This is a genomic window from Citrobacter sp. Cu096 (genome assembly GCF_030332285.1).
In the GTDB taxonomy this organism is placed as follows: domain Bacteria; phylum Pseudomonadota; class Gammaproteobacteria; order Enterobacterales; family Enterobacteriaceae; genus Citrobacter; species Citrobacter meridianamericanus.
This window is the reverse complement of record NZ_JAOWID010000029.1, coordinates 230,686-287,540: the sequence shown is the minus strand read 5'-3', so window position 1 is coordinate 287,540 and position 56,855 is coordinate 230,686. Positions and strand designations below refer to the sequence as shown.

Annotated in this window: 56 protein-coding genes, 1 tRNA gene, 1 pseudogene and 1 riboswitch (2 of these 59 only partly in view); of the genes and pseudogenes, 26 read left to right on the top strand and 32 right to left on the bottom strand. The window is 51.9% G+C overall.

The window, feature by feature from the left end:
* From OGX99_RS14245 to OGX99_RS14230, 4 genes are all read left to right on the top strand, one after another.
* Positions 1-716, top strand: the 3' portion of a protein-coding gene (locus OGX99_RS14245; RefSeq protein WP_151218369.1) for a fimbria/pilus periplasmic chaperone. It extends 136 nt beyond the left edge of the window; only the last 716 of its 852 coding nucleotides appear in the window; its start codon lies off the left edge, out of view; the stop codon is at positions 714-716.
* A gap of 14 nt (positions 717-730) precedes the next feature.
* Entirely contained in the window at positions 731-3,319 is a 2,589-nt protein-coding gene (locus OGX99_RS14240; protein WP_210905355.1) for a fimbria/pilus outer membrane usher protein, read from the top strand.
* Positions 3,316-3,765: an AfaD family invasin gene (gene afaD / locus OGX99_RS14235; protein WP_151218367.1), complete on the top strand. Its 450-nt coding sequence runs from the start codon at positions 3,316-3,318 to the stop codon at positions 3,763-3,765. The genes OGX99_RS14240 and afaD overlap by 4 nt, the downstream gene beginning before the upstream one ends.
* A 97-nt stretch (positions 3,766-3,862) precedes the next feature.
* Positions 3,863-4,459, top strand: a complete 597-nt coding sequence (locus OGX99_RS14230; protein ID WP_286543948.1) for a hypothetical protein — start codon at positions 3,863-3,865, stop codon at positions 4,457-4,459.
* A gap of 555 nt (positions 4,460-5,014) precedes the next feature.
* Here OGX99_RS14230 and eno read toward each other — a convergent pair.
* The 5 genes from eno to OGX99_RS14200 form a co-directional block, all read right to left on the bottom strand.
* On the bottom strand, positions 5,015-6,301 hold the full coding sequence (eno, locus tag OGX99_RS14220) for a phosphopyruvate hydratase (RefSeq protein ID WP_151218365.1): 1,287 nt from the start codon (positions 6,299-6,301) through the stop codon (positions 5,015-5,017).
* A gap of 15 nt (positions 6,302-6,316) precedes the next feature.
* The gene (locus OGX99_RS14215; protein ID WP_151218364.1) at positions 6,317-6,745 is read right to left on the bottom strand and encodes a universal stress protein; all 429 of its coding nucleotides are present in this window, start codon (positions 6,743-6,745) and stop codon (positions 6,317-6,319) included.
* A gap of 3 nt (positions 6,746-6,748) precedes the next feature.
* Complete coding sequence (locus OGX99_RS14210; protein WP_151218363.1) at positions 6,749-7,711, bottom strand: DHHA2 domain-containing protein; 963 nt, start codon at positions 7,709-7,711, stop codon at positions 6,749-6,751.
* Positions 7,712-7,753: 42 nt separating this feature from the next.
* Positions 7,754-7,829: riboswitch (Fluoride riboswitch) on the bottom strand.
* A gap of 462 nt (positions 7,830-8,291) precedes the next feature.
* A tRNA-Phe gene (locus OGX99_RS14205) sits at positions 8,292-8,367 on the bottom strand.
* Between the two features lie 105 nt (positions 8,368-8,472).
* On the bottom strand, positions 8,473-9,180 hold the full coding sequence (locus OGX99_RS14200; RefSeq protein WP_151218362.1) for a DUF554 domain-containing protein: 708 nt from the start codon (positions 9,178-9,180) through the stop codon (positions 8,473-8,475).
* A gap of 468 nt (positions 9,181-9,648) precedes the next feature.
* Between OGX99_RS14200 and OGX99_RS14195 the strand changes: the two genes are divergently transcribed.
* Positions 9,649-11,784 (top strand): ornithine decarboxylase, encoded by a 2,136-nt coding sequence (locus OGX99_RS14195; RefSeq protein WP_151224323.1) that lies wholly within the window; start codon positions 9,649-9,651, stop codon positions 11,782-11,784.
* 52 nt (positions 11,785-11,836) lie between these two features.
* Here the strand turns inward: OGX99_RS14195 and OGX99_RS14190 are convergent, their stop codons facing one another.
* From OGX99_RS14190 to mutY, 4 genes are all read right to left on the bottom strand, one after another.
* On the bottom strand, positions 11,837-13,093 hold the full coding sequence (locus OGX99_RS14190; protein ID WP_003027130.1) for a nucleoside permease: 1,257 nt from the start codon (positions 13,091-13,093) through the stop codon (positions 11,837-11,839).
* Between the two features lie 210 nt (positions 13,094-13,303).
* Positions 13,304-14,389, bottom strand: a complete 1,086-nt coding sequence (gene mltC, locus OGX99_RS14185; protein ID WP_049001609.1) for a membrane-bound lytic murein transglycosylase MltC — start codon at positions 14,387-14,389, stop codon at positions 13,304-13,306.
* A gap of 86 nt (positions 14,390-14,475) precedes the next feature.
* Positions 14,476-14,745, bottom strand: coding sequence for an oxidative damage protection protein (locus tag OGX99_RS14180; protein WP_003027126.1), 270 nt, complete (start codon positions 14,743-14,745; stop codon positions 14,476-14,478).
* 27 nt (positions 14,746-14,772) lie between these two features.
* Complete coding sequence (gene mutY, locus OGX99_RS14175; RefSeq protein WP_187253190.1) at positions 14,773-15,825, bottom strand: A/G-specific adenine glycosylase; 1,053 nt, start codon at positions 15,823-15,825, stop codon at positions 14,773-14,775.
* 160 nt (positions 15,826-15,985) lie between these two features.
* On the opposite strand from mutY, the gene trmB reads away from it, so the two are divergent.
* The 4 genes from trmB (at position 15,986) to ansB (ending at position 19,035) form a co-directional block, all read left to right on the top strand.
* On the top strand, positions 15,986-16,705 hold the full coding sequence (gene trmB, locus OGX99_RS14170; protein ID WP_151218360.1) for a tRNA (guanosine(46)-N7)-methyltransferase TrmB: 720 nt from the start codon (positions 15,986-15,988) through the stop codon (positions 16,703-16,705).
* On the top strand, positions 16,705-17,031 hold the full coding sequence (locus OGX99_RS14165; protein WP_016154406.1) for a YggL family protein: 327 nt from the start codon (positions 16,705-16,707) through the stop codon (positions 17,029-17,031). Before trmB ends, OGX99_RS14165 begins: the two co-directional genes overlap by 1 nt.
* A gap of 49 nt (positions 17,032-17,080) precedes the next feature.
* Positions 17,081-17,800, top strand: a complete 720-nt coding sequence (locus OGX99_RS14160; RefSeq protein ID WP_151224321.1) for a YggN family protein — start codon at positions 17,081-17,083, stop codon at positions 17,798-17,800.
* Between the two features lie 188 nt (positions 17,801-17,988).
* Positions 17,989-19,035, top strand: coding sequence for an L-asparaginase 2 (ansB, locus tag OGX99_RS14155; RefSeq protein ID WP_286543945.1), 1,047 nt, complete (start codon positions 17,989-17,991; stop codon positions 19,033-19,035).
* Between the two features lie 73 nt (positions 19,036-19,108).
* Here ansB and OGX99_RS14150 read toward each other — a convergent pair whose 3' ends face one another.
* The 8 genes from OGX99_RS14150 to OGX99_RS14115 all read right to left on the bottom strand — a co-directional run bounded on the left by OGX99_RS14150 (position 19,109) and on the right by OGX99_RS14115 (position 25,563).
* Positions 19,109-20,410 carry a TRAP transporter large permease gene (locus OGX99_RS14150; protein ID WP_151218359.1) on the bottom strand — a complete coding sequence of 434 codons (1,302 nt, stop codon included), beginning with the start codon at positions 20,408-20,410 and terminating at the stop codon, positions 19,109-19,111.
* Positions 20,410-20,913: a TRAP transporter small permease gene (locus tag OGX99_RS14145; RefSeq protein WP_151218399.1), complete on the bottom strand. Its 504-nt coding sequence runs from the start codon at positions 20,911-20,913 to the stop codon at positions 20,410-20,412. The genes OGX99_RS14150 and OGX99_RS14145 overlap by 1 nt, the downstream gene beginning before the upstream one ends.
* Before the next feature lie 44 nt (positions 20,914-20,957).
* The gene (locus tag OGX99_RS14140) at positions 20,958-21,944 is read right to left on the bottom strand and encodes a TRAP transporter substrate-binding protein (RefSeq protein WP_151218358.1); all 987 of its coding nucleotides are present in this window, start codon (positions 21,942-21,944) and stop codon (positions 20,958-20,960) included.
* 312 nt (positions 21,945-22,256) lie between these two features.
* Positions 22,257-23,393: a radical SAM family heme chaperone HemW gene (hemW, locus tag OGX99_RS14135; RefSeq protein ID WP_151218357.1), complete on the bottom strand. Its 1,137-nt coding sequence runs from the start codon at positions 23,391-23,393 to the stop codon at positions 22,257-22,259.
* Complete coding sequence (locus OGX99_RS14130) at positions 23,386-23,979, bottom strand: XTP/dITP diphosphatase (protein ID WP_151218356.1); 594 nt, start codon at positions 23,977-23,979, stop codon at positions 23,386-23,388. Before OGX99_RS14130 ends, hemW begins: the two co-directional genes overlap by 8 nt.
* 7 nt (positions 23,980-23,986) lie before the next feature.
* Complete coding sequence (gene yggU / locus OGX99_RS14125; RefSeq protein WP_005123286.1) at positions 23,987-24,277, bottom strand: DUF167 family protein YggU; 291 nt, start codon at positions 24,275-24,277, stop codon at positions 23,987-23,989.
* Positions 24,274-24,840: a YggT family protein gene (locus tag OGX99_RS14120; RefSeq protein WP_003027097.1), complete on the bottom strand. Its 567-nt coding sequence runs from the start codon at positions 24,838-24,840 to the stop codon at positions 24,274-24,276. The genes yggU and OGX99_RS14120 overlap by 4 nt, the downstream gene beginning before the upstream one ends.
* An 18-nt stretch (positions 24,841-24,858) precedes the next feature.
* Positions 24,859-25,563 carry a YggS family pyridoxal phosphate-dependent enzyme gene (locus OGX99_RS14115; protein WP_151218355.1) on the bottom strand — a complete coding sequence of 235 codons (705 nt, stop codon included), beginning with the start codon at positions 25,561-25,563 and terminating at the stop codon, positions 24,859-24,861.
* 17 nt (positions 25,564-25,580) lie between these two features.
* On the opposite strand from OGX99_RS14115, the gene OGX99_RS14110 reads away from it, so the two are divergent.
* Positions 25,581-26,561, top strand: coding sequence for a type IV pilus twitching motility protein PilT (locus OGX99_RS14110; RefSeq protein WP_187253187.1), 981 nt, complete (start codon positions 25,581-25,583; stop codon positions 26,559-26,561).
* On the opposite strand, the gene ruvX is transcribed toward OGX99_RS14110, so the two are convergent.
* The 8 genes from ruvX to metK form a co-directional block, all read right to left on the bottom strand.
* A complete protein-coding gene (ruvX, locus tag OGX99_RS14105) occupies positions 26,558-26,974 on the bottom strand; it encodes a Holliday junction resolvase RuvX (protein WP_006686843.1) in 417 nt (138 codons plus the stop codon). The two genes, OGX99_RS14110 and ruvX, sit on opposite strands and share 4 nt — an antisense overlap.
* Entirely contained in the window at positions 26,974-27,537 is a 564-nt protein-coding gene (locus OGX99_RS14100) for a YqgE/AlgH family protein (RefSeq protein ID WP_003027086.1), read from the bottom strand. The genes ruvX and OGX99_RS14100 overlap by 1 nt, the downstream gene beginning before the upstream one ends.
* 111 nt (positions 27,538-27,648) lie before the next feature.
* On the bottom strand, positions 27,649-28,596 hold the full coding sequence (gene gshB / locus OGX99_RS14095) for a glutathione synthase (protein ID WP_286543939.1): 948 nt from the start codon (positions 28,594-28,596) through the stop codon (positions 27,649-27,651).
* Between the two features lie 12 nt (positions 28,597-28,608).
* On the bottom strand, positions 28,609-29,340 hold the full coding sequence (rsmE, locus tag OGX99_RS14090; RefSeq protein ID WP_278238380.1) for a 16S rRNA (uracil(1498)-N(3))-methyltransferase: 732 nt from the start codon (positions 29,338-29,340) through the stop codon (positions 28,609-28,611).
* Positions 29,341-29,414: 74 nt separating this feature from the next.
* Entirely contained in the window at positions 29,415-30,122 is a 708-nt protein-coding gene (endA, locus tag OGX99_RS14085) for a deoxyribonuclease I (protein WP_151218353.1), read from the bottom strand.
* A gap of 94 nt (positions 30,123-30,216) precedes the next feature.
* Complete coding sequence (locus tag OGX99_RS14080; RefSeq protein ID WP_151218352.1) at positions 30,217-30,714, bottom strand: SprT family zinc-dependent metalloprotease; 498 nt, start codon at positions 30,712-30,714, stop codon at positions 30,217-30,219.
* Positions 30,715-30,789: 75 nt separating this feature from the next.
* Positions 30,790-32,184, bottom strand: coding sequence for a galactose/proton symporter (galP, locus tag OGX99_RS14075; RefSeq protein ID WP_252838616.1), 1,395 nt, complete (start codon positions 32,182-32,184; stop codon positions 30,790-30,792).
* Positions 32,185-32,583: 399 nt separating this feature from the next.
* Positions 32,584-33,738, bottom strand: a complete 1,155-nt coding sequence (gene metK / locus OGX99_RS14070; protein WP_151218350.1) for a methionine adenosyltransferase — start codon at positions 33,736-33,738, stop codon at positions 32,584-32,586.
* A 419-nt stretch (positions 33,739-34,157) separates the two neighbouring features.
* Here metK and yqgG point away from each other — a divergent pair.
* The 4 genes and pseudogenes from yqgG to speB all read left to right on the top strand — a co-directional run.
* Positions 34,158-34,259: pseudogene (gene yqgG, locus OGX99_RS14065) on the top strand (small protein YqgG); the annotation flags it as partial.
* Positions 34,260-34,517: 258 nt separating this feature from the next.
* Entirely contained in the window at positions 34,518-34,649 is a 132-nt protein-coding gene (gene yqgB, locus OGX99_RS14060; RefSeq protein WP_151218349.1) for an acid stress response protein YqgB, read from the top strand.
* An 8-nt stretch (positions 34,650-34,657) separates the two neighbouring features.
* Entirely contained in the window at positions 34,658-36,634 is a 1,977-nt protein-coding gene (gene speA / locus OGX99_RS14055) for a biosynthetic arginine decarboxylase (RefSeq protein ID WP_187253183.1), read from the top strand.
* Positions 36,635-36,871: 237 nt separating this feature from the next.
* Positions 36,872-37,792, top strand: a complete 921-nt coding sequence (gene speB, locus OGX99_RS14050; protein ID WP_003027056.1) for an agmatinase — start codon at positions 36,872-36,874, stop codon at positions 37,790-37,792.
* Positions 37,793-37,846: 54 nt separating this feature from the next.
* Here the strand turns inward: speB and loiP are convergent, their stop codons facing one another.
* Complete coding sequence (gene loiP, locus OGX99_RS14045) at positions 37,847-38,605, bottom strand: metalloprotease LoiP (protein WP_151218347.1); 759 nt, start codon at positions 38,603-38,605, stop codon at positions 37,847-37,849.
* Between the two features lie 279 nt (positions 38,606-38,884).
* Here loiP and tkt point away from each other — a divergent pair, with 279 nt between their 5' ends.
* From tkt to OGX99_RS14010, 7 genes are all read left to right on the top strand, one after another.
* Positions 38,885-40,876 carry a transketolase gene (gene tkt / locus OGX99_RS14040; RefSeq protein WP_187253181.1) on the top strand — a complete coding sequence of 664 codons (1,992 nt, stop codon included), beginning with the start codon at positions 38,885-38,887 and terminating at the stop codon, positions 40,874-40,876.
* A gap of 315 nt (positions 40,877-41,191) precedes the next feature.
* Positions 41,192-41,635, top strand: a complete 444-nt coding sequence (gene cmtB / locus OGX99_RS14035; protein ID WP_151218346.1) for a PTS mannitol transporter subunit IIA — start codon at positions 41,192-41,194, stop codon at positions 41,633-41,635.
* Between the two features lie 27 nt (positions 41,636-41,662).
* A complete protein-coding gene (locus tag OGX99_RS14030) occupies positions 41,663-43,042 on the top strand; it encodes a PTS mannitol transporter subunit IIBC (protein WP_151218345.1) in 1,380 nt (459 codons plus the stop codon).
* Positions 43,043-43,066: 24 nt separating this feature from the next.
* Positions 43,067-44,344 (top strand): zinc-binding dehydrogenase, encoded by a 1,278-nt coding sequence (locus OGX99_RS14025; protein WP_187258983.1) that lies wholly within the window; start codon positions 43,067-43,069, stop codon positions 44,342-44,344.
* Entirely contained in the window at positions 44,341-45,312 is a 972-nt protein-coding gene (gene glpX / locus OGX99_RS14020; RefSeq protein ID WP_151218343.1) for a class II fructose-bisphosphatase, read from the top strand. Before OGX99_RS14025 ends, glpX begins: the two co-directional genes overlap by 4 nt.
* Positions 45,313-45,327: 15 nt before the next feature.
* Entirely contained in the window at positions 45,328-45,837 is a 510-nt protein-coding gene (locus OGX99_RS14015; protein ID WP_016154381.1) for an MltR family transcriptional regulator, read from the top strand.
* A complete protein-coding gene (locus tag OGX99_RS14010; RefSeq protein WP_151218342.1) occupies positions 45,834-46,544 on the top strand; it encodes a nucleoside/nucleotide kinase family protein in 711 nt (236 codons plus the stop codon). The genes OGX99_RS14015 and OGX99_RS14010 overlap by 4 nt, the downstream gene beginning before the upstream one ends.
* Here OGX99_RS14010 and OGX99_RS14005 read toward each other — a convergent pair.
* From OGX99_RS14005 to OGX99_RS13985, 5 genes are read right to left on the bottom strand one after another with little or no spacing between them, the layout of a single operon-like run.
* On the bottom strand, positions 46,501-47,184 hold the full coding sequence (locus OGX99_RS14005; protein WP_151218341.1) for an ABC transporter ATP-binding protein: 684 nt from the start codon (positions 47,182-47,184) through the stop codon (positions 46,501-46,503). The two genes, OGX99_RS14010 and OGX99_RS14005, sit on opposite strands and share 44 nt — an antisense overlap.
* A complete protein-coding gene (locus OGX99_RS14000) occupies positions 47,178-47,855 on the bottom strand; it encodes an ABC transporter ATP-binding protein (protein WP_286543918.1) in 678 nt (225 codons plus the stop codon). Before OGX99_RS14000 ends, OGX99_RS14005 begins: the two co-directional genes overlap by 7 nt.
* Positions 47,843-48,550, bottom strand: coding sequence for an energy-coupling factor transporter transmembrane component T (locus OGX99_RS13995; RefSeq protein WP_286543916.1), 708 nt, complete (start codon positions 48,548-48,550; stop codon positions 47,843-47,845). The genes OGX99_RS14000 and OGX99_RS13995 overlap by 13 nt, the downstream gene beginning before the upstream one ends.
* Positions 48,551-49,129, bottom strand: a complete 579-nt coding sequence (locus OGX99_RS13990; protein ID WP_003027040.1) for an ECF transporter S component — start codon at positions 49,127-49,129, stop codon at positions 48,551-48,553. It lies immediately after the preceding gene.
* Between the two features lie 24 nt (positions 49,130-49,153).
* Complete coding sequence (locus OGX99_RS13985; RefSeq protein WP_187253178.1) at positions 49,154-49,579, bottom strand: PPC domain-containing DNA-binding protein; 426 nt, start codon at positions 49,577-49,579, stop codon at positions 49,154-49,156.
* A gap of 374 nt (positions 49,580-49,953) precedes the next feature.
* On the opposite strand from OGX99_RS13985, the gene epd reads away from it, so the two are divergent.
* From epd to fbaA, 3 genes are all read left to right on the top strand, one after another.
* Entirely contained in the window at positions 49,954-50,982 is a 1,029-nt protein-coding gene (gene epd, locus OGX99_RS13980; RefSeq protein WP_003027035.1) for an erythrose-4-phosphate dehydrogenase, read from the top strand.
* Between the two features lie 39 nt (positions 50,983-51,021).
* On the top strand, positions 51,022-52,185 hold the full coding sequence (pgk, locus tag OGX99_RS13975) for a phosphoglycerate kinase (RefSeq protein WP_003027032.1): 1,164 nt from the start codon (positions 51,022-51,024) through the stop codon (positions 52,183-52,185).
* 88 nt (positions 52,186-52,273) lie between these two features.
* Entirely contained in the window at positions 52,274-53,353 is a 1,080-nt protein-coding gene (gene fbaA, locus OGX99_RS13970; protein WP_286543911.1) for a class II fructose-bisphosphate aldolase, read from the top strand.
* A 60-nt stretch (positions 53,354-53,413) separates the two neighbouring features.
* Here fbaA and OGX99_RS13965 read toward each other — a convergent pair whose 3' ends face one another.
* Positions 53,414-54,319 carry a carbamate kinase gene (locus tag OGX99_RS13965; RefSeq protein WP_151218336.1) on the bottom strand — a complete coding sequence of 302 codons (906 nt, stop codon included), beginning with the start codon at positions 54,317-54,319 and terminating at the stop codon, positions 53,414-53,416.
* A 338-nt stretch (positions 54,320-54,657) separates the two neighbouring features.
* Between OGX99_RS13965 and OGX99_RS13960 the strand changes: the two genes are divergently transcribed.
* Together OGX99_RS13960 and OGX99_RS13955 are read left to right on the top strand one after the other, a co-directional pair.
* Positions 54,658-55,881, top strand: a complete 1,224-nt coding sequence (locus tag OGX99_RS13960; RefSeq protein ID WP_151218335.1) for an MFS transporter — start codon at positions 54,658-54,660, stop codon at positions 55,879-55,881.
* Positions 55,882-55,894: 13 nt separating this feature from the next.
* Positions 55,895-56,855 carry the 5' portion of an acyl-CoA synthetase FdrA gene (locus OGX99_RS13955; protein ID WP_187258977.1) on the top strand. Its footprint extends 701 nt past the window's final position, so only the first 961 of its 1,662 coding nucleotides appear in the window; it begins with the start codon at positions 55,895-55,897; its stop codon lies off the right edge, out of view.

Genomic DNA, 56,855 nt, shown 5'->3' with positions numbered 1-56,855 from the left:
GGGCAGCTCTGCCTATTGAGGGACAAGCTGTCAGGATAAAACCCCAAATCCGTGATTATAAGGTGACGCTGGGAGCGACACGGGTGATATACGACCCGGATAGCCGCGGGGCTGAGTTGTGGATAGAGAACAGTCAGGATTACCCGATGCTAGTCCAGTCCAGAACACTTGATGAAAACCAGAAAGAAAGTGCTCCCTTTGTGGTGACACCGCCGTTGTTCCGCCTTGACGGTAATCAGCGAGGTCGCCTGCGCATTGTACGTACGGGTGGGGAGTTTCCGTCTGACCGGGAGAGCCTGCAGTGGTTGTGTGTTAAGGCCATTCCACCGTCAGGCGGTGATGCCTGGTTGAAGGAGAATAAGAAAGCTGGCGAACCAACCATGCCCGCGGTGGGAATTCAGGTTTCGCTGAACAATTGCATTAAGTTACTAACCCGACCAGCTAGCCTGCATGCCACACCGCTAGATGTGGCCGGTGGTTTGAAATGGCAACGTGTGGGTAATCAGATCCGCGCCCGGAATGACAGTCCTTTTTATATCAACCTGATTTCACTGAAATTAAACGGCGCAGAAGTGTTACAGCCGCACTATATCTCCCCTTACGGCGCGCAAACGTTCAGCGTGCCGGCCGGAGTGGCCAGAGTGAAACGGGTGCAATGGCAGATTATCACTGACAACGGTGGTCAGGGACCAACTTATGATGCCGCCATTAACTGACAGGAGTTCCGGACATGCTGCATTTCCGTCTGTCCTGTGTGGTGGCGCTATCTCTGTCAGGTATCTGGTCCGGTCAGCTCCTTGCAGTACCGTATACCTTTGATCCGTCAATGCTGGACGGTGGTAACTCAATGGTTGACCTCTCTTTGTTTGAAGAGGGGGCACAGATGCCCGGCATCTATCCGGTCAATATCGTGCTTGGCGAAGAGACAGTAGATCGTCGGAACCTGGCCTTTCATCTTCAGCGCGAGCCTGACGGAAAGCGTTCCCTGCAACCCTGTCTGACGGTGGAACAGTTATCGCGGTATGGCATTCGCACGGAGAAATATCCAGGTCTGGCGACAGGAGGAGGAGAAGAAGGTGGCGTGCAGTGTGCACGAATAAACGCTATCCCACAGGGCAGTATGACGTTCGCTTTTTTCCGCCAGCAACTGATTATCAGCGTTCCGCAGGCAGCCCTACGACCCCGTTTTGACGGGATCGCCCCGGAGTCGATGTGGGACGACGGTATTCCTGCGCTGATGAGCGGTTACCAGGTTAGCGTCAACCGGTCACAGCAGACCACGGGCGCAGGCAGCCATATGGATTCGGCTTATTTGCGGCTGACCCCCGGAGCCAACCTGGGCCCCTGGCGGCTACGGAACATCCTCAACTGGCAGCGAAACGGGCAAAGCCCTGGACGCTGGGAGCGGCAGCAGAGCTACGTAGAGAGAGGAATAATTCGGTTGAAGAGTCGACTGACGCTGGGAGAAAGCGCTACCCCGTCGGATGTGTTTGACAGTGTGCCGTTTCGCGGCGTGATGCTCGCAACGGATGAGGCGATGATACCGAGTGCCCTGCGAGAGTTTGCGCCAGCCGTGCGCGGGATAGCCCGGAGTCCGGCGCAGTTGGAGATTCGCCAAAACGGGTATCTGTTGTACAGCCGACATGTTGCTGCTGGGCCATTTGCCGTCACAGACTTGCCCGGAATGATGGGCAGTGGTGACTTGCAGGTCACAGTGGTGGAATCCCAGGGGCCGACGCAGCGGTTCACTGTGCCCTATACCGTACCACCAGTGGCGCTGCGTGCTGGCTATATGAAATACAGCGTGATGGCGGGTCAATACCGCTCCTCAGCAGAAACGGCGGGAGGAGATAGCGGGCGTTCATCTCTGGGCCTGGCGACGCTGATGTATGGCCTGCCGTCGAACGTAACCTTGTATGGCGGGATGCTAGGCGGAGAACGGTACCAGTCCGCATCCCTTGGCGCGGGGCTGATGCTGAGTTATCTGGGCGCGGTATCTGCAGATATCACAGCCACCCGGGGACGATTCCGTGACGGACGGCGTGAAGAGGGAACTGCAATACGGGTGCGTTACAACAAATATCTGGAGGCCACAGGAACAGGTCTGTCGGCTAGCAGTGAGTGGTATCCGACCGGTCGATATCACACGCTTTCAGAAGTGATGGACGATACCCGGGGGGACCTGTCGCCGTTTGATGACGATTTTGGGTGGACGCCACAGCACTTTTCCCCGCGTGACCTTCAGGGGCGGCGTTATGCAACCACCATGCAAGTTAGCCAGACGTTGGGCGAACTAGGGACAATATATGCGTCTGGAAGTCGAACACAATGGCAGGACGGGGAACATGAGGACACGTTGAATACCGGGTATGGCTATAGCTACAGCTGGCGGTACATCAGCATGAATCTGAGCGTCAACTATGTGAGTACCCGTAACCGGAGGGAGAAGATGATGGCGCTGTCAATGAGCGTGCCGTTATCACATTGGCTGGGAGGGTCGCCTTCGGCGAATTATCAGGTCCGTTCCGGAGATGGACAAGTGATCCATTCGGTGGGTATCAGCGGGAGCGGATATGACAGTCGTCTGAACTGGGGTCTGAGCCAGCAGATGTACTCTGGTGGGGAGCGCACGCAAGATGCGGTCCGGGGCCTCAGTGCGGGTTGGACAGGTGGATACGGCAGTGTCTCGGGAAGTTACAGCTACAGTCGCAGCCAGCGTTACATGAGTGCAGAGCTAGACGGCGGAATGTTGATACACCGCCACGGTATCACGCTGGGGCAGACGCCTGGAGACACGACCGGGTTAATAGAAATCCCAGGAGTCGCCGGGGTATCGGTTGGCTATATGCCTGGCGTGCAGACAGACCTCTTCGGTTACACCACAGAGAACACCCTTGCGCCGTACCAGATAAATACAGTCAGTCTGGACGTGTCGACGTTGCCGGAAGATGCGGAGGTGGGACAGACGGATGTGAAGGTGGTGCCGACCCGTGGGGCGGTGATTCGAGCGCATTTTGATCCACGGATAGGCGCCCGCGCACTGATAACACTGACCCGAACTGACGGAATGGCGGTGCCATTTGGTGCATTGGTTTCCCTGGCGGGGACAGCGACAGTAGAGAGCGGTATCACGGGTGACGGCGGGACAGTGTACATGAGTGGATTACCGCCATCAGGGAGACTAACAGCGAGCATGGGAACACATGCCTGTGAGGCATTGTATCAGTTACCAGAAAAACCGGGTGGTGGCGGAGTGTACCGGCTAAAGGCGGTATGTCGAGAGAGTGACCAAAAGGCAATAACGGGAGGGCAGAAATGAGATTCGCGACAGGCCAACTGGTCGCCTGGGGGTTACTGACCGCGCTGCTGCTGGCGATGCTGCCAGTTCGCGCTGAAACGGTAAGAGTGGTACTGCAGATGACCCGTCATACCGTGGCTGGCCCGGTGCGGGCAGGGACAGTACTGGGGCGGGGAGAAATCCGCAGTAGTGTCACGCACAGCGGGTATGCGCTGTGGCTGGATAATGAAACGGACGGCGACCGACCGGGATGTTACCGGCTGACGGGAAAGACAAAGAGAGCTCATGTCGTGCGCGTGTGCCTGTCGGGTGACGGGTGGTACGCCGGAGATATCAGTCCGGAGCAGCGATGGGTGTACCCAGGCAGCGACAAGCAGGCCAGCTTCATACTGGTTTCGTCTGTTGATCAGACGATTCCTGCGGACACGTATGTGATCCAAGTAAAAGGCGATCTGCGCCAGGAATAAGGCACGTGACGGGCGTGCGAGGGCTGGCAATAGTCAGCGCGTTCATCCCGTCAAATAACGTAGAAAACAGTAAGCATACAACGTAAGGAAAACAGAGATGAAAATACAAAAAACAGTCATGGTCGTTGCACTTCTGTCAGCAGGTCTGATGAGCGGTATTTCGAGCGCCGCGACCTCGTCTGCAGTTACCTGGAACCAAGTCAAAGGTGGAGAACAGTCAGTATTATGGGTAGTTAATAAACCGATCGCTTTCTCCTTTACGGTAACCCCCAGCGATATTGTGAGTGTGGACATTGCTGGAGTAGTTAATCTGGGAACCGGCGGCGTTGGTAACTACACAAATGGTCCTCAGGCGGTTGTGGCTACTGCGAAAGGACAGACGTATACAACTTTCCCCGGTGGTAACGTAAACCCTTATGCAGTGGGTTATACCATGCCTGACGGGACAGGGCAGTCATCCGACGAAGCTATGATACTGATATGGGCACCGACTGGAGGCGGTAAAGCACACGAGTGGTCCAAAGCGAAAACCGGAGATGGGGTCGAGACAATTTTCAATAAAGATGAAGCAGGAAGCATATCGGGAATGCTGTATGACATGTCAGGTTCTAGTCCTAAGATGATTACGAATATCGATAAAGTCAAATCAAAGAGTTTCGTTCTGAAACTCGACGTCAGTGCAAACAAGGCCTGATCCCGAGTTAGCTGATTGTCAGTCTGTCGGGCATTTGTCCTGATGGTCCGGGATAAGCATCCTTTACCGGGCCATCAACAGGAATATACCACTGGTCGTATTTGACCAGCCTGCTTACGATGATCTTCTTTCCAAATTTACACGGTCTATTACTTTTGCAATCCCGGCTCATCCGGTAAAACGATTTTGCTGACTCCATTGATTTTTGCCATGACGGAGTAAAATAGTTTTTCCCATAAACTGTTATTTGCCTGTTACCCACAGCGACTGAACCTGAAGGACCTGGACCCATTCATTTGTTGGTAATGATTCCCCGAATTTATCTGGCTCCCGGTCAAGGAGGTGACGTATCAGGGGATGGGGGCGGCTTCCGATGAACAGAGCAATTACAACGGCACTGGTATCATCCGGCAGTACGTTAAAAAAGACATCAGCGATCGGGAATACCAGACATGTTGCCAGGATTCCCATTGCTGTTGATAGTATGAGTATTTTTCAGTTCGCAGGACCACCTTAGCCCTTCCCGTATCTGAGCATACGGGAAGGATGACGGAATCAGCGTTTTTTGAAGGCGGTTTTACCGGCAAAGATAGCGGCGTCACCTAATTCATCTTCAATACGCATCAGTTGATTGTATTTCTCAATGCGTTCCCCGCGGCTGGGGGCGCCGGTTTTCAGATGACCGGCTCGCAGGCCGACAGTCATATCCGCAATGAAGCTGTCCACAGTTTCTCCGCTCCGGTGCGAAATAAAGGTTCCCCAGTTGTTATCCTGACACAACTGGACAGCTTCAATAGTTTCACTCAGGGTGCCTATCTGGTTCAGTTTTATCAATGCGGCATTGGCCAGGTTTTCATCGATACCTCGCTGGATATATTTCACGTTGGTCACAAAGATATCATCCCCAACCAGCTCAACTTTATCGCCGAGCGCGCGGTGCAGGATCTGCCAGCCAGCCCAGTCGTCTTCCGCCAGGCCATCTTCAATCAGGACAATCGGGAAATCATTCACCAATTGCTCATAGTAGCGGGTCATTTCGTCGGCGCTGAGCCGGGCATTTTCGGTACGCAGGATATATTTTCCATCGGTGTAGAATTCACTGGAAGCCGGATCCATACAAATAACGATATCTTCGCCCGGGCGGTATCCCGCCTTGTTAATTGCTTCCACGATAAGCTCCAGCGGCTGGCGATTTGAGGAAACAGCCGGTGCAAATCCTCCTTCATCGCCCACACCGGTGGATAAACCTTTTTCCAGCAGAACCTGACGCAGGGCCTGGTAAACCTCGCTACCCCAGCGAATAGCTTCACGTATGGAAGACGCCCCCCACGGTGCAATCATAAACTCCTGAAAATCTGCACCTTGCCAGCGAGCATGAACCCCGCCGTTAATGATATTCATACAGGGAACTGGCAGCAGATTCGCGCCGACGCCACCCAGATAGCGGTAGAGCGGGGTCGAGGAGAGTTGAGCCGCCAGGCGGGATACTGCCAGCGACACGCCAAGGATCGCATTGGCGCCCAGGCGGCCTTTGTTTTCTGTGCCGTCAAGGGCGATCAGGCAGTTGTCAATTTCCTTCTGGCGGCGTACATCGTAGCCCTGCAGAGCATCGTTAATTTCGGTATTGATACAGCGGACCGCATCCTGGACGCCTTTACCGCCAAAACGGGTCTTGTCACCATCGCGATGCTCGATGGCTTCACGGGAGCCGGTGCTGGCACCGGAAGGAACGGAGGCCCGTGCCATACAGCCACCCACAGACGTCACTTCAACCTCTACGGTTGGGTTGCCACGGGAATCCAGAATCTCTCTTGCGACAATACGTTCAATTTCAAAATTCATAAGTTTGACCTTCTTTTAAGGGGTTGGAATATGTTTAATCAGAACATCAACAGAAAGGTGATTGATGAATTCAAAAGAAAAGGAGGAAAAAAAACCGAACAGGTGATTTTTATGCCCCAGCATGACCAGGTCGATATCTTCGTGCTGCACAACGGCTTCGACGTCACGGAAACGATGAATGCTGACGATGGACCTGACTTCGATATCAACACTGCTGGACTCCACCAGGCGGCTCAGCATTGCTTTTGCATCAATAACGTCTTGGGATTGACGATCTTTGATTAATGAATCACTGGTGTAATCCAGCTCTCGGTAGTCAGCGCTGAGATGGCCGACAGTAATACGGGTCCCCATCTCTTTTGCCAGACCTTCTGCCTGCTCAAGCAACAGCAGGCCGTCAGTTTCATTTTCTACAAGTAACAATGCATGCCGATAAATTTGCATAAATCACCTCTTATAAGAAGCGATGCGGTCGGTCAGCCAGGGGAGGATTTCTTTTTTCCGGCTTGTCATGCCGGGCAGTGACTCCTGGCGGGAACCTGTCAGGCTGCTGTCTGAAAAAAACAACACGGAGTTCCGGCTGGTGATGTCTGTCACCATCAGGATCACCATTTCCTGCGCACTGTTCTTGCTGGTTTTATCTATTTCCTGCAGCAGCGCAGGTAACAGGGGAGTGATATCAGCCATGTTGCGTACCTCAATTTGTGACAACAACAGCGGCACATCATGGATCCGGTAATTTTTGGCGTCACGGTTGAGTAATGCTAATGCGGATTGCCCGGCTATATCTGTTTTGGCACGCAGCAGTCCGGCCACAAACTGGCCATAATCGATGTCGGCGATTTCCCGCAAAACAGCTACGGCTTCCTGATCCTGGATGGTGGTTGTGGGGCTGGTCAGCGCAACGGTATCACTGAGGATCGCCCCCATCAGTAGCACAGCCTGAGCGGCCGTCACCGGCATCGGAATGCCATGCTGAAGGATCGAGAGAATCACGGTTGCGCAGCATCCTACCGCCCGCACCCAGACATCCGGTGGATTGTGAGTAATGAGGGTGCCAATACGATGATGGTCAATGATGCCGATGACGTTGCTGTCCATCAGCGAAGAGGGCCCTTGCTCCGCATCTGTAAAATCAACCAGCCATACGGTTTTATCAGTCAGGTCGGCGGTGAGTAAATCGGGCTGTGAAACACCTGCGACGTTTAGGATATATTGGGTCTCTGGGGTGATCTCTCCAAGACGCCATGGGGTTGCAGGACGACCTGTGTAATTAAGCCAGTCAGCCACAACCAGCGCGCTGCAGACAGCATCACTGTCAGGATTTTTATGACCGAAGACATAGATTGAATTCTCTCTTTGAGAAGAGAGAGATTTTGCGGTAAGCGGTAATATGGTTTTATTTTGCATAGCGATACCTGACATACATGCCCGTAATAGGACTAATTTAACTGTATATCAGGCGTCATCATCCGGTATTGAAAACACCGGCGGTTGGGAAAGGTGGAACACCATCACCTTGTAAAACCATCTTATATGGGGCTTTGTATTAAATCAATATTAATTGTTGCGCTCTGATTTTGTGGTCATTCTGAATCATATTGATATCGTAGGCATAACACCCAAAAGATGACTAAAGCTAAATCAATCAGAGTGAAAAATGTTCGGCTTGATATAGGGATTGTTGTTGAGAGCTGGGGGTAGAGTTAGTGCTGGTGGTTCGCGTTTGACTTCAGACCGGACAAAGACCGGATATAGCCATGCAGTAATGAATCTGTCAGCCAGGTACTCATGTGAAATATAGTGTCGATTGGGGATTTGAAGTCTGACAGACAGGGCTATAGCGACCAGAGGGGCTGGTAGCTGCTCAAGAGAAATGCTCATGCTGGATGGTAGAAGCAGGGTAGGGGCATCAGCGGGCATCTCGACCAGATATCTACCGGAACCCCAAACGCAAAAAACCAGCCCTAAGGCTGGTTTTTCTAAATAGTGGTGCCCGGACTCGGAATCGAACCAAGGACACGGGGATTTTCAATCCCCTGCTCTACCGACTGAGCTATCCGGGCAACGAGGCGCATTAAACCCGATTCGCTTCGCTTCGTCAACGAAATTTCTTCAAATCAATGCAGACTGCACAATCTATCACCACATTGCTGGTATTGCACGCATTCTCAGGCAAAAAATGCTGTCCACGCGGCGGAAAGCGGCATTGCCAGCAGCAGGGCAGGAAGCATATTCACAACCGCAAACATTTTGATGCCGCAAATCCGCAAACCGGTTGCCAGTAGCAACAGTCCGCCTACAGCGCTGAAATCAGCCATCATGGCGGGCGTCGTCAGAGGCAAAATTAGTGCAGCACAGGTGGCAAGCGTCAACTGAATTGCCAGCATCGGTATGAAAATGGCAGACACGGCGATCCCTAGCGAGCAGGCGAAGATAATAGCGGTGAAGAAATCGAGAAATGACTTGGCGATTAAAATATTAGGATCGCCAGTCATCCCTTCATGGATCGCCCCGAATATCCCGGTCCCGCTGGCGCAAAACAGCACGATGATCGCCACATAGTTTTGGATAAAGGATTCGTGTGTAACGTTGGTGTCCGAGCGGGTGAAAAGCTGTTGCGCTTTGGCTACTGCGGCATTGATTCCTTTTTCCAGATGGCAGAATTCGCCAATTAATGCGCCGACCAACGTTGCCAGAACCATCACCGGCAAGTTAACGCATTTGATAACCAACAAGATACCAATTCCCAACGAGCACAACCCGAATATTGAGGTCATTGAGATCCGAATACGTTCGGGTAAGTGCTGGCTGAGCAGCGCGCCGAGAACGCCACCAAATAAAATGGCGCTGGCATTAATAAACGGTCCGATTACCACATTAGCTCCTGCATACCCATTATCGCCTTGATGCTAAAGGCAATTAGCTGGGTGAAATTATGTTTCAGATTGAATTATTATGCCGCTATTTTAAGACGAAATGCTTGTTTATCTGTGAGGTTTAAGCACAGGATTTTATCTTGCGCCTGTAGGTGAAAGGTGCCATGATTGCGCGAATTTTATCCTGTCTGAATGGGGCTGCCTGGGATGATATTACTTCCCCTACATCGCCTTCAACATCGCCTTTTTGCGCGACGTTTGCCCCTTTCTGCGACTTATCTTCACGCTCTCACCATGCGGTGAGGGCAGCGTACGCTCACTGCAGGATAACAGTAAAATCAGAGGCTATCTGCTTTTACTGATGTCTGGCGGTCGGGGCTGGTAACCAGTTTGACCCGTCATTTCGTGGGCAAAGCAATGCGGCTTTGTCCGGGACTTTTGATTTTCCCGAAACGGGTTATTGCGCTTATGAAATCAATGAAAATTGCCGCCAGTGGTGAACTGGCTTCTCGTCTTTCCAGCCATCGCCAGGTGGTTTCACTGGACAGCACCGATTTTACTGACGTTGCGGCAGTCGTCATTACCGTTGCGGACAGCCGCAGTGGGATCCTGGCCTTGCTGAAACGTACCGGTTTTCATATACCGGTGTTTTTGTTCGCAGAGTCTGATGTCGATGTGCCTGCGGGCGTTAACGTGGTGATTCACGGTCAGCCTCAGGACTGGCTGGAGCTGGAGTCTGCTGCCTGTCAGTATGAGGAAGCATTGCTGCCGCCGTTCTATGACACGCTCACCCAGTATGTCGAGATGGGGAACAGCACGTTTGCTTGTCCGGGGCACCAGCATGGTGAGTTTTTTAAAAAGCATCCGGCGGGACGACATTTCTACGAGTTCTTTGGCGAGAACCTGTTCCGCGCGGATATGTGCAACGCTGACGTTAAACTGGGCGATCTGCTGATTCATGAGGGATCAGCGAAACATGCGCAGAAATTTGCCGCGAAAGTTTTCCATGCGGATAAAACCTACTTTGTGCTGAATGGGACTTCTGCGGCGAATAAAGTGGTGACCAATGCGCTGCTGACACGCGGCGATCTGGTGTTGTTTGACCGCAACAACCATAAGTCCAACCACCACGGCGCGCTGATCCAGGCGGGTGCGACGCCGGTTTATCTGGAAGCGGCGCGTAATCCATTTGGTTTTATTGGCGGTATTGATGAGCACTGCTTTGATGAGGCGTATCTGCGCCAGCAACTGCGCGAAGTTGCGCCGCACAAGGCTGACCAGCCGCGTCCGTTCCGTCTGGCGATCATTCAACTGGGTACCTATGATGGTACGATCTACAACGCCCGACAAGTGATCGACAAGATCGGTAGTCTGTGCGATTACATCCTGTTTGATTCTGCCTGGGTTGGCTACGAGCAATTTATCCCGATGATGGCCGATGGGTCACCGCTGCTACTGGAGCTCAATGCTGACGATCCGGGGATCTTTGTCACCCAGTCGGTACACAAACAGCAGGCCGGATTCTCGCAAACCTCGCAGATCCACAAAAAGGATAACCATATTCGTGGTCAGGCGCGATTCTGCCCGCATAAGCGTCTGAATAATGCGTTTATGCTGCATGCTTCCACCAGTCCGTTTTACCCGCTGTTTGCGGCGCTGGATGTGAACGCCAAAATCCATGAAGGCGAGAGCGGTCGTCGGCTATGGGCGGAGTGTGTGGCGCTGGGGATCGAGGCCCGTAAAGCGATTATTGCCTGCTGTAAGATGATTCAGCCGTTTATTCCTCCGGTAGTTGATGGCAAACCGTGGGAAAGCTATCCAACGCCGGTGATCGCCAGCGAGCGCCGCTTCTTTAGCTTTGAACCGGGCGCTAAATGGCATGGTTTTTCCGGCTATGCGCGCGACCAGTATTTCGTTGATCCCTGCAAGCTGTTGTTAACCACTCCAGGCATTAATGCGCAAACAGGACAATATACTGAGTTTGGTATTCCGGCGACGATTCTGGCGCATTACCTGCGTGAAAACGGTATCGTGCCGGAGAAATGCGACCTTAACTCGATTTTGTTCCTGCTGACCCCGGCAGAAAGCCCCGAGAAACTGGCGCAACTGGTGGCGATGTTGGCGCAGTTTGAGCAGCATATTGAGGACGATACGCCGCTGGCAGACGTGCTGCCCTCCATCTTCAACAAGTATCCGGTACGTTACCGGGATTACACGCTGCGTGAACTGTGTCAGGAGATGCACGATTTATACGTCAGCTTTGATGTGAAGGATCTGCAAAAAGCGATGTTCCGCCAGGAGAGTTTACCTGCCGTGGCGATGAACCCGCAGGATGCCAACAGCGCCTTTATCCGTGGTGATGTTGAACTGGTGCGTATTTGTGATGCCGCAGGTCGCGTTGCTGCAGAAGGTGCGCTGCCTTATCCTCCGGGCGTGCTGTGCGTGGTACCGGGTGAAGTCTGGGGCGGGGCAGTGCAACGTTATTTCCTGGCGCTGGAAGAGGGCATAAACCTGTTGCCGGGCTTTTCGCCGGAGCTGCAAGGCGTTTACAGTGAAACGGATGCAGACGGTATTAAGCGTCTGTATGGATATGTTGTGAAGTAAGCACAAAAAAAGCGGGTTACCTTTTGGTAACCCGCTTTTCTCTGCGTAAACGTTAGTGCGCGATAGTTTGGGTGCCAGCCGGAACGCGTACGTGTTTGTATTTAAACAGCGCCACGAAGGCAAAAGCCAGTACCAGCGAGTAGCCAGCGAAGATCAGCCATACGGTCTGCCAGTCGGTAATACCGTTCAGCGTATAGTGTTCAACCACTTTACCGCTCACCAGACCGCCAAGAATACAGCCGAAGCCGTTGGTCATCATCAGGAACATACCTTGTGCGCTGGCGCGGATTTCAGGGCGAACTTCTTTCTCTACGAACACCGAGCCAGAGATGTTGAAGAAGTCGAAGGCGCAGCCGTAAACAATCATCGACAGAACCAGCAGCACGGTACCGAACGGCGTTGGATCGCCGTAGGCAAACAGGCCGAAGCGCAACATCCACGCCACAATACTGATCAGCATTACATTCTTAATACCGTAACGGCTCAAGAAGAATGGGATGGTCAGGATAAACAGCGTCTCGGAAATCTGCGAGATCGACATCATCACCGAGGCGTGTTCAACGATGAAGCTACCGGAGAACAGCGGGTTGTTATCGAAGCTGTGCAGGAAGGTATTACCGAACATATTGGTAATTTGCAGCTCAGCGCCCAGCATCATTGAGAAGATGAAGAAAATCGCCATGCGCTTGTTTTTAAACAGCGCGAAAGCATCCAGGCCCAGCATGGACGACCAGCTCTGGTTTTTCTGCTGGTTAGCAACCGGAATATGCGGCAGCGTCAGCGTGAACAGCGCCAAAACAACGGACAGTGTGGCACCGATATACAGCTGCATATGACTCAGCTCGAAGCCGGAGAAGCTTACTCCCCACATCGCCATAATAAAGCCGATGGTGCCCCAAATACGAATTGGCGGGAAGTCTGTAACGATATCCATCCCGGCTGACTGCAGGCGATAGTAAGAAATGGTGTTGATTAACCCCAGCGTTGGCATATAGGCCAGGGAGTTAAGCAAGATCACAAAGAACATGGCACCAGGGGTGGTGACTTCGGCTGCGGCGAACAGCGTGGCTGCGCCGACCAGGTGACAAATGGCGTACACCCATTTCGCACTGATCCATTTGTCGGCCACGATCCCTAACAGGGTAGGCATAAACACGGCGGCGATCCCCAGCGAGCTATACACTGCGCCAATGGATGCACCATCGAATTTTAGGGTGACAAACATATAGGAGCCGAGGGTAGTGAGCCAACTACCCCATAAGCAGAACTGCAGAAACGAGAGCACTTTCAGCTGCAGCTTAAGATTCATGTTAATTTCCTCACACCGTAATGCGGATGAATGTTTTAAAAGGCACATTTGCCGGGGCTTGATGATGTGATTCTATCAACGAGAGACACTCTTTTTTTGTTACCTGTGACAAATATTTGCAAACAATTTCTGATTGCAAAGCAAAAGAGTGATGGAGTTAACACTTTACCCTCTTCTGGCCCCGTTTTCCGGGGCTGGAGAGGGGATATATTAGCGGCGTCGATATGATTTTTGTGCGGAATTGACCTTGTAAAGGTATCGGCGTGATTCAGCAGACGGATGTCGGGTGGTCAGCGTTTGATAAACGTCCCCCGGGGTCATGCTGTTGATAATATTTGCGGCCTGAATTTTATCGTTCGAGAAAACGCGTAGCACGCTGCCCGCACCGCCGTTATACGCGGTGATCACCGCATAGCGACGGGAGGTTGGATTATCAATGCCGCCTAAATAGACATTATTGAGCATTGCCAGATAAGCGGTACCGGTATCAATGTTGCTGGCCGGGTCAAACAGGAAGCTACGGCTCGGCGTGCCGGAGCGCCCCTGCGAACGAAATACATCTTTCCCGGCGCTGTGTTGCACCACCTGCATCAGCCCCAGCGCATCGGCATGGCTGACCGCATACGGGTTAAATGAGGATTCGGTTTGCATGATGGCCAGAATCAGTGACTCATCGACGCCATACTTACGCGAAGCCTGACGCACCATGCCGACGTATTTATGCGCGCGCTTATCAAGGTGGTTCGGTACCAGATTGATTGTCACGCTATAGATGATGCGAATACCGTTGCTGCGGCTTTTCAGGCGCGTTTTCAGCAGATAGTCAGCGAAATTGGTGGCGCGGCCCTCCCAACGAATTGGCTGGCCAGTATTATCGACCACTTGCCCGTACAGGAACGGCTCTTTGGAAATCTTAATGTCGTCGACATCGGAATAGAGGTCGATAGACCCCGGATCATCGCCCATCAGCAATGTCTTGATAATCGCCCGACGCAGGTGTCCGGCGGGATCTGTCCCGGCTATGGTTTCGACGGTTATCGTGCCGTCATCAAAGTTGATATGGCTGCGGGTTTGATACTGATCGGTATACTTTACGTAGTCCTTTGGACCCGCAATCAGCACTTCCTTAAACCCCCACAGATTCTCAATGTTATGGGCAAATTGCCCCATCAGAATATCAAAACCGTTGGTATCCTTGACCCAGGCTTCGTTATAGGAATCGCCTTTTTTGGTCGAACTGGAACAGGAGATGAGCAACGGCGCAATAACGGCAAGCGCGAGAAATTTTTTCATCATTCCGGGAGTGCGTGTTGTGTTTGTTATTTGCAAGGACCAGATTAAATCGTAGGCCGGATAAGCACAGCGTCATCCGGCAACGGCTCTTATGACTCTGGTGTATAGCCTTCAATATGCACATCTTTGCCTTCAAACAGGAAATTGATCATCTCCTGCTCAAGCAGTTTACGGTGCTCAACGTTCATCATATTAAGCTTCTTCTCGTTAATCAGCATGGTTTGCTTATGCTGCCATTGCGCCCATGCTTCTTTAGAAATTTCGTTATAGATGCGTTTCCCCAGATCGCCCGGGTACAGCTGAAAATCCTGGCCTTCGGCTTCGCGTTGCAGGAAAGTGCAAAAAATTGTTCTGCTCATAAAAAATCCTCTCTATCGACCGGTACGTTAAACGTGTGTACCGGCACGTAATTGCTGTAACAAACGCTCCACGGGGGCCGCCAGTCCGACCGACGGCGGTTGCGCTAAGTTATACCAGAGCGCGTTGCCTTCATCCATGCATGAGCTGAACGAAGACACGGGAAGCCACATAGGCACAATATCTAAGTGGAAATGGCTAAAGGTATGGCGAAACGCATTAAGTTGGGTCAGATTATCTGCGTTAATTTGCCGTTGCGCCAGCCAGTTGCGCAGCCCGTTTTCATCGTCAAACTGCGGAAAACAGTATAAACCACCCCATAAGCCGCTGGGGGGGCGCTGCGCGAGCAATACTTCGTCATTATGCTGCATCAGTAAAAAATAGCCCGTCCGTTCCGGCAGCGTTTGTTTGGGCTTTTTACCCGGGTAAAGCGCCCAGCTTGCATTGGCGCTGGCCACACAGCCATTATCCAACGGACACAGAGAACATTTAGGCTTGGATCGCGTACAGACCATGGCGCCTAAATCCATCATCGCCTGATTAAATCGCTCAACGCCATGGGCGGGCGTCACCTGCTCGCTCAACTCCCACAGCTTCTTTTCGACCTCTTTTTTACCCGGCCAGCCGCTTACAGCATAACAGCGAGCCAGCACGCGTTTGACGTTACCGTCGAGAATCGGAAAATGCTGACCCAGAGAAAGAGAAAGGATCGCGCCTGCGGTTGAACGTCCGACGCCTGGCAGAGCAGCCACCTCATCAAAGGTTTGCGGGAATGTGCCGCCATGTAGCGTGACAACCTGCTGCGCGGCTTTATGCAGATTACGCGCTCGGGCGTAATAGCCCAGCCCGGTCCATAAATGCAGGACTTCATCCAGCGGCGCATGGGCTAAATCTGTTACCGTTGGGAAGCGCGCCATAAAACGCTCAAAATAGGGGATTACGGTCGCAACCTGGGTTTGTTGCAGCATCACCTCAGAGAGCCATACTTTGTAAGGCGTCTTGTCAATTTGCCAGGGTAGCGTTTTCCGCCCGTATTTGTCGTACCAGCTCAACACCTGAGCCGAGAATTGAGACGCTTGCATGATTACCGTTTCATTATTGCCGGGGGCAAGATTGCAGCACAGCGGCAACGGGGTGTAAACCGGAACTTTCCGCTGCTCACTTTCTTCCTTTACTTGCATCCGGCAACTAACTTTGGATAATGCCCGTTTTCAGTACTCAAACACAGCAGACTAAACTTTTATGAAGAACGACGTCATTTCACCGGAATTTGATGAAAACGGCCGCCCTCTGCGCCGGATTCGTAGTTTTGTTCGTCGCCAGGGGCGACTGACCAAAGGGCAGGAACACGCGCTGGAAAACTACTGGCCGGTGATGGGCGTTGAGTTCAGCGAAGAGCCCGTGGATTTCGCTGAACTGTTTGGTCGTGATGCGCCAGTCACTCTTGAAATTGGTTTTGGTATGGGGGCTTCGCTGGTGGCGATGGCGAAAGCGCGTCCGGAGCAAAATTTCCTCGGTATTGAGGTTCACTCCCCGGGTGTTGGCGCGTGTCTGGCTTCAGCGCATGAAGAGGGCGTCGAAAACCTGCGCGTCATGTGCCATGATGCCGTTGAAGTCCTGCATAAAATGATTCCTGACAATTCTTTATCTATGGTTCAGCTGTTTTTCCCTGACCCGTGGCATAAAGCACGTCATAATAAACGCCGTATCGTTCAGGTACCGTTTGCTGAGCACATCTTAAGCAAGCTGAAGCTGGGTGGCGTATTCCACATGGCAACCGACTGGGAAGCTTATGCGGAACACATGCTGGAAGTGATGTCCTCCATTGACGGGTATAAAAACCAGTCAGAGAGTAACGATTATGTACCGCGCCCACAATCGCGCCCGGTAACCAAATTTGAACAACGTGGTCATCGTCTTGGCCACGGCGTATGGGACTTAATGTTCGAGAGGGTGAAATAATGGCAAAGAACCGTAGCCGTCGTCTGCGTAAAAAGATGCACATCGACGAATTCCAGGAAGTAGGATTTTCGGTTGCATGGCGTTTCCCGGAAGGTACATCTGGAGAGCAGGTCGATCAAATCGTTGATGACTTTATCAATGAAGTTATTGAACCGAACAAGCTGGCTTTTGATGGCAGCGGCTATCTGGCCTGGGAAGGTTTGATCTGTCTGCAGGAAATCGGCAAATGCACCGAAGAACATCAGGCAATCGTGCGTAAGTGGCTGGAAGAGCACAAGCTCGAAGAAGTGCGTACCAGCGAACTTTTCGATATTTGGTGGGACTAAGTAGCACAGGGTCGGCAAATGCCGGCCCGATTTGTCTTGAGGGAAAGATATGATGCGCAAAACGCTGCTGGCGGCAGTTCTGACGTTTACGGCGATGGCCGCACATGCAGATTATAAGTGCAGCGTCACCCCGCGTGACGATGTGATTTTGAGCCCACAAACGGTTCAGGTGAAGGGAGAGAACGGCGACCTGGTGATTACTCAGGCCGGAGATATCACCTTCAATGGTAAACAGTACACCCTGAGCGCCGCACAGCGTGAGCAGGCCAAAGATTATCAGGCGGCGTTGCGTAGCAGCCTGCCGTGGATTGACGACGGTGCCAGAGAGCGTGTTGAGAAAGGTCGCGTAGCGCTGGATAAAATCATTGCCAAAGAAGTCGGTGAAAGCAGCAATATGCGCGGGCGTTTAACCAAGCTCGATGCGCAACTGAAAGAGCAGATGAACCGGATCATTGAGCATCGTACTGACGGTCTGACCTTCCATTATAAGGCGATTGACCAGGTTCGCACGGACGGACAGCAACTGGTGAATCAGGCGATGGGCGGTATTTTGCAGGACAGTATCAACGAAATGGGCGCCAAAGCCGTGCTGAAAGGCGGCGGTAATCCGCTGCAGGGCGTACTCGGAAGCCTCGGTGGTTTGCAGACTTCAATTCAAAATGAATGGAAGAATCAGGAACAAGACTTCCAGCAATTTGGCAAAGATGTTTGTGCCCGCGTCGTGACGCTGGAAAACGATCGTAAAACGCTGGTTAGCACTCTGAAATAATCTTCACCTCTTTTTAACGGCACAGAAACATTCTGTGCCGTTTTATTTTGTATATTTCTGTTTTTTTGATATCCATCTCTAAGAATGACAATTTGATGGAGATATAAATCTGGTTAATTGGATGGCGTCACATTATTCATCTGTGAGATAGACATAATGCTGCAAATTCAAGTAACTGGAGAAATAACATGGAGTTTTTCAAGAGAACGGCACTTGCCGCACTGGTTATGGGTTTCAGCGGCGCGGCGCTTGCACTGCCAAATATCACTATTTTAGCGACCGGTGGGACGATTGCCGGCGGTGGTGATTCCGCGACAAAATCTAACTACACTGCAGGCAAGGTCGGCGTAGAAAATCTGGTTGAAGCCGTACCTCAGTTGAAAGATATCGCCGTGGTTAAAGGCGAGCAGGTGGTGAACATCGGCTCCCAGGATATGAATGACGACGTCTGGTTAACGCTGGCGAAAAAGATTAATACCGAGTGTGATAAAACAGACGGCTTCGTGGTAACACATGGTACGGATACCATGGAAGAAACCGCCTATTTCCTCGATCTGACTGTCAAATGCAACAAGCCTGTGGTGCTGGTAGGTGCTATGCGTCCGTCTACGGGTATGAGCGCTGATGGCCCGTTCAACTTATATAACGCCGTGGTAACCGCCGCAGATAAAGCCTCTGCCAACCGCGGTGTGCTCGTGGTGATGAACGACACCGTTATGGATGGTCGCGACGTGACCAAAACCAACACTACGGATGTCGCTACCTTCAAATCCGTTAACTATGGTCCTTTGGGCTATATCCATAACGGTAAAATCGACTACCAGCGTACGCCTGCGCGTAAGCACACCACATCCACGCCGTTCGATGTTTCTAAGCTGACCGAGCTGCCGAAAGTTGGGATTGTTTATAACTACGCTAACGCCTCCGACCTGCCAGCCAAAGCATTGGTGGACGCGGGGTACGCCGGGATCGTCAGTGCGGGTGTAGGTAACGGTAACCTGTATAAAACCATTTTCGATACGCTGGCAACTGCCGCGCATAAAGGTACCGTTGTGGTGCGTTCATCCCGTGTACCAACGGGCGCCACCACCCAGGATGCTGAAGTTGATGATGCGAAGTACGGCTTTGTGGCTTCAGGCTCGCTGAATCCGCAAAAAGCCCGCGTGCTGCTGCAGCTGGCGCTGACGCAGACCAAGGATCCTAAGCAGATCCAGGAAATGTTTAATAAGTACTAATTGCATAAAAAATGCCCCAACCGTAACGTTGGGGCATTCTCCAGAGATAGCTTGTCTCTGTAACTCTTCGTATTTACATCAACCCCAGCATCTGTGGAATAAACAGAGAGATCTGTGGAATGTATATGATCATCATAAGTGCGACCAGCAATGCGGCGTAAAATGGCAGCAGGGGTTTGATCAATTGCTGAATCTTCACGCCTGAGATTGAACAACCCACAAACAATGCACTTCCTACAGGTGGTGTCAGCAAACCAATACACAGGTTGGCGACCATCATGATGCCGAAATGTACCGGATCCATACCCAGCTCTTGAGCGATTGGCAAGAAAATGGGGGTAAAGATCAGTACTGCCGGGGTCATATCCATAAAGATCCCAACAACCAGCAATACAATATTGATTAATAGTAGAATAATCAGTGGATTATCGGAAATACCCATTAATGTATCACTGATCATATAAGGAATATCGGCATTGGTCATTGCCCAGGACATGCCGACAGAGAAGCCGATCAGTAACAGTACAATAGAGGTCATCACGACTGATTCCAGGATCAGTTTTGGTAAATCACGCCATTTAACTTCCCGATAAATCAGCACCGAGAGAATGAAGGTGTAGATGACAGCAATCGCTGAGGCTTCTGTTGCGGTAAAGATCCCACCCAAAATACCGCCCATCACAATAATGACCAGTAACAGACTCGGTAGCGCATCCAGAAGCGCTTTTACTGCCTGTGCGCAGGTTGGTCTTTCCGACAGGGGATAACCACGGCGTTTGGCGATAATCGCGCATACCACCATGATAGAAAGCCCCATCAGGATCCCAGGTAAATAACCCGCCATAAACAACGAGGCAACCGAAACACCGCCGGCAGTGAGAGAAAACACAATTAACACATTTGATGGTGGGATTAACAGCCCGGTAATACAGGAGGAAACGTTAACGGCTGTAGAGAAGGTTGGATCGTATCCTTGCTTTGTCTGAATAGGATTAAGTGTACCGCCAACGGCGGCAGCAGCGGCAACGGCAGAGCCGGAAATCGAACCAAACATCATGTTTGCCAGCACGTTGACATGACCAAGTGAACCAGGAACTCGTCCAACCATCACCTGCGCCAGGTTAATTAGCCGGATGGCGATCCCACCGCTGTTCATCAGCGTACCCGCGAAGATGAAAAATGGGATAGCCAGTAGGGCAAAATTATCTAATCCATTTGCCAGGCGCTGAGAGACGGTGATAACGGCAACATCCCAGGGAAACATCAGCAGCATGGAGGCCACGGTGGCAATGCCAATAGAGAAAGAGATAGGTACGCCAATAAATACCAGAGCAAAGAAGCAGCCGAATAGGGTAAGTGCGATATAACCGTCCATCAAATTGCTCCCAGAGAAGATTTTTTCAATTGCTGAACATTTTGGTGAATAAACCACAGGGCGTAGAACATCATGACTGCGCCGCTTAGCGGCAGGATGATATACACATAGCCCATCGGTATTTGCATGGCCGCAGAAACTTGTGCCGTTGCCAGTGTTTTATTAATCAGCTTGATACCGCCAGTGACGATGACTGAGCCAGCAAAGCCGAAAATCAGCAGATTAATGAATATGCTCAACAAAGCCTGTTTACGTTTATTGATCGACATGGCCAGTAGATCGATGGACAGGTGGCGTTGGGCACCTACGGTATAGGCTGCACCTAATAATCCGACCCAGATCATTAAGAAGCGCGCCAGTTCGTCAGTTAAGGTACTGGGCTGATTGAGTACGTAGCGGCTAAAAACCTGCCAGACTACGCAGACAACCAGCGCAATCATTACGGTGACCGAAAATGTAGCAATGACGCGGTCTACCGCAAGTTTAAGGCGGTTAAATATCATCATTAGGATCCTGGTGAAACGGGGCCAGTTACTGGCCCTTAAGGTTATTGTGCAGCGTCTTCAAACTTCGCCAGCAGGGCGGCTTGTTTTGGGTCTTTTTTGAAATCATCAAACAGTGGCTGAACGGCAGCACGGAAAGGGGCTTTTTCTACTTTCACGATTTCGCCACCCATGGCTTTTGCCTGAGCACGGGTATCGGCATCGATTTTATCCCACAATTTTTGTTGATAAGCTTCGGAGTTTTTAGCAGCCTGGGCGAGTATTTGTTGTTGCTCTGGCGTCAATTTGTTCCATGTTTTGGTCGAGATAACCAGAAAATCTGGAATAGAGGCATGCTCGTCTTCGGAGAACACCTTGGCAATTTCAATATGGCGGGTTTGTACCCATGACGGGACGTTGTTCTCCGCGCCATCCACTACGCCTTGCTGCATCGCTGTATAAACTTCGCCAAAGGAAATTGGCGTAGGTGATCCCCCCATCAACTCAATCATTTTAATGGTTGTTGGGCTGGGCTGAACACGGACTTTTAGACCTTTTAGATCGTCTGGCTTGGTAATTGGCTGTTTAGCATAAAAACTACGCGTACCGGCAACATAGGCAGACAAAGCAAAGAATCCTTTCTCTTTAGTGGATTCCATAATTTCTTTACCAACCTCACCAAATACAACCTTGTTGAAATGATTTTGATCTTTAAATAAGAAAGGTAAATTATAAATAGCGTAAATATTATCAAAAGACTCTAAATCACTGGCAGAACCTTTGGTCATATCCAGCGCACCATTTTGCAATAGCTCCATTGTTTCACGAGCATTACCCATTTGGCTGCTGGGATAAATTCGCACAGTCATTTTGCCGTCGGACAGTTGTTTCACCTCTTTGGCCATCTCTTCAAAGGCCTGGTGGACAACATGGCTTCGTTCCAGGTTGTGTGCCAGTTTAAGGGTAACTTTCTCAGCAGCATTTACGCCAGCGCTAAGCAACGTCAGTAAGGACGCACAGACCAACGAGCGGGAAAAGGTTCTGATTTTCATAAGTAAGCTCCGTGCTTTAAGGTACAGTAATTGGTTGACATCTCATAATGTCCAAACTGTTTCTGTATGATAAGTCTTCATAGTTGTCAGACATCTATTCGCTATCTTAATCAGATACCTTTCACATGGCAGTAGTTTGATCTTATTTTGTGCGCTGTGTTCAATATATTTACTTTTGAGTGGGGGGGTATTTGAACAACATAAAATAATTAATGCAGGTATTGTTCAGAAATAACTTCTGATATATTCGGTTTTACCGAGTTTATGGTTTTATAGGGCGAAATAAATATGCGCCCGCAGGCGCATCGGTGATTATTCTGCGAGGAACAATTCAAGGAGGGAGTTCAAAAACAGCTTACCGTGTTGGGTAATCTGCCAGTATTCATCGCATTCACTCAGGTAGCCCAGGGCAATAGCTTCATCGATCTGTTGACGAATAACGTCTTCGGTAAGCCCGGTATATTGCGTGAACTCCGCGCGAGGCGCGGCTTCCAGTAGCCGGAAACGGTTCATAAAGAACTCGAATGGTTTATCGGCCTCGGCGACATCACGCTGACTTTCCAGATAACGCCCCTGCATGTACCCGCGCGGATGCCGCGTTTTAGTGGTGCGCAGAATGCGACCGTCAGGGAACGTGACTTTGCCATGGGCGCCACAGCCAATGCCAAGATAGTCGCCAAAACGCCAGTAATTAAGATTGTGCTGACACTGATAGCCCGGCTTCGCATAGGCTGAGGTTTCGTACTGCTGATACCCGGCGGCGGTCAGCAACTGGTGGCCTTGCTCAAAAATATCCCACAGCGCGTCGTCGTCCGGTAATACCGGCGGTCGGGACCCGAACAGCGTGTTGGGTTCGATGGTCAACTGATACCAGGAAAGATGCGGCGGATTGAGCGCGATGGCCTGCTGCAAATCACCCAGCGCCTCTTCCAGCGTCTGATCCGGTAAACCATGCATCAGGTCGAGGTTAAAGCTGCGTAGTCCCAGACCACTCGCCAGGTGCGCTGCGCGTTTGGCTTCTTCCGGCCCGTGAATACGTCCCAGACGTTCGAGCTTGGTGGAGCTAAAGCTCTGTACGCCAATCGAGATACGATTTACGCCAGCGCGTTGATAATCAACAAAGCGAGCGGCTTCCACCGTCCCGGGATTCGCCTCCATGGTGATTTCTGCATCTGCGGCCACATTCAGCCGTGCGCGCACGCCGTCGAGCAGCGTTTGCATTGCCGGGCCAGAAAGCAGGCTCGGCGTACCACCACCGATAAAAATCGTCTTTACTTCACGTCCCTGGGCGTGGGCCACCTCAGAATCGAGATCGCTCAGCAGGTGCTGAACATAGTCGTCATGAGGAACCTCGCCCTTGAGCGCATGCGAGTTAAAGTCGCAGTACGGGCATTTCTGCACGCACCACGGGATGTGAATATAAAGACTTAGCGGCGGAAGCTTAACCATTACGCAGGGCATCCAGCAGCAGCTTCAGCGCCTGCCCGCGGTGAGAAATCGCACTTTTTTCTTCGCGGGTTAGCTCTGCAGCTGTTTTTCCTTCGGACGGCACAAAAAAGATTGGGTCGTAACCAAAACCACCGTTTCCGGCCGGTTCACGGGTAATCACGCCCGGCCAGCTTCCGTGGCACACTAAAGGCGTGGGATCGTCCGCATGGCGCATATACACTAGCACGCAGTGGAATTGCGCCTGACGCTGGTCATCCGGGACATCCCGCAGGGTGTGCAGCAGTTTTTCCAGGTTCTGTCTGTCAGTCGCATCCTCACCGGAATAGCGGGCCGAATAGATGCCAGGCGCGCCGCCAAGGGCATTAACCGCCAGGCCGGAGTCATCAGCAATGGCTGGCAAACCTGTAATTTGTGCGGCATGACGCGCCTTCAGAATGGCGTTCTCAATAAACGTCAGCCCGGTCTCTTCTGCAGAATCAACACCCAGATCCGTTTGGGCAACAACATCAAGACCGAAATCACTCAGAAGAGAGGCGAGTTCACGCACTTTACCGGCATTGCCGGTCGCAAGGACAACTTTTTGCATGGGATACCTAATCAGTTAGTGCCGCAATTTCGGGCGGGATTTGTTGCGGATGAATAATTTTAACCTGTTTATGGCGGCCAAGCTCGCCCTTCTCAATGACGACCTGGCTTTTCGCTACGCGGAACTGTTTGCCGAGAAACTTCACCAGATGACTGTTGGCTTGTCCATCAACCGGTGGGGCGGTAATGGCGACTTTTAGCTCGTCGCCATGTAAACCCACAATACTGTCACGGCTGGCTTTCGGCTGAATGTAGAGCCGTAAAACCAGACCGTCATCGCAGGGTGTTACGGCACTCATAGCGCCATCCACAGCCCCGGCAGCAGTATGTTGCCTGTCGCTTGTAATACTTCCGCGATCCCCATGTTGATGACATAGAGCAGCAGAACCAGGATCATCGGAGAGAAATCGATCCCGCCCATACCTGGAAGGATACGACGAATAGGACGCAACAGTGGATCCGCCAGTTGAATCAGCACGTACTCCACCGGGCTGCGACCCTGGCTGACCCAGCTCATAATCGCCATCACCAGCAGCACCCAGAAAATCAGCAGCCCAATGGTCTTCAGGACAATGAGTACGGCGGCGATCCAGATGATCGGCTGGAACGTGACCACCTTAAACAGCACGATGGCTTTGATAAAGCTGAGAACGAGTGCAACCAATGCTGATGCGCTGTCAATTGGCCCCATCGGCGGAATAATACGGCGTAACGGGCCGATAATGGGCTGAGTGATTTTCACAATAAACTGCGAGAACGGGTTGTAGAAATCGCAGCGAGACCATTGCATCCACACGCGCAGCAGAAGCGCCATGGTATACAGCTCAATTACCGTTGAGAGCAGGAAGGTCAACGTATTCATGGTGTTCCTTAGTTTTCCTTATTTTTTAGTGTAATCACGAGCACCAAAAATGGCAGTGCCGATGCGCACCATTGTGCTACCCGCCGCGATAGCGGCATCCATATCATCAGACATCCCCAGTGAGAGCGTATCGATATTTGGGTAGCGTGTTTTCAACCCGGCAAATGCTACCGCCATTTGCTGTGCAACTTCAAACTGCCTTACATAATCTGACTCTGGCGCCGGAATAGCCATCAAACCTCGCAGGGTAATGCGCGGCAGCGCGGCGACTTCAGCGGCCAGGGCATCAAGCTCTGCCAACGGAATCCCCGACTTACTGTTCTCATCGCTGATATTAATCTGGATCAGCACATTCAGCGGCGGCAGGCCTTCTGGGCGCTGTTCGCTCAGGCGGGCAGCGATGCGCAGACGATCAATCGTATGGCACCAGTCAAAATGTTCAGCGACCAGACGACTTTTGTTGGACTGCAGCGGGCCGATAAAGTGCCACTGCAGATCGTTGACGCCTTTTTCCTGGAAGTAGCGGATTTTATCCACCCCTTCCTGAACATAGTTTTCACCGAAGGCACGCTGCCCCGCGGTAATGGCTTCTTCGATGGCGCTCGCAGGTTTGGTTTTGCTGACTGCAAGCAACATAACTTCTTCTGAAGACCGCCCGCAACGCGTCGCAGCGGCTGAGATTTTGTCCCGGACATGTGCCAGGTTATGCGCGATATCGTTCATTTTCCGAGGATGTTCATATGAATATGGAAGAAATAGTGGCCCTTAGTGTAAAGCATAACGTGTCGGATCTACACCTGTGCAATGCATGGCCTGCGCGTTGGCGCAGGCGTGGAAAAGTCGAAAGTGCGCCATTTACCGCGCCTGACGTAGATAATCTGCTGATGTGCTGGCTCAGTGAGCAACAACAGGTACAGTTGCAGGAGCAGGGGCAGATTGATTTTGCCGTTACTCTGACAGACTCCCGGCGGCTGCGCGTCAGCGCATTTGCCCATCAACAGGGAACGTCGCTGGCGTTAAGACTGCTACCGCTGGATTGTCCTCATTTAGACGATCTCCAGACCCCCACGGTCATACCTGAACTACTGCACAGTGAAAATGGATTAATTCTGGTGACGGGCGCCACCGGCAGCGGTAAATCTACGACCCTGGCGGCGATGGTGGAGTATCTTAATCAGCATAGTGAGGGACACATTCTGACGCTGGAAGATCCTATTGAATATCGCTACACCAGTCGACGTTGTCTGATTCAACAGCGGGAGGTGGGTGTACACTGCACCTCTTTTGCCGCCGGTTTGCGCGGTGCGTTACGCGAAGATCCTGACGTCATTTTGCTGGGCGAGCTGCGCGACGTGGAAACCATTCGGCTGGCATTAACGGCGGCGGAGACCGGACATCTGGTGCTGGCAACGTTACATACGCGCGGGGCGGTGCAGGCTATCGCACGGCTGGTGGATTCCTTTGCAGCAACAGAGAAAGATCCGGTGCGTAACCAGCTGGCAGACAGCCTAAAGGCGGTTCTTTCGCAAAAGCTGGAGGAGGATAAGCAGGGGGGACGCGTGGCGCTATTCGAGCTGCTCGTCAACACGCCCGCCGTGGGCAATTTGATCCGCGAAGGGAAAACACATCAGCTACCCAGCGTGATTCAAACCGGGCAGCAGACAGGTATGCAGTCGTTTGCACAAAGCAAGCAGCAGCGGCAGGCGCTGGGGCGGCTTTAGTAGCCCTGCTCGAAATAGCTTTCCAGGATAATAACGGCAGAAGCGGAGTCCACTTTGCCTTTATTCAATGCCCGATAACCGCCTTGCTCAAACAGGCCTGAGCGGGCTTCGACGGTGCTCAAACGTTCATCGTGCAGCGTTACGGTTACGCCAAAGCGACCATGAATGCGGTTAGCGAATTTACGCGCGCGCGCGGTAAGGGGCTGTTCGGTGCCATCCATGTTGAGCGGCAGGCCGACAATGATTTCATCCGGTTGCCACTCTTTCAGCAGGCGTTCAATCAAATTCCAGTCTGGCGTACCGTCCTGTGCTTTGATGGCGGGCAATGGCCTGGCCGTACCGGTAATACGCTGACCCACCGCGACGCCGATGCTTTTTGTACCAAAATCAAAAGAGAGTAATGTTCCGCTCATCATGCGTGTCCCGCCACGCCGGGCATGGTCTGAATATCTATCCCGATAAGTTTGGCTGCGTCGCGCCAGCGGTCGGCAATCGGCGTTTTAAACAGAATGTTGAGGTCGGCGGGGGCGGTGAGCCAGGCGTTATCCAGTAACTCTTGTTCCAGCTGGCCCTTTTCCCATGATGAATAGCCTAATGCCACCAGCACTTCGGACGGTTGCTCCTGCGTGCCCAGCGTTTCTAATACATCGCGGGAAGTCGTAATGATGGTGTTATCAGAGATGCGAATACTGGACGCAAAGCGCGACGGTGGGGTATGAAGAATAAATCCACGATCTTCTGCCAGCGGGCCGCCGAGCATCACGGGCTTATCCAGACGAATGGCCGGATCGCGTTCTTCTGGAGTAATCTTCAGCTTTTCCAGAATCCCTTCAATTTGTAAGTTTTCCAGAGGCTTATTGACGATAATCCCCATTGCACCGTTCTCATTGTGTTCGCAGATATACACCACGGAACGGCGGAAAATTGGATCCTGGAGAGCAGGCATGGCAATTAGAAAGTGATGCTGTAAATTCATTGTCAGAGGTTCTGTTTCCTGGTTCAAAAAAGCAACAGCGCCCAGTATGCGTACAAATACGAGCGCTGTCACTATGAGTATTGGTAGGGTCCCTTCTACCGGCGAATTTTTTTATTTTTGCAGACGAGCTTCAATAGCGTCCATCAGCATACCGGTAATCGAAACCGGGAACTCCGCTTCAATCTCGCGAATACAAGTTGGGCTGGTGACGTTAATTTCCGTCAGACGATCGCCAATGATATCCAGACCGACAAAAATCAAACCTTTCGCTTTCAGCGTTGGCCCAATGCGACGGGCGATTTCCCAGTCACTGTCGGTTAAGGGACGCGGCTCGCCACGACCACCTGCAGCCAGGTTGCCCCGGGTTTCTCCACCCTGTGGAATACGCGCCAGGCAATATGGAACAGGTTCGCCATCGACCACCAGGACGCGTTTATCGCCATCTTTAATGGCCGGCAGATAGTTCTGCGCCATGCAGTAGCGGGTACCGTGCTCAGTCAGCGTTTCCGCAATAACGCCAAGGTTCGGATCGCCTTCCTTCACGCGGAAAATAGAGGCCCCGCCCATGCCGTCCAGCGGCTTAAGTATGATGTCGCTGTGTTTTTGCCAGAAGGCTTTCAACTGCGCTTTATTACGCGTGACCAGTGTTTCCGGCGTCAGGTCGGCAAACCATGCTGTGAACAACTTTTCGTTGCAATCGCGCAGGCTCTGCGGCTTGTTGACGATCAGTGTTCCTTTCTCTTCTGCACGTTCCAGAATATAGGTTGCGTAGATGAACTCGGTATCAAACGGCGGATCCTTACGCATCAGAATAACGTCCAGGTCTGCCAACGGGAGATCCTGCTCGCTTTTGAACTCATACCATTTGTCGTAGTTCTGCTCTACGCTCAGGGTACGCGTATGGGCGCGGGCCTCACCGTTAATCAGATAAAGATCGGCCATCTCCATATAATGAATTTCGTAACCGCGAAGTTGTGCTTCCAGCAGCATAGCGAAGCTGGAATCTTTCTTGATGTTGATGCTTGCGATGGGATCCATCACGATGCCGAGCTTGATCATTGTTTTTCTCCGTTAGCCCAGATCGCCAAAACGCACCTGTAGCGCGGTAATGGCGGTGAGCGCAGTTGTCTCAGTACGCAGAACGCGAGGTCCTAACAGAATATCAGTAAACTGATACCGTGCGGTCATGGCAATTTCATCTGCCGACAACCCACCTTCCGGGCCAATCAGCAAGCGGATGCGCTCTACCGGGAGCGGCAGCGTGTTGATGCTGGCGCTGGCGCGAGGATGTAGATTGAGTTTCAGTCCTGCGTCCTGTTCTGCGCACCATGCTTCCAGATCCATTGCCGGGCGAATTTCAGGCACCCGATTACGACCGCACTGTTCGCAGGCGGCAATGGCGATTTTTTGCCACTGCTGGAGCTTCTTGTTCAGGCGTTCACTGTCCAGTTTAACGCCGCAACGCTCAGAAAAAAGTGGCGTAATGAGGCTTACACCCAGTTCGATCGATTTCTGGATAGTAAATTCCATTTTTTCACCGCGCGACATCACCTGACCCAGGTGGATATGCAACGGTGATTCCCGATCGTCGAGTTCTGCGTTAAGCACCTTCACCTCCACGCTTTTTTTACTGGCGTGGGTAATTTCGGCGTCGAATACCTGATTGCTGCCATCAAATAGCTGTAGTGGCTGGCCTGGCCCCATACGTAGTACGCGGCCGATATGGTTGGCAGCATCTTCACACAGTGAAATTTGGCTACCGGAAGCGAGTGGCTCTGGGTGATAAATGCGAGGAATGCGCATAGTTAAACATCCGCGTCATGGCCCTGGGCTGCAACAAGCCAGGGCATGGTTAAAAATATTGCCGCTAGTGTAGGTTAGCTCTTTTGCGCCTGGCAAGCGCGTTGCACATAGGGGTTATGATTCCCCTGTACCTTCGCGATGCGTTCGTCGCGCTCACACTCCCAGTCGGTGACCGGATACTGCTTATTCCAGGCGTTAAAAAGCTGGGTTTGCTGGCGGGAGAGCGTCAGGTTGTATTGGTCGCGCATATAAAAATAGGTACGCGCGATGGCGCCACGGGCGCGGGCAGGCGGTTCGGCAACTTTCTCTTTGAAATCAACCTTCATCGCGCACTGCCCATACTGGCCTTCGCCACCGTTCCACTGGCTGTACATAAAGTTTGCGCGATCGCCATTCACTTCACCTACCGCAGGCTGCAGGTTATGCATATCGCTTTCCATTTTGCGATAGACCGGATCTTTAGCGCAGTTTTTACGTCCTCCGTCCTGCCAGCACTGACGCTGATGACCAAACTGCCAGGCGGGGACAACGTGTTCCCATTCAATTCGACTGGCGCGGTTTTCGTTTTTTCGCACTTTATAGCCGCAGGATTCGAGGTCAACGACCCCTTTTTTGCCTTGCCAGTTAATTTTACAGCCACAATAGAAATCGCCAGGCGCATCGGCGTTAACTTTGACGCCCGCCGCTTTTGCCTGAGAAAAGCTGTTGATACCTTCGGCTAAAACCGGGCCTGAAAACGCAGCGGCTAACAGGGCGGCTGCAAAAGAAAGATTACGGTACATCACGAACTCCGTGTCAAAACGAGCCCGCAACGTAGCGAAAGTCATTCCTGTATGCAATCAGTTAGATCAGAAAAGTTCCTGATAATTCTGAAGATTATTCTGCAACCAGCGGTTCGCCGCAGTGAACGCAGCGGTAGGTGGCTTCACCGCGTACCACGCGGTTGTGGCGGCGGATGGTCAGTTGGTGTTCCTGACACTTACAGCGGTAAGTATAGGTCTTACGCTGCACGGATTGCAGTTCGAACTGATGCGTACGCCGGGCAGGTACGCCCAGTACGCTCTCCATCATCCATTTCCACTCTTTCCCGTGCGGCGGCACGCGGCCAAAATACTTCCACACCAGTAAATGCGCCAGTTCATGGGGCACCACTTCGTTAACGAACGCATCAACGTTCTCCATCAGCAGGACGGGATTCAGACGAATTTCGTAGGTTTGTAGCCACGCGGTGCCCGCAGCGGTTCCGCGCTGTTGGTAAACCAGCTTTGGCTCCGGGTAATTGCGTTCGAGCTTGAGATTGGCCTGAGCGAGTTTTTCCCGCAGGCTGCGCATAACGGCTTGCTGGATGGCGATAGGGAGACGGGAGGTTTTCATAACGCCAGAGGATAGTGCGACAGGGAAGGGACTGCAAGAGGAAGGCTTCCCCCCGTGGGGAGGAAGCCTTAGTGATTAGTCGTGTGCGCCAATTTCGCGCAGTTTACGGCCTTTCATCAGGTTACGTTCAATGTGTTCCAGAGAGACATTTTTCGTTTCAGGGATCAGCCACAGAGTCAGGAAGATGAACAGGACGTTCAGACCACCGTAGACCCAGAAAGTGTTGGCACTGCCCAGCGAGTTCAGCATCGTCAGGAAGGTTGCACCGACGATCATATTGGCAATCCAGTTGGTTGCAGTAGAGCAGGTGATACCGAAATCGCGGCCTTTCAGCGGTTGGATTTCAGAGCACAGCACCCAAATCAGCGGACCGGCGCTCATGGCAAAGCCAACGATAAACATCAGCAGCATCAGTACAGCGAAGTATTGTGCGGCCGCCGAGTTAATGCCCACGTGCATCATTGTACCCAGCACGCCCATACCGACGGCCATGACGATAAAGCCGAGGATCAGTGTTGGTTTACGGCCCCAGCGGTCAACCAGGCCAATGGCGATAAAGGTGGCCAGCACGTTGGTCAGACCGACAATAACCGTCCCCCACATCTGCTCGGTGGTGTTGGTGTAACCCGCCAGTTCAAAGATTTTTGGCGCGTAATACATAATGACGTTCATCCCGGTGAACTGCTGCATCACCTGCAACAGAACGCCAAGGAATACCGCGCGGCGGAAGTTGCTGTTTTCTTTAAACAGCGCCCAACCGCTCTGCTTCACCTGCAGGCTTTCACGAATTTCATCCAGCTCGCGTTTGGCTTCTGCGCTGGTATCACGCAGACGCAATAGAACACGTTCAGCATCAACAAAACGACGTTTAGCCGCAAACCAGCGTGGACTGTCTGGCAGGAAGATGACGCCAATTAGCAGCAGCAGGGCAGGGATGATGATTACGCCCAGCATCCAGCGCCATGCGCCGCTGTAGCTAAACGCCGTATCGGAAAGATACGCACCTAAAATACCGATGGTGATCATCAACTGATACATAGAGATCATGCTGCCGCGAATTTTTTCCGGGGCGATTTCAGACAGGTACAACGGCGCGGTATAAGACGCAACGCCTACCGCAAGGCCGAGCAGCACGCGGGAAACCAGCAGTACTTCAACGTTTGGCGCTGCGGCGGAGAACAGTGAACCGGCAACAAACAGAATTGCGCCGATCATCAGGCTCTTTTTGCGCCCCAGTTTGAAGGAGAGCCAACCGCTGCCGACGGCACCCACAGCAGCACCGAACATCATAGAACTCACCACCCATTCCTGAGTGTGTGGGGTAATTTGGAACTCGTCGGTGATGAATGGCAAAGCTCCAGCAATAACACCGATATCCAGGCCAAAAAGTAATCCAGCCAGGGCTGCAAGAAAGCAGACAAAAAATGTCATGGCTTTGTTGGAACGCCCCGTTTTTTTATTGTCAGGCATGATGCCCTCCGGTTGGGTAGCTAGTTTTGTTGATGTTAAGGGTAGGTGAGTACGGAGTAAAAAAATGCGAATCACATCACATTAGTGTAATCGGTTACACTAATATTTATATGGGTTATTGTTTATATATATGAAAAATAAAGCTATTTATTTTGCCGGAATAAAGTTAATTGCCTGAATTTAAGACAATGCTGAATTGTAATGTAACGACGATGCAATCATAGTCAAAAGGAGATGTTAATTGAGTTTGGATTGAAATTCTGCGGTATGTAATCGCTTTCATTTGTTGTTTAAAACAAGGGAACTTAGCATTGTTCTGGCGATGGGGTATGGAAAAGAAAAGGACATAAAAAAGACCAGCGCGAGGCTGGTCTTCATAAGCGTTGAACTGTGGGGAAATTACTTCAGACCAGCAGCTTCACGCAGCAACTGCGCCTTGTCGGTTTTTTCCCATGGGAAATGTTCGCGACCAAAGTGACCGTAAGCGGCAGTTTCTTTGTAAATCGGGTGCAGCAGATCCAGCATCTGAATCAGGCCATACGGACGCAGGTCGAAGAACTCGCGAACCAGCAGGGTCAGTTGCTCAGAAGGCACTTTTTCAGTACCGAACGTTTCTACCATGATCGAAGTCGGTTCAGCCACGCCGATTGCGTAAGAAACTTGAATCTCGCAGCGGTCAGCCAGACCTGCGGCGACAATGTTTTTCGCGACGTAACGGGCTGCATAGGCTGCGGAACGGTCAACTTTAGACGGATCCTTACCAGAGAATGCGCCGCCGCCATGGCGCGCCATGCCGCCGTAGGTATCAACGATGATTTTACGACCTGTCAGGCCACAGTCGCCCATTGGACCGCCGATAACGAAACGACCAGTTGGGTTGATGAAGAACTTGGTCGATGCGGTCAGCCATTCAGTCGGCAGTACCGGCTTGATGATCTCTTCCATAACGGCTTCTTGCAGCGATTTCTGATCGATGTCTTCAGAGTGCTGAGTCGACAGAACAACCGCATCAATACCGACGATTTTGCCATCGTCATACTGGAAGGTAACCTGACTTTTTGCATCCGGACGCAGCCAGGATAAGGTGCCGTTTTTACGCACTTCAGCCTGACGCTGCACCAGACGGTGAGCATAGGTAATCGGGGCTGGCATCAGTACATCGGTTTCATTGGTTGCATAACCAAACATCAGACCCTGGTCGCCTGCACCCTGCTCCAGCGGATCGGCACGGTCAACACCCTGGTTGATGTCCGGAGACTGTTTACCAATCGCGCTCAGTACCGCACAAGAGTTGGCGTCAAAGCCCATGTCGGAATGCACATAGCCAATTTCGCGAACCGTGTTACGGGTGATCTCTTCGATATCAACCCATGCGCTGGTGGTGATCTCACCGCCAACTAAAACCATACCGGTTTTGACGTAGGTTTCGCAGGCAACGCGTGCTTTCGGATCCTGCTCGAGGATTGCGTCCAGCACGGCATCAGAGATTTGGTCAGCGATTTTGTCAGGATGCCCTTCTGATACGGACTCGGACGTAAAAAGGTGTTTTGCCATATTTAATTTCACCTAAGGAGAATTTGGTTAGCTCAAACTGTCGAGTGGAATAGCCATGTGTAGAAGATTCTACCATGAGTCTGCAGATGACGGACACTGGCAGTCTGAGTGTTAATCGGTATAGATGGATTAACATCTGGACGGCTATTTTAGGACAGTTCTTCGTCTGATTTCCAGCTTTTTTTGATTGAGGTCGCATTGTACTGAAAATGTAACTGGAAATTTTTCCTGACGGTGCTGGCAATGTGCGTATTTATCTTTTGCTTTTTATGTTCCATATCGGTATAAAACGCGGCGCGCGGCTCATACAAAAAGCACACGACGTTTTCATCGTGTTGCCACTTCCAGCCGGGTTAAGACGTTAGCTTTGGCTTGTGGGTTCGTTCCGTCAGGAGCAACCGTGGAGGTGATACGAGATAATGAACCGTTGTATTCTGCTGAATCTGTCGCACCGTTCTGGTGTACATATGTTCCCCGCAATCTGCATCTCTGCTTTGCATACCTGTCGATGTTATATACACAAAATCATTCATGTTGCGTCGAGGCGACAAGTGAATGAGTCCCCTGAACGTACGAGTAGTACGTGACTGGGGCGAATGAGCGTAGCCAACAAAGAGGCTGCATGAAGGATGAAGTGTATACCCATCTCGGCGTATCTCAGGACTCAAGAGCCGGCTACGGTCACTAAGAACTGAACAAGGGCGCTCTTGGTAAACAAGAGTTTTCTCGTGGTTTCGCCGAACCGTCAGCATTAAGTTCGGTTACGTGTTTACATTGATATGAAAAAGAAACCGGTCGCACAGTCGGAGCGTCAGCACTATCTGCTGCAAATTCTGCCTGTATTTGGGTTGTTATCGCGTCTATGGATTGCGATAGTAGTCAACTGTTTTACACTTGTTAATAAAATTTGAGGTTCGCTATGTCTGACGACATTTCTTTGGGTTCGCCTTCGTCAGCAGGCGAACACGGTGTACTACGCTCCATGCAGGAGGTTGCAATGAGTTCCGAGGAAGCCAGCAAGATGCTGCGTACTTACAATATTGCCTGGTGGGGTAATAACTACTATGACGTCAATGAGCTGGGCCACATCAGCGTGTGCCCGGATCCGGACGTACCAGAAGCGCGCGTTGACCTTGCTGAGTTGGTGAAAGCCCGTGAAGCGCAGGGGCAGCGTCTGCCTGCATTATTCTGCTTCCCGCAGATCCTGCAACACCGTCTGCGTTCGATTAACGCGGCGTTTAAACGCGCCCGTGAATCTTATGGCTACAACGGCGACTATTTTCTCGTTTACCCGATCAAGGTCAACCAGCACCGTCGCGTGATTGAATCGCTGATCCACTCCGGTGAACCGCTAGGCCTGGAAGCTGGTTCCAAAGCTGAATTGATGGCCGTTTTGGCCCATGCCGGAATGACCCGTAGCGTGATCGTGTGTAACGGCTATAAAGACCGCGAATACATCCGTCTGGCGTTGATTGGCGAGAAAATGGGCCATAAGGTCTATCTGGTCATCGAGAAGATGTCTGAAATCGCTATCGTGCTGGATGAAGCTGAACGTCTGAATGTGGTTCCGCGTCTGGGTGTGCGTGCGCGTCTGGCGTCGCAGGGATCCGGCAAGTGGCAGTCCTCTGGCGGCGAAAAATCAAAATTCGGCCTGGCGGCAAACCAGGTGCTGCAGTTGGTGGAAATTCTGCGCGAGCGCGGTCGTCTGGACAGCATTCAGTTGCTGCACTTCCACCTCGGCTCCCAGATGGCGAACATTCGTGATATCGCCACCGGCGTACGTGAATCAGCGCGTTTCTACGTTGAGCTGCACAAGCTGGGCGTGAATATCCAGTGCTTCGACGTAGGCGGTGGTCTGGGCGTGGACTACGAAGGTACTCGTTCTCAGTCTGACTGCTCTGTTAACTACGGCCTGAACGAATACGCGAATAATATCATTTGGGCCATTGGCGATGCTTGTGAAGAGCATGGTCTGCCGCATCCGACGGTCATCACCGAGTCTGGTCGTGCGGTTACCGCGCACCATACCGTGCTGGTGTCTAACATTATCGGTGTTGAGCGTAGCGAACATACCGAAGCCACGCCGCCGGCTGACGATGCGCCGCGTGCCCTGCAAAGCATGTGGGAAACCTGGCAAGAGATGCATGAGCCGGGAACCCGTCGTTCGCTACGCGAATGGCTACACGACAGCCAGATGGATCTGCATGATATTCACGTGGGCTACTCTTCTGGCACCTTCAGCTTGCAGGAGCGTGCGTGGGCAGAGCAGCTGTATCTGAACATGTGCCATGACGTTCAGAAACAGCTCGACCCGAGCAACCGCGCGCATCGTCCCATTATCGACGAGCTGCAGGAGCGTATGGCGGATAAGATTTACGTCAACTTTTCTCTGTTCCAGTCGATGCCGGATGCATGGGGGATCGATCAGCTGTTCCCAGTACTGCCGCTCGAAGGACTGAATCAGGTGCCAGAGCGCCGTGCGGTGCTATTGGATATTACTTGTGACTCCGACGGCGCTATCGACCACTACGTCGATGGTGACGGTATTGCCACGACCATGCCGATGCCGGAATACGATCCGGAAAACCCGCCGATGCTGGGCTTCTTTATGGTGGGGGCGTACCAGGAGATCCTCGGCAACATGCACAACCTGTTCGGCGATACCGAAGCGGTTGACGTGTTCGTCTTCCCTGACGGTAGCGTGGAAGTTGAGCTTTCTGATGAAGGCGATACCGTGGCAGATATGTTGCAATACGTGCAGCTGGATCCGAACACCCTGCTGACGCAGTTCCGTGACCAGGTGAAAAACACCGATCTGGACGCTGAGCTGCAACAGCAGTTCCTCGAAGAGTTTGAAGCCGGTCTGTACGGTTATACTTATCTGGAAGATGAGTAACGATAAATGTCAGGTGGCGCTGCGCTTACCGTTCCTACGAAAGTAGGCCGGATAAGGCGAAGCCGCCATCCGGCAATCGGAATCCGCGGGGGCAGCATTTGTGGCACTCACTTGAATCCGTACAAAATAACGGCGATAATTTGCCGTAAATATGCAGTTACCAAATCAATCCCTTCCTCGTCGGGCTTAACGACGCGGAGGGGATTTTTTTTCATCGATTTTTAAAGAGGTCAGTACATGAGCACCTTAGGTCATCAATACGACAACTCCCTGGTTTCTAACGCCTTTGGTTTTTTACGTCTGCCGATGAACTTCATGCCGTACGATAGCGACGCCGACTGGGTGATCACCGGTGTACCGTTTGATATGGCAACGTCTGGTCGTGCGGGCGGGCGTCATGGTCCGGCGGCAATCCGTCAGGTTTCCACCAACCTGGCCTGGGAGCACAACCGCTTCCCGTGGAACTTCGATATGCGCGAGCGCCTGAACGTGGTGGACTGCGGCGATCTGGTTTATGCGTTCGGGGATGCGCGTGAAATGAGTGAAAAATTGCAGGCGCATGCTGAGAAGCTGCTGTCTGCCGGTAAGCGTATGCTCTCCTTTGGCGGCGACCACTTTGTCACGCTGCCGCTGCTGCGCGCGCACGCAAAGCACTTTGGTAAAATGGCGCTGGTACACTTTGATGCCCACACCGACACCTACGCGAACGGCTGCGAATTCGACCACGGCACGATGTTCTATACTGCGCCGAACGAAGGTTTGATCGATCCGAATCACTCTGTGCAGATCGGTATTCGTACCGAGTTCGACAAAGACAACGGCTTTACCGTGCTGGATGCGTGCCAGGTTAACGACCGCAGCGTTGATGACATTATCGCCCAGGTTAAGCAGATTGTCGGTGATATGCCAGTGTATCTGACTTTTGATATCGACTGCCTGGATCCGGCGTTTGCACCCGGAACCGGTACGCCAGTGATCGGCGGCCTGACTTCCGATCGTGCAATTAAACTGGTACGTGGTCTGAAAGATCTGAACATCGTCGGGATGGATGTTGTTGAAGTGGCTCCGGCCTACGACCAGTCAGAGATCACCGCACTGGCGGCTGCTACGTTAGCGTTGGAGATGCTGTATATCCAGGCGGCGAAAAAAGGCGAGTAAGCTGTTTTTTGCCGGATGGCGGCGTTTGCGCCGCCATCCGGCACTGTTAACAGATTATTTGATCCCGTCTGCGCTCATGCGATCGCGAATATGTTGCGCACGTTCTGCGGATGCCGGGTGATCGTCAAACATTGAGCTTTGGCGTCCTGCTTCCAGTTTTGCCAGTTTCTCAAAGCTGGTGGCTAAGCCGGCTGGATTGATCCCACGTTTGCGCAACAAATCATACGAGTAATCATCCGCTTCGGACTCCTGGCGCTGGGAGAACTGTGAGTTCACCAGCTTTTCGCCGATATCGCCCAATTGCGACTGCGACAGGCTGCCGACAATACCGCCAGCGGAAGCCGCTGCTGCCCGCACGGCGTTCGTACCCAGCGCAACCTGCATCCCTTTTTTCACGTGACCCAGCGCAACGTGGCCCATTTCGTGGCCGATCACCGCTTCGACTTCGTTGTCGGTCATCATATCCATCAGGCCGCTGTATACGCGGATACAGCCGTTCGCCATGGCAAAGGCATTCACATCTTTCGCCATATACACTTTGTAGTTCACCGGCTGACCGTTAATGTTATCGCCAAGCGCGGCGGCTATTTTGCCAAGACGCGTAGCGTACTCGCTGCCGCTCGGAGCGATAGTAGCCTTGCTGTCCATATCTTTACAGGCCTGATCGCTCAGCGCTTTTACCTGAGCATCGCTCAGACTGTAGGCCTGAAAAGCCTCCGCGCCCGAAGAAAGCAGCCCGTTTGAGTCCATGTTCTGGCAGCCGGTCAAAGCCGCTGCCATGCTCGTAGCAAGCAGTAAAGCGCGAATTTTCATTTTTTCTCTTCCGCACAAGGTCAGGATTATTCTAAAAAATGCGTCGTTTACAGGTGAACCGACGCTCGGCCTAAGTATAAAGAAAAGAACAATAAGCGGGCGAGAAGATTGCGCAACTTTCACGCATGATCCAGAGATTTCTGAAGCGGTAAAAGGATGCTCCATGTACATGACACGCGGCTTGGGTTACATTGTTGGCACTTTTTTCCGGCGTAGCCCAAAACGCGCTGTCGTCAAGTCGTTTAGGGCGTGGCCTTCATTATCCGATCTGGAGTCAAAATGTCCTCACGTAAAGAGCTTGCCAATGCTATTCGTGCGCTGAGCATGGACGCAGTACAGAAAGCCAAATCCGGTCACCCGGGTGCCCCGATGGGTATGGCTGACATTGCCGAAGTCCTGTGGCGTGATTTCCTGAACCACAACCCGACTAACCCGTCCTGGGCTGACCGTGACCGCTTCGTGCTGTCTAACGGCCACGGCTCAATGCTGATTTACAGCCTGCTGCACCTCACCGGCTACGATCTGCCGATGTCCGAGCTGCAGAACTTCCGTCAGCTGCACTCCAAAACGCCGGGCCACCCGGAAGTGGGCTACACCGCGGGTGTTGAAACCACGACCGGTCCTCTGGGTCAGGGCATTGCGAATGCAGTGGGTATGGCTATCGCTGAAAAAACGCTGGCGGCGCAGTTTAACCGTCCTGGTCACGACATCGTTGATCACTTCACTTATGCTTTCATGGGCGACGGCTGCATGATGGAAGGTATCTCTCACGAGGTATGTTCCCTGGCCGGTACGCTGAAGCTGGGTAAACTGGTTGCGTTCTATGATGACAACGGCATCTCTATCGATGGTCACGTTGAAGGCTGGTTCACCGATGACACCGCGAAGCGTTTCGAAGCTTACGGCTGGCACGTGGTTCGTGGCGTAGATGGTCATGATGCTGACGCGATTAAACGCGCAGTTGAAGAAGCTCGCGCAGTAACCGACAAACCATCCCTGCTGATGTGCAAAACCATCATCGGTTTCGGTTCCCCGAACAAAGCCGGTACTCACGACTCTCACGGTGCGCCGCTGGGTGATGCAGAAATCGCGCTGACCCGTGAACAGCTGGGCTGGAAATACGCGCCGTTCGAAATCCCGTCTGAAATCTACGCGCAGTGGGATGCGAAAGAAGCCGGCCAGGCAAAAGAAGCCGCATGGAACGAGAAGTTCGCTGCTTATGCCAAAGCTTTCCCGCAGGAAGCTGCTGAATTCACCCGTCGTATGAAAGGTGAAATGCCGTCTGATTTCGACGCGAAAGCCAACGAGTTCATTGCTAAGCTGCAGGCTAACCCGGCGAAAATCGCCAGCCGTAAAGCGTCTCAGAACGCGATTGAAGCCTTCGGTCCATGGCTTCCTGAATTCCTCGGCGGCTCCGCTGACCTCGCGCCATCTAACCTGACTCTGTGGTCTGGTTCTAAGGCCATCAACGAAGATACCGCCGGTAACTACATCCATTACGGTGTACGTGAATTCGGTATGACCGCTATCGCAAACGGCATTTCCCTGCACGGTGGTTTCCTGCCGTACACCTCCACCTTCCTGATGTTCGTGGAATATGCTCGTAACGCGGTGCGTATGGCTGCGCTGATGAAACAGCGTCAGGTGATGGTCTACACCCACGACTCCATCGGTCTGGGTGAAGATGGCCCGACTCACCAGCCGGTAGAGCAGGTTGCTTCTCTGCGTGTGACTCCGAACATGAGCACATGGCGTCCGTGTGATCAGGTTGAATCCGCAGTGGCGTGGAAATACGGCGTTGAGCGTCAGGACGGCCCGACCGCGCTGATCCTCTCCCGCCAGAACCTGGCACAGCAGGAACGTACCGCAGAGCAACTGGCGAATATCGCTCGCGGTGGCTACGTGCTGAAAGATTGCGCGGGCCAGCCGGAGCTGATCTTCATCGCCACCGGTTCTGAAGTTGAACTGGCTGTTGCGGCATGGGAGAAACTGACTGCCGAAGGTGTGAAGGCGCGTGTGGTCTCCATGCCGTCTACCGATGCGTTCGACAAACAGGATGCCGCCTACCGCGAATCCGTACTGCCGAAAGCCGTTTCTGCTCGCGTCGCTATCGAGGCTGGCATTGCGGACTACTGGTTCAAATACGTGGGTCTGAACGGTGCCATCGTCGGGATGACTACTTTTGGTGAGTCTGCACCGGCAGAACTGCTGTTTGAAGAATTCGGCTTCACCGTAGACAACGTGGTCGCGAAAGCAAAAGAACTGCTGTAACTTCGATTGCAGGTGAAAACGGGTCGCTCAGGCGGCCCGTTTTTTAATCGGATTAAATTTAATTTCCCCTGTGCAACTCCCCGTTGTGGATCTGAGTCACAAATATGATATTTAGTGTTATTTGGAATTTGTAATGCATATCACATAATTAATGTTGCATTTTGTTTTTCTATTCTCAACCAACTGTTTTTAAAGGCTTCACAAAAAGACATTCCGCGCTGCACGTATTTTCCCCCTCGATTGATTTCATTTTGCCGTACGCGTATTTTATTTTTAACGTTAACTCGTACCCTAAAAATAAAATAAGGAAAATGTATGCGGCTGATTGATTACTTTCCCGAATCATCTATTTCAATAAAAGATTCAGCAAAGAACTGGCAGGAGGCAATTGACTTTTCTATGTCGTCCTTGCTCGCCAATCATTATGTCAATTCAAATTATATTCAGGCGATCAAAGACTCAACGATTAACAATGGTCCTTATTATATTTTAGCGCCTGGTGTCGCCATGCCACACGCTCGTCCGGAATGTGGTGCGTTAAAAACCGGAATGTCATTAACGCTTCTCAAACAGGAAGTGAAATTTTCCGAAGAAGATGAAGGCATCAGATTATTAATCGGATTGTCGGCGGCAAATGCTGACTCTCACATTGGCGCTATTCAGGCTTTAAGTGAATTATTATGTGAAGAGGAAGCGCTAACCGCTTTGTTAGCGGCTAAATCAGAAAAACAACTGGCGGATATTATCGCCTTCGCATAATTCATCGTTTCCTTTCAGGATATTATTATGGAAAACAAGTCTGCTCGTGCCAAAGTCCAGGCTTTTGGTGGGTTTTTGACTGCAATGGTCATTCCCAACATCGGCGCATTTATTGCCTGGGGTTTTATAACCGCATTGTTTATTCCTACTGGTTGGATGCCGAATGAGCATTTCGCCAAAATTGTCGGCCCGATGATTACTTATTTACTGCCCGTCATGATTGGCTCCACCGGTGGGCATCTGGTTGGCGGGAAACGTGGCGCGGTAATGGGAGGCATTGGTTCTATTGGCGTTATTGTTGGCGCGGATATCCCGATGTTCCTTGGCGCGATGGTGATGGGGCCGCTTGGCGGTTGGGTGATTAAGCATATCGACCGCCTGCTGGAAAAACGCATCCCCGCTGGTTTCGAGATGGTTATCAATAACTTCTCTCTGGGTATTGCGGGAATGCTCTTATGTTTGCTGGGATTCGAAGTTATTGGCCCGGCGGTTCTCATTGCCAACAATTTTGTGAAGGAGTGTATTGAAGCGTTGGTTCATGCGGGTTACCTGCCGTTGCTATCTGTAATCAATGAGCCCGCGAAAATCCTCTTTTTGAATAATGCTATCGATCAGGGCGTCTATTATCCGTTGGGAATGCAGCAAGCTTCTGAAACGGGAAAATCGATTTTCTTCATGGTGGCATCCAACCCTGGGCCGGGGTTAGGCCTGTTACTCAGCTTTGCCATTTTTGGTAAAGGGATGAGTAAAAAATCCGCGCCAGGCGCCATGATTATCCACTTCCTTGGTGGTATTCATGAACTGTATTTCCCGTATGTGCTGATGAAGCCTTTAACCCTGATTGCGATGATTGCCGGGGGAATGAGCGGGACGTGGGTATTCCACCTGTTGGACGGTGGGTTGGTTGCAGGGCCGAGCCCAGGATCAATATTTGCCTATCTGGCATTAACGCCAAAAGGTTCTTTCCTCGCGACCATTGCAGGCGTTACAGCGGGAACCATTGTTACTTTTGTGATTACCTCTGTAATCCTGAAAATGGAAAAGAGTGTAGAAACAGAAACTGAAGATGACTTCGCTGAATCAGCCAGAACCGTCAAGGCGATGAAACAGGAAGGAAAGTTCTCTTATAAAAATATTAAACGCGTTGCTTTCGTCTGTGATGCGGGAATGGGTTCCAGCGCGATGGGGGCTACAACGTTTCGTAAGCGTCTGGAGAAAGCGGGATTGAATATTAATGTAACGCACTATGCTATCGAAAACGTTCCGCAAGATGCAGATATTATTGTAACCCATGCCAGTCTTGAAGGTCGTGTTAAACGTGTGAGTGAAAAGCCATTAGTGCTGATTAAAAACTATATTGGTGATCCTCTGTTGGACGATTTATTTAAACGCATTACTGCGAACTAGCCTTCTTCTATTTTTGGAGTAAGTATGAAAACGAAAGTGGCTGCCATATATGGTAAGCAGGATATTCGGATCCGTGAATTTGAGTTGCCTGCAATTACAGATAACGAATTGTTAGTAAACGTAATATCCGATAGCGTTTGTTTATCCACCTGGAAAGCGGCGGCTTTGGGGAGCGAGCATAAACGCGTGCCGGACGATCTGGAAAATCATCCGGTTATTACCGGACATGAATGTGCAGGTATCATTGTTGAGGTAGGAAAAAACCTGACGGATAAATATAAGAAAGGTCAGCGTTTTGTGTTGCAACCCGCGATGGGATTGCCAAGTGGATATTCCGCGGGATACAGCTACGAATATTTTGGCGGTAATGCGACATATATGATTATCCCGGAGGTGGCGATTAATCTGGGATGCGTTTTACCTTACCACGGCTCTTATTTTGCCGCCGCCTCATTGGCAGAACCAATGTGCTGCATTATTGGCGCGTATAACGCGAATTTTCACACCACACCTTACGTTTATGAGCATCGCATGGGGATTAAGCCAGGCGGAAGCATTGCGCTTCTGGCCTGCGCCGGGCCGATGGGCATCGGCGCAATTGATTATGCCATTAACGGCAGTATTCAGCCGTCACGTGTGGTGGTGGTCGATATTGATGAAGCACGACTTGCGCAGGCTAAAAAACTGTTGCCGGTTGAGCTGGCGGCAGAAAAAGGGATTGAACTTATCTATGTGAATACGACCGGCATGGATTCTCCGACCACGATGCTGCGTGCGTTAACTCATGACGCAGGTTTTGATGATGTCTTTGTGTATGCGGCAGTACCTGCAGTCATTGAAATGGCCGATGATTTACTCGCGGAAGATGGCTGCCTGAATTTCTTTGCTGGTCCGACGGACAGCAACTTTAAAGTGCCGTTTAATTTTTACAACGTGCACTACAACAGCACTCACGTTGTCGGAACCTCTGGTGGATCAACGGATGATATGAAGGAGGCTATTGCGCTCAGTGCAACCGGCCAGCTACAACCCTCGTTTATGGTGACGCACATTGGCGGCCTTGATGCGGTTCCGGAAACCGTATTGAATTTACCGGCAATTCCTGGCGGTAAAAAGCTGATATATAACGGCGTAACCATGCCGCTAACCGCCATTGCTGATTTTGCCGAGAAAGGGAAAACTGACCCATTATTCAAAGAGCTGGCGCTGCTGGTGGAGGAAACGCACGGCATCTGGAACGAAAAGGCAGAAAAATACCTGCTGGCACACTTCGGCGTTGATATCGGGGAGGCGGCGATATGATGTCGCTGGCATGGCCGCTATTTCGTATCACGGAGCAGGCTGCGCTGGCAGCCTGGCCGCAAACCGGGTGCGGCGATAAAAACAAGATTGATGGTCTGGCCGTGACGGCAATGCGCGAAGCATTGAACAGTGTTGCCATCCGCGGACGAATCGTCATTGGCGAAGGGGAGATTGATCGCGCCCCGATGCTGTGGATTGGTGAGGAAGTGGGAACAGGCGCTGGACCTGAGGTCGATATTGCCGTCGATCCTATTGAAGGCACGCGAATGGTGGCGATGGGGCAATGCAATGCGCTGGCTGTCATGGCGTTTGCCCCTCGCGGCAGTTTGTTACACGCCCCTGATATGTACATGAAAAAACTGGTTGTTAATCGGTATGCAAAAGGGGCGATTAATCTGGCGCTGCCGTTGGCAGACAATCTGCGCAATGTGGCTGAGGTGTTGGACAAACCGCTGGAGCGACTGCGGATGGTGACGCTGGATAAACCGCGTCTTCAACCGGCGATTGCCGAAGCGACAAGACTTGGCGTCAAAGTCTTTGCGCTGCCCGACGGCGATGTAGCCGCAAGCGTGTTGGCCTGTATGCAGGAAAATCCCTATGACCTGATGTATACCATTGGGGGGGCACCTGAAGGGGTTATTTCAGCTTGTGCAGTTAAAGCGCTGGGGGGCGACATGCAGGCTGAACTGATTGATTTTTGCGCGGCGAAAGGAGATAGCGCAGATAATCGTCTGATTGCGGCACAGGAACGTCAGCGCTGCATGGAAATGGGCGTCGAGATTAACCGTATCTATGCGCTCGACGAACTGGTAGGGGGAAATAAGATCCTCTTCAGCGCGACGGGGGTCACGGGCGGCGATCTTGTGAAAGGGATCCAACAGGTTGCGAATGGTGTGCGCACGCAAACTTTACTGATCGGCGGCGCGGATCGAACGTGTAATATAATAGACTCTCTGCATTCATGGTGATTTATCGGATAACTAATGACGACGCTGACAGAAGACGATGTGCTTGAGCAACTGGATGCTCAAAATAATTTACTTTCGTTTATGACGACGGCACATAACATTTTGCTCCAGGGCATTAAGCGCTTTCTGCCGTCGCTGTTCGTTAATAACGATGAAGAGATCGTGGAATATGCAGTGAAGCCGTTGCTCGCTCAGAGTGGACCGCTTGACGATATCGACGTTGCGTTACGTCTGATTTATGCGCTGGGAAAAATGGATAAATGGCTTTATGCCGACATCACCCATTTTTCCCAGTTTTATCAGTACCTGAACGAGCAGGATAATATTCCCGGTTTTGCCGATGACATCACCTGGGATTTTGTCAGCAACGTGAACAGTATTACCCGCAACGCAACGCTGTACGGCGCGCTGGAGTCAATGAAATTTGCCGACTTTGCTGCGTGGTCCGAGGTGCGCTTTAGCGCAATGGTCAAGACGGCAATGACGCTGGCGGTGACGGCGATTTTAAAGGAATTAACGCCGTGAAAATCGAACTAACGGTGAATGGGCTCCAGGTTGAAGCACATTACCATGATGATGAGATAGAGAACGTCCACAAACCGTTATTACAGCAACTGGCAAAAATACAGGCCGCTAATCCGCAGCGACGTACGATAGTTTTTCTCTGCGCGCCACCGGGTACGGGTAAATCGACGCTGACTACCTTCTGGGAATATCTCTGCGCTCAGGATCCTTGTCTGCCGGAGATCCAGACGCTGCCGATGGATGGCTTCCATCACTACAACAGCTGGCTGGATGCCCATAACCTGCGGGCATACAAAGGTGCGCCGGAAACCTTTGATGTGGATAAGCTTGCGCAGAATCTACGCCAGATAAGGGAAGGGGAAGGCTTCTGGCCGCAATACGATAGGCAAAAGCACGATCCGGTCGAAGAGGCCATACGGGTGACTGCGCCGATGGTGATTGTGGAGGGAAACTGGTTATTGCGCAATGATGACAGATGGCGAGCGTTAGCCGAGTTTTGTGATTACTCGTTGTTTATTCGCGCTCCAGCCAATGCGCTGCGTACGCGACTGGTAGGCCGTAAACTGGCTGGCGGACTCTCACAAGCTGACGCTGAGGCATTTTATGAGCGTACCGACGGACCGAATGTTCGTCGGGTGCTGGAAGATAGCCTGCCAGCAGATCTTATGCTGGAGATGTCGCTTGAGGGCGCATATCGGACGGCGTGAGATTTTTGTTGTGTAGCCGTACTACGCGCGAAAAATGGCGCTGCGTAAATGCAGCGTCATGACTGATCGCTACAACGCTGGCACCACGCGCACGACACACTGCCAGCCAGTTTTCGAAGACGCCAAGCCAGTGCGCATCAAAGTCCCGGCTGGGCTCATCCAGCAGTAGAATAGTGGGGGCGAGGGCTTCCAGGCTGGCGACGGCAACCATGCGTCGTTGTGCAGTATGCAGATCGAGCGGGTGCACGCCGGCGACATCCTCTAACTGACATAATCGCAGCGCCGCCATTGTGCGTTGCGCAATTTCAGTCGCCGGAAGCTTCTGTAGCCGTAATCCGAATGCGACTTCCTCTGCAACCTTGCTGTGAAAAATTTGATTCTCCGCCTCCTGAAACAATACGCCGAGCACCCTGGCACGCTCCCGATTTTTCAGTTGCGCAATCGCGCGATTCTGCACGGTTATTGTGCCGGATGAAGGCGTCAGTAGCCCGGCCATGATGCGCAGAAGCGTGGATTTTCCTGCCCCATTATCGCCCGTTAGCGCCAGCCATTCACCCTCCTGGAGTTCCAGCGAAATATTGTGTAAGCAGTCATCGGCGGCGTTCGGCCAGCGAAAACTGACCTGGTCTAGCGTTAGCATAGTGGTGACAATGCTCCGTCGCGCAGCTGCCATGCCTGCTGGCAGTAGCTGAGAAAAGGTGAAGGGTTGCGTTCGAAAAGTATTACCAAAGCATGTCGTTCCTGTGCCCATTGTTGCAGTCGCGCCAGCAGCATTGCCGTGGCTTGCGCCGTCAGGCGGCTGAACGCTTCATCCAGAATCAATATTTTCGGCTGCATGGCGAGTGCGCTGGCAATGACTACCCGTTGGGTTTCCCCGCCGGAAAGGGTACCGGGATGACGATGGCGCAGGGGCTGACATTCTGTCAGCGTCAGGGCGGCATCTATGCGCTGCATAATTTCAACCTCAGTAAGGCAGAGATTTTCCGGGCCAAATGCCACTTCTTCCTCCACGCTGAAAGTACAACCTGAAAGCTGCAGGTAAGGTGACTGCTGCACAAGCTGGATGGTACTCGACTGCTCGACCAGCGACAGTTGCCCGATGGGATTACCCAGGAGCGTGCCTGTGCCTTCAATATCTCCCGGAAGGAAATCGGGGTACCAGCCAGCCATCAGCTGCGCCAGTGTGCTTTTCCCGCTGCCGTTCTCGCCAAAAACAGCCACCATACCCGGTCTGGCGTAATGGAAGTCGTAACAGACGGATGGCCGCATAGCGTGCGTTGGAATATAGCGAAACTGCTCTAACGTAACCATATCCAGACTCCGGTCTCAACCGCCATCAGAACTGCCATGCCGTAGCGGGCCAGACGTTGTAAGGTGCTGTCTGGCGGCGCCCAAAGCGTGGTGCGAGTGCGATGCAGGCGAAATCCCCGCATATCGAGCGCTGCACCGCGAACGGCCAGGTCATTGAGCGCGTTATGGGTAAGCGGCACAATCAATGCCGGCATGGCGCGTAAACGCTGGTACCAGGACTCATCCAGCGGTACGCCGCGTGCGCGCTGAGCCTCATGAATTATTGCCAGCTGTCGTTTGAGTTGTTCAACCACCAGCAGCGGGCCAGCAAACAGGTAGGCAACGCCTGGTGGCAGACGGGAAGCGAACAGGGCACGCATAAAGCGCGAAACCGGTACGTACTGCATCCATATCTGCGATGTCGACACAATGGCCAGGATCCTCAGCCAGAGCGTAACGGCATTGGCCCAGCGCTCTGGCGTGCGTGGCTGTCCGCTAATCCACTCGGTAAGCCATCCGCCGTGTACCAGCCATAGCCCCAGCCCTAAGGGGATCATCAGCCAAAGTACGTATTTCACTCGCGACCGCGTAGCCTTCATACATAACAAACTGACGAACGTCGCGGCGCCGTACAAGCTGAGCGGCACTCCGGCTGGCAGCAGGAGCGTGGAGCAGGCGGCAAGCGCCCACAGAGTTAACGACGTAAACGGATGCATTTAGCGCACGGCAGACATCGTAGGGAAATGACGCGTGGTGCGCAGCGGAAGTTGTCGCAGCAGCACCCAGACGATGATTGCCGTGAGGATTTTATCGACCAGATTCGCACCGATGACGGTGATGGCGACGGACTCCACCAGGTTCTGACCGACCGAGTGCATCCAGGCAACAAAAAGATCGGCACCGCTGCCAGTGACGCCGCCAAACAGGGTCGTGCGAATCGGCACGGCAACGAGGGTCACGGCAAGTGTGATGATCACGCCGCTGACCACGACTTTGGGTAAGGTGCGAAACCATCCAGCCCGTGCCAGCCAACCGGCAACCAGTCCAATAACCATCGCCACAGGCGCGAAGGCGGCGGCAATAGGATCGGTCAAAAGCCCCCACAACAGGTTAGTGAGTAATCCGGTTAGCATCCCCACGACCGGGCCTAACAGCACCGCGCTGATCAACGTGCCAATCGAGTCGAGAAAAATAGGCAATTTCAACATGCTGATGAGTTGCCCGCCGACCATGTTGATGGCGATAGCAATGACAATAAGTACCAGAGACTGGCTGGAAAATTGGCGACGCGCCATAGAAAACCTCGAATAAGTGAAGCGTTAGCGGGATGAAATAACCAGTTCGTCATAACCGGAGACGGCGCAGGGCTGTCGGCTGAATGCCAGAGACGCCAACTCGCCAATCACCAGTTCCAGCGTGGTTCGCACGGTACAACCCGGCATCATGTGTCCGCCCAGCATCGCGCCGTGCTGGTCGGCAATCGCCAGATGGAGATGCTCGCCGGTAAGTTCCAGCGTGCCGTTCAGAGAGATAATTTCCCACGTCCCCGTGTGTAAGGTGGTTTCTTCACATCCGGCGAAGCGCAGAGCAACGTTGGTCAAACTGCCGGTGCAACCCGCTATCCAGGCTGCCTGTAGTTGATGTTGCTGGATAAACGCATGTAGCGCTGAAAAGACTTCCTCGCCGGGTAGTAAACGCAGCGCATGAAAGCGAGCTTCAGATGGTTGGGAATAGAATGTTGTCATAGTTGAGGAACTCCGAGACTCGGACGTAGCGCTGATAATATAGACGCGGGTTAAGGCGCTTTCTGATATAAATCAGGATTTGTGACATGGCAATGAAATAATCTTGCTACGGTTATTCGTAATTCTGGAATATGGAATAAAAGTCGCGTTGAAGAACGTTAAAATGTGACGTAAGTCAGATAACTGTGTTCTGTTGCTGGACAATCATTCCTTTTATTCCGCGTTTCGCTTATTCTAGCTGAAGCGTTTCAGTCGATTAAATGTTCGACAATTAACCAATTAGTCGCAGTTTGCGACAGGTAAGGTTTCCCTGAGCGATTTGCTGCATTACTCTGTCTGCCACATCGTTTCTGAGAAATCCTTGCAGGAGACCTATGACCGTACGCGTAGCGATTAATGGTTTCGGTCGCATCGGACGCAACGTGGTTCGTGCTTTGTATGAATCCGGGCGTCGGGCGGAAATCACCGTGGTGGCAATCAACGAACTGGCGGATGCTGCAGGCATGGCGCATTTGTTGAAATATGACACCAGCCATGGGCGTTTTGCCTGGGATGTTCGTCAGGAACGAGACCAGCTCATCGTTGGCGATGATGCGATCCGCATTCTGCATGAGCGAACGCTCGATGCGCTTCCATGGCGCGAACTGGGTGTCGACGTTGTGCTGGATTGTACGGGGGTCTTCGGCAGTCGCGAACACGGAGAGGCGCATATTGCCGCCGGCGCAAAGAAAGTGCTCTTTTCACATCCTGGTAGTCACGACATCGACGCAACCGTTGTGTTTGGCGTTAATCAGGATCAGCTGCGCGCTGAGCACCGGATCGTTTCCAATGCCTCCTGCACCACGAATTGTATAATACCCGTCATTAAATTGCTGGATGATGCTTACGGCATTGAGTCTGGTACCGTCACCACGATCCACTCCGCGATGCACGATCAGCAGGTTATTGATGCTTATCATCCTGACTTGCGTCGCACACGAGCGGCCAGTCAGTCGATCATTCCGGTTGATACTAAACTGGCGGCGGGCATCACGAGAATTTTCCCGCAGTTTAACGATCGTTTTGAAGCGATTGCGGTGCGTGTACCAACCATAAATGTGACGGCGATCGACTTAAGCGTGACGGTGAAAAAACCAGTAAAAGCCAGTGAAGTCAACCAGTTGCTGCAAAAAGCAGCACAGGGTGCATTTCATGGTATAGTTGACTATACGGAATTACCGTTGGTCTCTGTAGATTTTAACCACGACCCGCACAGCGCCATCGTTGATGGTACGCAAACGCGCGTGAGTGGCGCTCACCTGATCAAAACGCTGGTCTGGTGTGATAATGAATGGGGCTTTGCTAACCGTATGCTCGACACGACGTTAGCGATGGCTGCTATTGGTTTCAGGCTCGACGCTTGAGCGTCGACAAAACTTTATGAATCAACGAGAGGATTCACCATGTCTGTAATTAAGATGACCGATCTGGATCTGGCTGGTAAACGCGTTTTTATCCGTGCGGACCTGAACGTACCAGTTAAAGAAGGGAAAGTAACCAGCGATGCACGTATTCGTGCTTCCCTGCCGACCATCGAACTGGCCCTGAAACAGGGTGCTAAAGTGATGGTAACTTCCCACCTGGGTCGTCCTACCGAAGGCGAGTACAACGAAGAATTCTCTCTGCTGCCGGTTGTTAACTACCTGAAAGACAAACTGTCTGCTCCGGTTCGCCTGGTAAAAGATTACCTGGACGGCGTTGAAGTCGCTGCCGGTGAACTGGTTGTTCTGGAAAACGTTCGCTTTAACAAAGGCGAGAAGAAAGACGACGAAGCACTGTCCAAAAAATATGCTGCTCTGTGCGACGTATTCGTTATGGACGCTTTCGGTACTGCTCACCGTGCGCAGGCGTCTACTCACGGTATCGGTAAATTCGCCGATGTAGCTTGTGCAGGTCCGCTGTTGGCTGCCGAGCTGGATGCACTGGGTAAAGCGCTGAAAGAACCTGCTCGTCCGATGGTTGCTATCGTTGGTGGTTCTAAAGTTTCTACCAAACTGACCGTTCTGGACTCCCTGTCAAAAATCGCTGACCAGCTGATTGTTGGCGGTGGTATCGCGAACACCTTCGTTGCTGCTCAAGGCCACAACGTGGGCAAATCTCTGTACGAAGCAGATCTCGTTGACGAAGCTAAGCGTCTGCTGACCACTTGCGACATTCCGGTTCCGACCGACGTTCGCGTAGCGACTGAATTCTCTGAAACCGCACCGGCTACTCTGAAATCCGTTAGCGACGTTAAAGAAGACGAACAGATCCTGGACATCGGCGACGCTTCTGCACAGCAGTTGGCTGACATCCTGAAGAATGCGAAAACCATTCTGTGGAACGGCCCGGTTGGCGTGTTCGAATTCCCGAACTTCCGCAAAGGTACTGAAATCGTTGCTAATGCCATCGCAGACAGCGAAGCGTTCTCTATCGCAGGCGGTGGTGACACCCTGGCAGCAATCGACCTGTTCGGCATTGCTGACAAAATCTCCTACATCTCTACTGGCGGCGGCGCATTCCTCGAATTCGTCGAAGGTAAAGTACTGCCAGCAGTAGCCATGCTCGAAGAGCGTGCTAAAAAGTAAGAATTTAATGGGCAGGGAAACCTGCCCTTATTTTAGCGCGCTTTAGGGCGCGCGCCCTTTCCAAGGCCGAAGATACAGGACTCGTAAAATGTCTAAAATTTTTGATTTCGTAAAACCAGGCGTAATCACTGGTGATGACGTACAGAAAGTTTTCCAGGTAGCTAAAGAAAACAACTTTGCTCTGCCAGCTGTTAACTGCGTGGGTACCGACTCCATCAACGCCGTTTTGGAAACTGCTGCAAAAGTTAAAGCGCCGGTAATCGTACAATTCTCCAACGGTGGTGCTTCTTTCATCGCGGGTAAAGGCGTGAAGTCCGACATTCCTCAGGGTGCTGCAATCCTGGGTGCTATCTCTGGCGCGCATCACGTTCACCAGATGGCTGAGCACTACGGTGTTCCGGTTATCCTGCACACTGACCACTGCGCGAAGAAACTGCTGCCGTGGATCGACGGTCTGCTGGACGCGGGTGAAAAACACTTCGCAGCAACCGGCAAACCGCTGTTCTCTTCTCATATGATCGACCTGTCTGAAGAGTCTCTGGAAGAGAACATCGAAATCTGCTCCAAATATCTGGCACGCATGTCCAAAATGGGCATGACTCTGGAAATCGAACTGGGTTGCACCGGTGGTGAAGAAGACGGTGTGGATAACAGCCACATGGACGCTTCTGCACTGTACACCCAGCCGGAAGACGTTGATTACGCGTACACTGAGCTGAGCAAAATCAGCCCGCGTTTCACCATCGCTGCGTCCTTCGGTAACGTACACGGCGTTTACAAGCCGGGTAACGTCGTTCTGACCCCGACCATCCTGCGCGATTCTCAGGACTATGTTTCTAAGAAACATAACCTGTCGCACAACAGCCTGAACTTCGTCTTCCACGGCGGTTCCGGTTCTACTGCTCAGGAAATTAAAGACTCCGTAAGCTACGGCGTAGTGAAAATGAACATCGACACCGATACCCAATGGGCTACCTGGGAAGGCGTTCTGAACTACTACAAAGCAAACGAAGCTTACCTGCAGGGCCAGTTGGGCAACCCGAAAGGCGAAGATCAGCCGAACAAGAAATACTACGATCCGCGCGTATGGCTGCGTGCTGGTCAGGCAACCATGATCACCCGTCTGGAACAGGCTTTCAAAGAACTGAACGCGGTTGACGTTCTGTAATTCAGTCTGCTGATGACAACAAAAAGGCTTCCGCTGGGAAGCCTTTTTGTTCTTCGCGGTTTACTGTGTCACGCAAGTGCCTTTTTCTCCGGCCAGAATCTGCGGAGCATCTTTCAGAGCGCCGATAAATGCCGCGTTGCCGGTCTGTTTGACAAATTGCATCACCGCCGCCGCTTTAGGCCCCATCGCACCATCAGGTGCAGCAAATGGCGTAAGTTCCTCAACGGTAGCATGTCGTAGTGCACGTGCTTGCGGAGTTCCCCAGTTTTCATACACGGCATCGGCGTCTGTCAGGATCAGCAGATGGTCGGCGTTGATGGATTGTGCCAGAACGGCAGCAGTCAAATCCTTATCAATGACGGCTTCGGTTCCTTGGTAACCATCACCCTGTGCAATAACCGGAATGCCGCCGCCGCCACAGCAAACCACAGTATGTCCCGCATCCATCAGCGTACGGATGGCGTCGCTATCGAGAATTTTCAGCGGAGTTGGTGAGGGAACCACGCGGCGAATATATTGCCCATCGGTTTTCATCTGCCAGCCATAGCGTGCTTCCAGCTCAGCCTGTTGATCCGGTTGATACACGGGGCCAATATACTTACCGGGAGCTGAGAAGGCTTCATCCTGCGGATCCACCTCAACCCGGGTCATAAGCGTTGTGACGGGAGAGTTGCCCGCGGATGACGCCAGTTCCTGAGTAATAGCGAAACCGATCATTCCCTGGCTTTCCGCGACCAGAATATCCAGCGGCCAGGCCGGGGATTCTTTGTATGCTGCATTCTGTAGCGCCAGCAGGCCAACCTGAGGGCCGTTACCATGAACAATGACCAACTGATAGTCACGGGCTAATTCGGCTGCCATCTCAGCAAATACCTGAATGCTCCGCCGCTGGTTTTCTGCGCTCAAAATTTCTCCGCGCTGTAATAACGCATTGCCGCCAAGAGCAATGACAATTCTCTTTTTCATTGAGGACCTCATTATGCAAATTATCTCGCGGTCAAAATAGCGTTTTATTACCTTTATTATGTGATGGGAACGACAGGTCAAATATCTACAAAAATAACTCGATAATTAATTATTATTTCAGTCTTTTTATTTAAATTGATTTGAAAATGATTATTAGACTTTTTTTAATAATACTATGGTCAGTTCCCAGGAATTTATAACAATGGATTTTGTGTGACTTTGTTCAAATGAAATGCATTTTTACCCCGATAAGGTAGGCGCAGTTAAAACATCAAACCTCACGTATCGTGTCAGGTAACATGGGGTATTCAGCGGTAATTATTACCGGGAGATTGCTTATGTCTGGTTCATATGAAGTGGCTGAGGCCACAAAGAAAAAGGGAATACCGGCCTGGTGGGTCACCGTTTTCCTGTTCTGGCTCGGATGGATTTTTATGTACGCCGACCGTACGGTGCTCAATCCGGTGATGGGCGAATTAGAAAAGGAATTTGGTTTAAGCGGCACACAGTTAGGTATTCTTAATTCCGTATTCTATTTTTCTTATGCTTTGCTTCAGGTTCCAGCCGGAATTCTGGGCGATAAAATTGGTAAGAAAAAAGTACTGGTTCCAGGATTTATTCTATTTGGTGTTTTCACCGCGGTAACCGGCTGGGCGAAAAGCTGGTATACACTGCTATTTGCTCGTGTGGTAACGGGGGCTGGAGAAGGAACCTACTACGGTCCGCAATACGGTCTCTCTTCCGAGCAGATCCCGAAGAAATATCGTTCTCTTGGCAGTGCGATCATCAACAGTGGTATGGCCTTTGGTATTGCGCTGGGTTTGATGACCTCAAGCTGGCTGGTATACGACCAGGGATATTCATGGCGTATGCCGTTTTATGCGATGGCGGTTCCCTCTGTGTTGGTCGGGGTGGCAATCTGGCTATTCGTGAAAGAGAAAAAACGCACCGCTGACGTCGATGGCGCGCCAGTGAAAAAAGGTAAGTTCAGCGACCTGCTGAAAAATCGTAACTTAATTATCACTTATATAATGGTGTTCTGTAGCCTGTTCGGTTTCTTCGTTATCCTGACCTGGCTTCCCTATTATCTGCAAAATGAGCGTGGAATCGCTGGTAGCGAAACCGGATTTATCTCTTCGCTGGTGGCCTGGATTTCAATTCCTGGCGCGCTGTTATTCTCTAGCCTGTCTGACAAATTAGGCAAACGTAAGCCATTAATTATGTTCCTGGTGCCAATAGCGATTATCAGCATGCTGTCAATTATTTGGATGCCGAATATGACAGGGGTAATCATTGCGCTGTGTGTCTATGGTCTGGTGGGTAAACTGGCGCTTGATCCAGTACTGGTTGCTCTGGTTGCTGACAGCGTGGATGAAAATAACTATAGCACCGCATTTGGTTTATTTAATTTCATCGGCATGAGCTCATCTATTCTTGCCCCCATTATTGCCGGCGCGGCACGTGATATGACCGGAAGCCTGGCTTCCAGCTTTTATGTTTCAGCCACTCTGCTGGCTATCGGTTTAGTTGCAATGCTGTTTTTAAAAGAAAAACGCACATAAAGAGGTAGCGGTAATGATTTACGCCTTTATTAAAAAGGGAAGTTTTCAGGATTCCGTCAGCCTGATGATCATTTCCCGAAAACTCAGTGAACGCCCGGAAGTCGATCAGGTTTCAGTCATGATGGGAACGCCAGCCAATAAATCGATGCTGGATTCCACCGGATTCTGGCACGACGACTTTGCTGACGCCACGCCAAACGATATTTGTGTCGCGGTCCGAACCGAACGCGAAGAGCTCGGGATATTGGATTTGATCCGTGAGCAGCTGGAAAAAGAGCTGAACGCGATTACCAATGCGTCGGGGAGTTCGCATCAACTGGTTAAAGCACGTCGCTTCGAAAGTGCGTGCCAGAAATTGCCTCAGGCTAATCTGTTGCTGATATCGGTCGCTGGGGAGTATGCCGCGTCCGTTGCCAAAGAGGGATTGTTGGCGAACAAAAACGTGATGCTCTTTTCCGATAACGTACCGCTGGAGCAAGAAGTTGAGCTGAAAACCTTGGCGCGCGAGCGCGGGCTTCTCGTCATGGGGCCAGACTGCGGAACGGCGATGATAGCCGGAAGTCCATTAGCTTTCGCCAACGTACTCCCTGAAGGCGGGATTGGCGTGATTGGCGCTTCAGGCACTGGGATTCAGGAAATTACTTCGCAGATTGCACTGCACCAGCAGGGCGTTAGCCACGCCATCGGTCTGGGGGGCCGCGACCTGAGTGCTGATGTTGGCGGTATCAGCGCATTGACCGCACTGGAAATGCTGGCTACGGATGATGCCACGCGTGTGATTGCATTTGTCTCTAAACCACCGTCACCGCAGGTACGAACCCGCATTATTGCCGCGATGCAAAACGTGGGTAAACCGGTTGTCGCGCTGTTTCTGGGAAGCAAGCCTGAGCAGCGTCGCGAAGGTAACGTCTGGCTGGCGAATTCACTTTCTGATGCTGCACAACTGGCGGTATTGCTGATGCGTGTGGCGCAGC

Bases quoted from the DNA above. Each gene is read 5' to 3' on its own strand.
- OGX99_RS14240 (WP_210905355.1), top strand. From the start codon at position 731: ATGCTGCATTTCCGTCTGTCCTGTGTGGTGGCGCTATCTCTGTCAGGT.
- afaD (WP_151218367.1), top strand. From the start codon at position 3,316: ATGAGATTCGCGACAGGCCAACTGGTCGCCTGGGGGTTACTGACCGCG.
- OGX99_RS14230 (WP_286543948.1), top strand. From the start codon at position 3,863: ATGAAAATACAAAAAACAGTCATGGTCGTTGCACTTCTGTCAGCAGGT.
- eno (WP_151218365.1), bottom strand. From the start codon at position 6,301: ATGAATTTTGAAATTGAACGTATTGTCGCAAGAGAGATTCTGGATTCC.
- OGX99_RS14215 (WP_151218364.1), bottom strand. From the start codon at position 6,745: ATGCAAATTTATCGGCATGCATTGTTACTTGTAGAAAATGAAACTGAC.
- OGX99_RS14210 (WP_151218363.1), bottom strand. From the start codon at position 7,711: ATGCAAAATAAAACCATATTACCGCTTACCGCAAAATCTCTCTCTTCT.
- OGX99_RS14195 (WP_151224323.1), top strand. From the start codon at position 9,649: ATGAAATCAATGAAAATTGCCGCCAGTGGTGAACTGGCTTCTCGTCTT.
- OGX99_RS14190 (WP_003027130.1), bottom strand. From the start codon at position 13,093: ATGAATCTTAAGCTGCAGCTGAAAGTGCTCTCGTTTCTGCAGTTCTGC.
- mltC (WP_049001609.1), bottom strand. From the start codon at position 14,389: ATGATGAAAAAATTTCTCGCGCTTGCCGTTATTGCGCCGTTGCTCATC.
- OGX99_RS14180 (WP_003027126.1), bottom strand. From the start codon at position 14,745: ATGAGCAGAACAATTTTTTGCACTTTCCTGCAACGCGAAGCCGAAGGC.
- mutY (WP_187253190.1), bottom strand. From the start codon at position 15,825: ATGCAAGCGTCTCAATTCTCGGCTCAGGTGTTGAGCTGGTACGACAAA.
- trmB (WP_151218360.1), top strand. From the start codon at position 15,986: ATGAAGAACGACGTCATTTCACCGGAATTTGATGAAAACGGCCGCCCT.
- OGX99_RS14165 (WP_016154406.1), top strand. From the start codon at position 16,705: ATGGCAAAGAACCGTAGCCGTCGTCTGCGTAAAAAGATGCACATCGAC.
- OGX99_RS14160 (WP_151224321.1), top strand. From the start codon at position 17,081: ATGATGCGCAAAACGCTGCTGGCGGCAGTTCTGACGTTTACGGCGATG.
- ansB (WP_286543945.1), top strand. From the start codon at position 17,989: ATGGAGTTTTTCAAGAGAACGGCACTTGCCGCACTGGTTATGGGTTTC.
- OGX99_RS14150 (WP_151218359.1), bottom strand. From the start codon at position 20,410: ATGGACGGTTATATCGCACTTACCCTATTCGGCTGCTTCTTTGCTCTG.
- OGX99_RS14145 (WP_151218399.1), bottom strand. From the start codon at position 20,913: ATGATATTTAACCGCCTTAAACTTGCGGTAGACCGCGTCATTGCTACA.
- OGX99_RS14140 (WP_151218358.1), bottom strand. From the start codon at position 21,944: ATGAAAATCAGAACCTTTTCCCGCTCGTTGGTCTGTGCGTCCTTACTG.
- hemW (WP_151218357.1), bottom strand. From the start codon at position 23,393: ATGGTTAAGCTTCCGCCGCTAAGTCTTTATATTCACATCCCGTGGTGC.
- OGX99_RS14130 (WP_151218356.1), bottom strand. From the start codon at position 23,979: ATGCAAAAAGTTGTCCTTGCGACCGGCAATGCCGGTAAAGTGCGTGAA.
- yggU (WP_005123286.1), bottom strand. From the start codon at position 24,277: ATGAGTGCCGTAACACCCTGCGATGACGGTCTGGTTTTACGGCTCTAC.
- OGX99_RS14120 (WP_003027097.1), bottom strand. From the start codon at position 24,840: ATGAATACGTTGACCTTCCTGCTCTCAACGGTAATTGAGCTGTATACC.
- OGX99_RS14115 (WP_151218355.1), bottom strand. From the start codon at position 25,563: ATGAACGATATCGCGCATAACCTGGCACATGTCCGGGACAAAATCTCA.
- OGX99_RS14110 (WP_187253187.1), top strand. From the start codon at position 25,581: ATGAATATGGAAGAAATAGTGGCCCTTAGTGTAAAGCATAACGTGTCG.
- ruvX (WP_006686843.1), bottom strand. From the start codon at position 26,974: ATGAGCGGAACATTACTCTCTTTTGATTTTGGTACAAAAAGCATCGGC.
- OGX99_RS14100 (WP_003027086.1), bottom strand. From the start codon at position 27,537: ATGAATTTACAGCATCACTTTCTAATTGCCATGCCTGCTCTCCAGGAT.
- gshB (WP_286543939.1), bottom strand. From the start codon at position 28,596: ATGATCAAGCTCGGCATCGTGATGGATCCCATCGCAAGCATCAACATC.
- rsmE (WP_278238380.1), bottom strand. From the start codon at position 29,340: ATGCGCATTCCTCGCATTTATCACCCAGAGCCACTCGCTTCCGGTAGC.
- endA (WP_151218353.1), bottom strand. From the start codon at position 30,122: ATGTACCGTAATCTTTCTTTTGCAGCCGCCCTGTTAGCCGCTGCGTTT.
- OGX99_RS14080 (WP_151218352.1), bottom strand. From the start codon at position 30,714: ATGAAAACCTCCCGTCTCCCTATCGCCATCCAGCAAGCCGTTATGCGC.
- galP (WP_252838616.1), bottom strand. From the start codon at position 32,184: ATGCCTGACAATAAAAAAACGGGGCGTTCCAACAAAGCCATGACATTT.
- metK (WP_151218350.1), bottom strand. From the start codon at position 33,738: ATGGCAAAACACCTTTTTACGTCCGAGTCCGTATCAGAAGGGCATCCT.
- yqgB (WP_151218349.1), top strand. From the start codon at position 34,518: ATGAAAAAGAAACCGGTCGCACAGTCGGAGCGTCAGCACTATCTGCTG.
- speA (WP_187253183.1), top strand. From the start codon at position 34,658: ATGTCTGACGACATTTCTTTGGGTTCGCCTTCGTCAGCAGGCGAACAC.
- speB (WP_003027056.1), top strand. From the start codon at position 36,872: ATGAGCACCTTAGGTCATCAATACGACAACTCCCTGGTTTCTAACGCC.
- loiP (WP_151218347.1), bottom strand. From the start codon at position 38,605: ATGAAAATTCGCGCTTTACTGCTTGCTACGAGCATGGCAGCGGCTTTG.
- tkt (WP_187253181.1), top strand. From the start codon at position 38,885: ATGTCCTCACGTAAAGAGCTTGCCAATGCTATTCGTGCGCTGAGCATG.
- cmtB (WP_151218346.1), top strand. From the start codon at position 41,192: ATGCGGCTGATTGATTACTTTCCCGAATCATCTATTTCAATAAAAGAT.
- OGX99_RS14030 (WP_151218345.1), top strand. From the start codon at position 41,663: ATGGAAAACAAGTCTGCTCGTGCCAAAGTCCAGGCTTTTGGTGGGTTT.
- OGX99_RS14025 (WP_187258983.1), top strand. From the start codon at position 43,067: ATGAAAACGAAAGTGGCTGCCATATATGGTAAGCAGGATATTCGGATC.
- glpX (WP_151218343.1), top strand. From the start codon at position 44,341: ATGATGTCGCTGGCATGGCCGCTATTTCGTATCACGGAGCAGGCTGCG.
- OGX99_RS14015 (WP_016154381.1), top strand. From the start codon at position 45,328: ATGACGACGCTGACAGAAGACGATGTGCTTGAGCAACTGGATGCTCAA.
- OGX99_RS14005 (WP_151218341.1), bottom strand. From the start codon at position 47,184: ATGCTAACGCTAGACCAGGTCAGTTTTCGCTGGCCGAACGCCGCCGAT.
- OGX99_RS14000 (WP_286543918.1), bottom strand. From the start codon at position 47,855: ATGGTTACGTTAGAGCAGTTTCGCTATATTCCAACGCACGCTATGCGG.
- OGX99_RS13995 (WP_286543916.1), bottom strand. From the start codon at position 48,550: ATGCATCCGTTTACGTCGTTAACTCTGTGGGCGCTTGCCGCCTGCTCC.
- OGX99_RS13990 (WP_003027040.1), bottom strand. From the start codon at position 49,129: ATGGCGCGTCGCCAATTTTCCAGCCAGTCTCTGGTACTTATTGTCATT.
- OGX99_RS13985 (WP_187253178.1), bottom strand. From the start codon at position 49,579: ATGACAACATTCTATTCCCAACCATCTGAAGCTCGCTTTCATGCGCTG.
- epd (WP_003027035.1), top strand. From the start codon at position 49,954: ATGACCGTACGCGTAGCGATTAATGGTTTCGGTCGCATCGGACGCAAC.
- pgk (WP_003027032.1), top strand. From the start codon at position 51,022: ATGTCTGTAATTAAGATGACCGATCTGGATCTGGCTGGTAAACGCGTT.
- fbaA (WP_286543911.1), top strand. From the start codon at position 52,274: ATGTCTAAAATTTTTGATTTCGTAAAACCAGGCGTAATCACTGGTGAT.
- OGX99_RS13965 (WP_151218336.1), bottom strand. From the start codon at position 54,319: ATGAAAAAGAGAATTGTCATTGCTCTTGGCGGCAATGCGTTATTACAG.
- OGX99_RS13960 (WP_151218335.1), top strand. From the start codon at position 54,658: ATGTCTGGTTCATATGAAGTGGCTGAGGCCACAAAGAAAAAGGGAATA.